This is a genomic window from Rhizobium sp. No.120, assembly GCF_054558365.1.
In genome coordinates this window covers 615,962-671,900 of record NZ_BAAJNQ010000002.1, presented here as the reverse complement: position 1 = coordinate 671,900, position 55,939 = coordinate 615,962, and the positions used below count along the sequence as shown (strand labels likewise).

Here is a 55,939-nt window from a genome sequence, read left to right as displayed (position 1 = left end):
CGAAATAGTAGCCCTGCCCCATCGCGCAGCCCAGCGCTTTCAGCTTCGCCGCTTCCGCATGCTCCTCGATACCTTCCGCGACCACACGCAGGTCAAGCCCTTCGCACATGGCAAGAACAGCCTTGATGATATGTTCGGAAGCCCTGTCCGAATTCATGCGCGAGACAAAGGCCCGATCGATCTTCACCTTGTCGAAGATGAATTCGCGCAAGCGCCCGAGGCTGGACTGGCCAGTGCCGAAATCATCCAAAGAGATGCGCACGCCGACCGCGCGCAGATCCGCAATGATGCGATGGGCGGTATCGGCCGAGCTCATGACGGCGGTTTCAGTGATTTCGAGTTCGAGGCGATGCGGGTCCAAGCCCGCGCGCGTAAGGATGGCGAGAATGCTGCTGCTCGTCCCGGGGTCCATCAGCTGTGCCGAGGAGAGATTGAAGGACAGGAACAATTCGCGCGGCCACGAAAGTGCTGCTTCCGCAGCTTTTCGTAGCAAGGTTTCGGACAGTGCGTCGATGAAGCCTCGCTCTTCGGCAAGCGGCACGAAGACAGCGGGGGAGACGAAGCCGAGATCCGGATCGTTCCAGCGCGCCAGAGCCTCGAAACCGAGAACCATGTTATTGGCAAGCGAGACGATCGGCTGGAAGTGCACATCGATGGCGTCGGAAATGATGGCATTGCGCAGCGCCTGCTCGAGTTGCGTCGCACGCCTCATCTCCTGGGCAATCTCCCTGGAATAGACCGTGATCTGGCCACGGCCGCGGCGCTTGGAGCGATAAAGCGCCGTATCCGCATTTTTCAGGAGATCGTCGAACTCTTCTCCGGCGAAAGGATGGATGGCAAAGCCGAACGAGGCCGAAAGACGGACATTACGGTCTCCGAGATCATAGGGCGCCGACAGCACTTCGCGGATCATCTGCCCGAATTTCTCGGCACCGACACGTTCAAAAACAAGCGGCAGCACAAAGGCGAACTCATCGCCGTCATGACGCGTCACCAGCGCGCCATCGGGGATGCAGGCTTTGAGGCGATGAGCAACCTGGCAGAGAATCTCATCGCCCGCCTCGACGCCGAAGAGATCGTTGATTGGCTTGAAGGCATCGAGATTGACGATCCCGATCGTAAAAGGGGCGGGATCGCCGGCGCGTTCAAGTGAAAGCGCCCGCGCGCGCTCACGCATGCGATATCGATTGCCGAGCCCGGTAAGGGGATCGGTATAGGCAATTGCTTGCGGCTCTTGACTGACTGGCCCCGGCAGCATCTCAGTCGATTTCATATTTGGTTCCGACCTTTTCTCCACCCAGGGGAAAAGCATGCCGAGGAAGTCTTAACAAAGAATGCCAAGAGGACGGTCATTCAGCACCGGCGATAAGTTGCCGTCGGACATGATCTCATTGTAACATCTATCGATTTTGCGCCTTCAGGGCGGCGCGCATGTATTTCTGAAAGACGGTCTCGATGATGTCGGGGCTTACCGGCTTCAGAATGACATCGTCCATGCCGACCTCGGCGCATTCCTTGCGGTCACGCTCGAAAGCCTGGGTCAGGACGCCGATAATCGGCGTATGGGTGCCCGTGCCCTTTTCCGCGCCACGGATCAGCCGGGTGGATTCAAAACCGTTCAGCCCCGGCAACGAAATATCCATCAGGATCAGTTCAGGACGATGCTCTTGCCACAGGCGCACTGCCTCGTCTCCGCTTGCCGCGATCACATAGCTGTATCCCAGGCCCTCGAGGATCTGGGAGAAGACGATCTGATTGATGTCATTATCTTCGGCGACCAGAATTTGCGCCCGGCGCTCATCACTGGCCGCACGCCGCCATTCGGATGCAAGCCCCGGTTCGACGATCTCGCCCAGTTCGTCACGGATGTTGCGATTGAAATGACGCGCAATCAGGAAGGCAAGCTCGGTTGCAAGCTGCGATCCGTCCAACGAGAGCGCGGCGAGGTTCTGCCGTTCGGCCAGTTCGATGCCGCGTTTGCCAAGCTGGTTGTCGACGATAACCAGGTCGATCTTGACGCCATGCGCGCTCGCCACGTCCAGAAAAGCCGCCTCTTCGTTCTCGTTGTGCACGACACAAGCTTCGAAGCCGTATTTCTCGAGCGTCTTCAGAGCCGCCGTTTCGGCAGCGAAGTCCGGTGTGACTACCAGCACCTTGCGGCCGCTGAAATTCTCCGGAACGAAGGTTTCCATGGCGGCCGGACGGCGAGAAATGGTCTGCAGCGCAACCATCGGAACATAGGCGCGGCGATAGGAGCGATCGCTGTTTTCCCGGATGCTCGATGCCAGCGCGAACTCGTCGAAATCACCGCCATCCTTGGGTAAGTCCTGCATGGTGCTGACCAGGAAATAACGGCCGGGCTTGCCGATCCGCTGCTTACGGGTGACGATATCGCGCTCGACGCCGTCGCGGGCAATCTGACGCTGCCGGGTAATCGACATTTCGCCGGTTTCGATCACATGCCGGTCGCTCTCATGGAAGCGGTTGGCGAGGTCGGTGGAAAAGATATCGATGCTCTTTCGGCCGCGTACCTCGTCCGCCGCCGTCTGATACTTTTCGCAGAACGCCCGGTTGACTGCGACGTACACGAGATTCTGGTCCTTGACGAAAACCGGAAAGGGCAAATTGTCGAGAATATCCTCGGTCAGCTGCACGCGCTCCATGTCGACGCGCCATTGCTCTTCGCGTTTCCGGGCTTCCGAAACGTCGGAAATGATGCAGAAGCCGATGCCCGAAGATAGCCGTCGGTTGAGGACGCGCACCCAGCGGTCGTCGGCAAAATGCTCGGTGGTCTCGAAGCGTTCACGCCAATGGGTGGCTATGCGCTGCGATATCCAATCGTCGCGGCTCGCGGCTGTTTTGGTCTGATGCCGCTGATAGGCTACTCCAGTATCGAAGACGGCGCCCAGAAAATCGCGCAGCCGCGTGGAAGGCTGCAGGAAATCAGGCGCGATCGGGAAGAAGTTCAGAACCTGCCGGCTGGCGAACAACAAAAGGTCATTCTTGTCGTAAGCGAAAAAGGCGCTGGAAAGGCTATCGCAGAAGGCGTCGAAGAACATCGTCTGCAGACTGTCGCCGAAAGGCGCGCCAGCCGTCATCATTGCCACAGCTGCCTTTTCAATCTCGGCAGTCATTCGTCGGATTCCTACGCTCAACCAGTTTTACAACACGGCAAATCGACAAAGCGGCATTCGCTCTGCAGGCAAATTCGTGGAAGTTGCATGCTGGCCTGGATACTTGAAGCAGATGGCACCTGGCTCCATTTCGACCGATGGCCACCAACCTGCCATCGAGAGCCGTCAGCATGCACGAAACGTGCCACCCGCGGTCATTTCAAGTTCTGTCTCCGCAACCTGTCATCATTCCCTTAAACATTGATTAAATTTCTTAACAAAGCCGCGGACGGAAACGGGGAATCGCCACGGAAGAAGCGCCTTTCCTCTTCCCTCACGGCTGCGAATCCACGAGAATGCAGCCATGGCCATCAAGCAACTTTCCGAGACCCTGATCAACCAGATCGCCGCCGGCGAAGTCATCGAACGCCCGGCAAGTGCGGCCAAGGAACTGATCGAAAATGCGCTCGATGCCGGCGCCACGCGTATCGAAATCGCCACGGCAGGCGGTGGCAAGGCGCTACTCAGGGTGACCGACAACGGCTCCGGCATGGAAGAGGCAGATCTGGAACTTGCCGTTCGCCGCCACTGCACCTCGAAGATTTCCGAGACGCTGGAGGATATTCGCACCCTCGGTTTCCGTGGCGAGGCCCTGCCCTCCATCGGCTCGGTGGCGAAGCTTTCGATCGCCAGCCGCAGAGCGGGTGCGGCCGGCGGCGCTGAGATCGCCGTTGCCGGCGGCAAAGTCCTGCATTTGCGCCCGGCCGCCGCCAATCCGGGCACGATCGTCGAGGTGCGCGACCTGTTCTTCGCGACGCCGGCGCGCCTTAAATTCCTGAAGACGGAGAAGGCGGAAGCGGCCGCGATCACCGAAGTCGTCAAGCGCATGGCGATCGCCTTCCCGCGCGTGCGCTTCGTGCTGTCGGGCAGCGATCGCTCGACGCTGGAATTTCCCGCGACCGGCGATGACCATCTCGCCCGCATGGCACAAATACTGGGCGCCGATTTCAAGGACAATGCCATCGCGCTCGATGCGGTGCGCGAGGATGTAAGCCTCACCGGTTTTGCCGGCGTGCCGACCTTCAACCGCGGCAACTCGGCGCATCAATACGCGTTCGTCAATGGCCGGCCGGTGCAGGATAAGCTGATCCTTTCGGCGATCCGCGGCGCCTATGCCGAGACCATCCCCTCCGGCCGTTATCCTGTCGCTGTCCTTTCCTTGACGCTCGACCCAGCATTGGTCGACGTCAACGTGCATCCGGCGAAATCCGATGTGCGTTTCCGCGATCCCGGTCTCGTCCGCGGCCTGATCGTTGGCGCTGTGCGCGAAGCGCTGGCGCGCGAGGGCGACCGGGCGGCCACGACCGGCGCGGATGGCATGTTGCGGGCGTTTGCCGCCGGACGTTCCGCCTTTCAGCAGGGTTGGCGACCCTCGCCAGCCACGACTCCCTGGACGCCGGAAACTTCGCCATCTCGTCCCTATGAGCGAGCTGCAGCAGCGGCAGGTTACGGATTTGCCGAAAGACCGCAGGCCGCCTTCGAGGGACTTTCCATGCCCACCGCGCGCGCCGAAGTAGCATCCCCGGCAGAGCCAGCACGTGCCGAAGAACCCGCTCGCTTTCCGCTGGGTGCTGCCCGCGCCCAGCTGCACGAAAACTATATCGTCGCCCAGACGGAGAATGGGCTTGTCATCGTCGATCAGCATGCGGCGCACGAGCGGCTGGTGTTCGAGGCCATGCGCAAGGCCCTGCATTCGAAGCGGCTGTCCTCTCAGGTGCTGCTGATTCCAGAAATCGTCGATCTGCCCGAGGAGGATTGCGATCGGCTGATGGTGTTTGCCGAAGAGCTCGGCGAGCTTGGCCTCGCCATCGAACGCTTCGGCCCGGGCGCTGTCGCCGTGCGGGAGACACCGGCCATGCTCGGCGAGGTCGACGCGCAGGGCCTGGTCCGGCAGCTGGCCGACGAGATCGCCGAATGGGATACGGCCTCGGGCCTTGCCGCCAAGCTGGAATATGTGGCCGCGACCATGGCCTGCCACGGTTCGGTGCGGTCCGGCCGTCGCCTGCGTCCGGAAGAGATGAATGCACTTTTACGGCAAATGGAGGCGACGCCGGGTTCCGGACAATGCAATCACGGTAGGCCGACCTATATAGAGTTGAAGCTCACAGACATCGAGCGGCTGTTCGGGCGCAGCTGATCTCAGTCATTTCCAAAAGGAACCTCTCCGGGAAATAGGCTGGAAGTCGCGCCTGCCGCAACGATCTTTACCCGTCATATTTGACGCGCGCCGCTGTAGTGCGGTATGGCAAACAGATGAGACAGATCAAGGACAGCGTCAGATGAATCTTTTCGAAGGACATGGAAACCGCGAGGCGAAAATTCGCTATCTCGACGGCGATTTCCAGATCCTGATGCCGGGTTCCTATGTGGTCTGCGCGATGACCGGTAAGCATATTGCGCTCGATGAGCTGCGCTACTGGAGCGTTGCCCGGCAGGAACCTTATGCCGATGTTATCACCTCGCTCGAAGCTGAAAAGCGCGCCGGCGCGCTGCCCAATCAGAAGCGCTGATTTTCCACGCTGGATAACCAGACGTGGCCCTAAGCAGCTTTGCTATTGCGCTTTTCCCCTAAGCGCCGCTCGCGCGCGGCTGCAATCGCCCTATCGATAATCAAGGCTGGCGCCTGAGGATCATCAAAGACCATATCGATCTCGATCACCCTGCAGCACCGCAGCAGTTCGTCGGCGCGGCCATGATGGCCGATCAGGCGGACATAGTCCTTTGATGTGGTGACGATTTCCAGCCCTTCGCGCGAGGCTATGTCGAGCATGTCGGAGACATCGTCTTCGCCGGGATGTTCATGATCGCCGAAGCTGCGTGCGATTACGATGTCGGCCCCCAGCGTCTCGACGGTGCGGAAGAACTTGGCCGGATCGGCGATGCCGGCGAAGGCAAGCACCTTACGCCCGCGCAAATCCTCCTGCCCGCGCACTCTGACACTCGAGGAAAAGAAAGGCTTCCCAGCCCTTGCCGCCAGACGCACGACGCGATCAGCGGCAGTGCCCTCACCCACCTTCAAGAGAGCGGATGTATAAAGAAGCTGGGTGCGCAGCGGCGCGCGCACGGGACCGCCGGGAACGAGATGGCCGTTGCCGATGCCCCTGCCGGCATCGATCACCACAAGGGCATAGTCGATGGCGAGCTGTGCGCTTTGGAAACCGTCATCCATAATGATGAGATCTGCACCTTCGCGCACGAGCAGTTCCGCGCCATCGGCGCGGCGACGGGCAATGACGGTCAGCGCCTCGCGGGCAAGCAATAGCGGCTCGTCGCCGACGGCCGTGGCATGATGATGTGAAAGATCGACGATCGTGGTGACATCGAGTGAACCGCCATATCCCCGGCTGAGGAAACCAGGCTTCAGCCCCTTGGCTTTGGCAGCCTGAGCTAAAGCAAGCGCCGTCGGCGTCTTTCCTGCGCCGCCGACCGTGAAATTACCGACGCAGATAACAGGCACCGGCACGGAGGCGCGTTTGCCATGCACCATGCGATGTCCGGCGATACGGCCATATAGGAAAGAAAAGGGTGAGAGCCCCCAAGCACGCCAATCCGGCTTTCGCCACCAGAAAGGTGGGGCTTCCGATACCATGCGTCTAATCCAGCCCTATTCTTGTGCCCGCGACAAAGCGGCAGGAAAGGCCAAATTGCGTGAAAAAGCAAGCCATTGCCGGGATCAGGCCGATTGCGCCACAGGCATGAGCAGGCCTTCCAGCTCGGTAATGTCGTTGAGGCAATAGTCGGAGGCCGCTGTGAGCGTTTCGCGTGATCCCGTACCCGTCAGCACGCCTACGGTCAGGCCGACGCCGGCGTTGCGGCCCATATGGAGATCGTGATTGTTGTCGCCGACGACAGCGACCTGCGCGGGCGAAAGGCCTGTCGCGGCGTAAAAGCCGAGTACCATTCCCGGCTCTGGCTTGGTGCCGAAACCGCTGTCATAGCCGGCGATGTAATCGACATAGTCGATGAAGCCGAAGCGGCGCGCTGTCTGGCGAATGGAGCGCTCATTGTCGCTGGAGGCAACGCCCAGCTTGTAACCACGCCGATGCAGGCGCTGGAAGAAGGCGGCGAGATCGGTGACTGGCGAGGAGAAATCCGCTGCATGCGCAAAGAGCGCGTCGAGTTTTTCCACCAGCTCCGCGACCTCCACTTTCGAGCCGGCGGCCACCAGCCCCTCGGAAATCTGCCGGGTGTTCCCCGCTGCAAGCAGGCTATCCGGCACGATGTGGCCGGTGATCGGGTCCATGCCGCAGGCGGATAGAAGATGATCAGCTAGAATGAGGTCGTCCTGAGCAGCGATCCTGGCAAGCTCGCGATTGACCGGCAGCCAGCTCTGGTCATAATCGAGCAACGTGCCGTCCTTGTCGAAAAGAATGCCCGCAATCGCTCCCAGCTTGGCCGCTGTCATGCCCTTCCCTTCTTATCCGTTCGCCATCGTCTTCGGCATCAGCCGCGCCTTGACCGAAAGCGGATTGATATAGGGCTCCAGCCCCTTCACCGTTGCTGCCAGTGCACCACGCATTTCATGCACGGCAGCAAAGCCGGCGTCGATCATACCGCGTCGTGCCGTGTCGTTGGTAAGCAAATAATGCACGCCGCGCGCCAGCATCTCGGTATCGCGCACCATGCGCGCGCTGCCGCGGCGGGCGAGCAACTGATAGGAGTCGCGAAAATTCTGAACATGGCCGCCCGTCAGGATCGCGCAGCCAAGCATGGCCGGCTCGAGCGGATTCTGGCCACCTTCATTGAACAGCGACTTGCCCATGAAGGCCACTTCGGTCATGCGCAGGTAAAGCCCCATCTCGCCGATCGTATCGCCAAGAAAGACATCGACATCGGGAGAAAGGATATCATTGCGGGTGCGGCGCGCCACCTTCAAGCCCTGCTCGACGAGCATCGCCTCGATTGCATCGCAGCGCTCGGGGTGACGCGGCACGATGATGGTGAGTTGGCCGTTGTGCTCCTTGAGCATCGAATGGACGGAGGCTGCAGCGCCCTCCTCGCCCTCGAAGGTAGAGACAGCTGCCCAGGTCTTGCGGCTACCGATCTGCTTCAGATAATCGGCAAGCGTCGGCGCATCATAGGATGGCGCATCCGTATCCACCTTGAGATTGCCCGATTTGAGGACCTGCACGGCGCCGAGATCGCGGAAGCGTTCGGCATCGAGGTCGGATTGGGCTACGACCAGCGCCAAATTTTCGAACAGCGCCTCAGCAAGCGAGGGATGCCGGCTCCAGCGCGCGAAGGATCGATCCGACATGCGGGCATTCACCAGGATCTGAGGAATGCGCTCCCGGGCAAGCTCCATGACTGTTGTGGGCCAGATCTCGGATTCGGCAAAAATAGCGCAATCGGGCTGCCAATAATCGAGGAAGCGCTTGATGGCGGGCTTGAGATCGAGGGGAACATATTGATGGATGACCTCTTCGTTAAGCCGCTGCTGTGCGACCTTGGCAGAAGTGATCGTGCCCGTCGTCAGAATGACATGGATATCCCGGCGACGGATTTCTCGGATCAATGGAATGACGGCAGAGGTTTCCCCCACGCTTGCGGCATGGAACCAGATCAGCGGTCCCTGCGGGCGGTTGGCGCTCGCATAGCCCGAGCGCTCCAGCTTGCGGGAAGCATCTTCCTTGCCCTTCGCCGCGCGAACGGCGAGATAAGGCCCGATGAACGGATAAACGGCAATTCCGCCGAAACGATAGGCGCTCAAGGCGAGACGCGCCCTGAGGCTACTCATTTCGACCGCCTCCTATCCCAGCTGATCATCATCTATGCCAAATCCCGATTACCACGCGGCCGAATAAGCAGCCGAATTTTCGTTCTTATTGTGTCAAAGATACTGCTTCATGGCCGGATTTAAAGCGACAACGCTTCCCCGGATGGAGATATCAAATGCAAATTCGAAGTAGGGAGAACTCAGGATACCGCTTTTTCCTGCGGATCCAGCAAGCGATGCAGGTGGACAATGAAATAACGCATATGAGCATTGTCGACGGTCTGCTGTGCCTTGGACTTCCACGCCACCAGCGCGCTCGCATAGTCGGGATACATGCCGACGATATCGAGCTCGTTGAGATTGCGGAACTGGACCTCTTCGAGGTTTTCCAATTCACCGCCGAAGACAAGGTGCAGGAGCTGCTTTTTGCCGCTGGTATCAGTCATTTTCGTCTCTTTCTGCTGTCATCCCCCTCCGTCCTTCATCTGCGGGATTTTGACGGAAAGGTCAACCGTCTCGTCGGTTCGATAGTTGACGGAGAAACTCCGGTAATTGCGCTGCCGACGCACCGCAAAGTTCGTCATGCGATACTTCGGCGCGATTGTAGCTGAGGGTATTGCCAGAAAGGTCCACGAGCGCGCCGCCAGCCCGCTCCAGAATGAGATCAGCGGCGGCCAGATCCCAGTCATGCGAGTTGCGCTTGACGATCGTTCCCTCAAGCCTTCCATCCGCCACCATGGCGAGGCGATAGGCGAGCGAGGGAACGTGCTTCACACGCTCGACTGTCTTGCGAAAATCCGGATCGAAGCCCTTCAGCATCTCCTCGCCGGTCGCAAGACGATGGATGTCGTCGCCGACTCTCTGAGACACGCGGATCGGCTTGCCATTTTTCAAAGCCTCCCCTCCAGCCGTCGCGACGAAGAGCTCGTCCAGCGCCGGCGCATAGAGAACGCCCGCCACGGGCCGTCCATCGGTGACGACGGCAACGCTAACGCACCAAAGATCAAGGCCTGAGAGAAATCCTCTGGTGCCGTCGATCGGATCGACGACGAAGACGGTCGCGTGCTTCAGCCGCTCGGCGTCATCATCAGTTTCCTCCGAAAGCCAGCCATAATCGGGCCTAGCGGCGCGAAGCGTGGCGGCAAGGCTCTCATTCGCGGCGAAATCCGCGGCGCTGACAGGGGACTGGCCGTTGTTCTTCCACCAGACCTCCGGCGATTGCCGGAAGAAACCGAGAGCAATCTTGCCCGCCTCGAGCGCTGCACCCATGATGAGGTCCACATCGCTCAATTGGCCGGCCTTGCTATCGATCATTGAATAATTCCAATCTCCGCTCGTTTATCCGCGGCCCGCCAGCGTCATGCCCTCAATGGCAAGCGTCGGGGCAGCGACGCCGAAATCGCGGTCGATGTCGTTTGCCGGCGTCACCCGCATGAACATGTCCTTCAGGTTGGAGGCGATCGTCACCTCCGAAACCGGGAAGGTCAATTCACCATTCTCGATCCAGAAACCAGTAGCGCCACGGCTGTATTCGCCCGTTATCATGTTGACGCCCTGGCCGATCAGTTCAGTGACATAGAAGCCCGTACCGACGTTGCGGATCAGTTCCTCGGGCGAGATATCGCCGGGTTCCAGTGCAAGATTGGTGGAAGCAGGCGACACGGACGTCCCCCCGCGCACACCGCGGCCGTTGGTCTTCAGGCCGCCGCCGATTTCCCGCGCCGTCGCCGTGGACAGGAACCAGGACTGCAGCACGCCGTCCTCGATCATCACGAGCCGCTTGCCGGTTACGCCCTCACCGTCGAAGGGGCGCGAGGATGGGCCGCGCACGATCAGCGGATCGTCCGTAATCGAAAGGCCTGATTTCAATACCTGCTGGCCCATCTTGTCACGCAGGAAGCTGGTCTTGCGGGCGACGGATGCGCCATTGATGGCGCCGGCAATATGCCCGACGAAGCCGCGGGCGACACGGGGATCGAAGACGACGGTGACGTTCTTGTCCGTCGGAACCTGGCGCGGATTGAGGCGCTTGACCACCCTCTCGCCGGCGCGGCGGCCGATCTCTTCGGCCGCATCGAGATCGGCGAAATAGAGGCGACTGTCGAAATCATAGTCGCGCTCCATGCCGGTGCCCTCGCCGGAAATGACGCTGACGGAGCGTCCGAAGCGCGAGCCCATGTAATGTCCAGCAAAACCATGCGAGGTGACGAGCACGAGCCCGCCCATGCCAGCCGAAGCGCCGGCACCTGAAGAATTGGTGACACCCGGAACGGCAAGGGCTGCCGCCTCGGCCGCAAGGGCCGCTTCACGCAGTTGCTCCGTGGAAACCTCGGTCGGATCGAACAGTTCGAGATCGGGGTAGCTCTTGGCGAGATCCACCTCATCGGCAAGGCAGGCAAAGGGATCTTCCGGAGAAACCTTGGCCATGGCCACAGCACGCTCGGCAAGAGCATTCAGATCGAAGCCTGGATTGGCGGAAACACTGGCAACGCGGTTGCCGACAAACACTCGCAAGGAGAAGTCGTCGCTCTCGGAAGATTCCGTGCCTTCGACCTTGCCGAGACGGACGCTGACGGAATGGGCGCGCGACCGCACCACCACGGCATCGGCCGCATCCGCTCCGGCTTTCCGGGCAAGGTCGATCAACTCGCTGGCACGGGAAAGCAGAGTGGCGGAATCGATTTCAGAGGTCATGACTTGGCCTTTCCTTCGCGTTCCATTTATTGTGCACTACATAAAGCATCAAGGGCGGCAAAGCCGATTCTTGTTCTAATCTCTTCACGCATGGTTGTTTATCATGACCAAGCGTCGCAACACCGCCTGCCCCACGGAAAGAAACAGACGATGTCCGCCCCCAATACGCTTTTCACCGAAACCCTGCTGCTCCTCGGCGGCGCCGTCGTCACGGCGCCGATCTTCAAGAAACTAGGGCTTGGCACCGTGCTCGGCTATCTCGCCGCAGGCGTGGTGATCGGGCCGATTCTCCACAGCATCAGTGACAGCGAGGCCGTGCTGGCCGTCGCCGAACTCGGCGTCGTCTTCCTGCTCTTCATCATCGGTCTGGAACTGAAGCCGTCACGCCTTTGGCAGATGCGCAGGGATATTTTCGGCCTCGGCACGGCACAGGTGGTTCTTAGCGGACTTGCGCTGATGGTGGCCGCCTATTTCGGCGGCATTGCCGGCTGGAAGGGCAGCATCATCATTGGCTTCGGCCTGGCGCTTTCCTCGACCGCCTTTGCGATGCAAATCCTCGAACAGCAGGGCGACGTCAACACGAAATACGGCCAGCGCTCCTTCTCGATGCTGCTGCTGCAGGATCTCGCCATCGTGCCGCTGCTGGCGCTGATCACCGTTCTCGATGGCGCACAGGAAACCGCCAATCCCTTGCCAAGCCTCGCCATTGCCATCGGCGCAGTGGCAGCGATGATCATCGCAGGGCGCTATCTGCTGACGCCGCTGTTTCAGGTGATCGCACGCACCGGCGCACGGGAAGCGATGATTGCCGCCGCCCTGTTCGTCGTCATGGGATCGGCAACGCTGATGCAGCTTGCCGGCCTCTCCATGGCGATGGGTGCCTTTCTTTCCGGCGTAATGCTGGCGGAATCCTCCTACCGGCATGAGCTGGAAGCGGATATCGAGCCCTTCCGCGGTGTGCTGCTCGCCATTTTCTTCATCGCCGTCGGCCTATCGCTGAAACTCGACGTGATCCTGGACAACTGGGTGCTGATCGTGCTCGCGGTTCCGGTGATAATGCTCATCAAGGCGATCGTGATCTATGCGCTCTGCCGCGTCACAGGCTCCCCGCATGATGATGCCGTGCGCATTGCCGGCCTCCTGCCGCAGGGCGGCGAATTCGGCTTCGTGCTCTTCAGCGCCGCCAGCGCCAGCGGCGGGCTTTTCTCCGCCAATACGGCATCGACACTGATTGCCATCGTAACGCTGTCGATGGCGCTGACGCCGCTCAGTTCCGCGCTGGCAAAGCGAATGGTCAAGGGCGACGCGCAGGAAGAGCTGGACGAGGATTTCGAGGGCGCCGGTTCCGATGTGCTGATGATCGGCTTTTCGCGTTTCGGCCAGATCGCCGCACAGATTCTGCTTGCCAGCGGCCGCGACGTGACCGTCATCGATTTCTCCGCCGATCGCATCCGCCAGGCATCGAGCTTCGGTTTCCGTATCTATTTCGGCGACGGAACCCGCAAGGATGTGCTGCGCTCCGCCGGCATCGATCGTGCCAAGATCGTCGTCGTCAGCACCCATCAGCGGGAGATTACCAACAAGATCGTCGAGCTCGTGCAGACAGATTATCCGCATGCGCGCCTGTTCGTCCGCTCATACGACCGTATTCATTCGATCGAGCTGCGGCATAAAGGCGTGGATTATGAGCTACGCGAAACGCTGGAATCCGGTCTGCTCTTCGGCCGCCGCACCCTGGAAGCGCTCGGGGTCAGCGAGGCGGAAGCCTACGAGATTGGCGAGGACATCCGCAAACGCGACGAGCAGCGGCTTGTGCTGCAGGTTAGCGAGGGGCTGCAGGCGGGCACCGACATGCTCTATTCACGCCCCGTCAAGCCGGAACCGCTGGTTAAGCCGAAGCGTGCCGCCGATACCTACAGCGACGCCGACGATCTCGTCGTTCTGCCGCAAGAGGAGCCGGAGCGAGCTTAAACATCTTCGCTTCACGATTTCCGACGCAAGCCGCATCCCGCGCTTCTTGCCTGAACGCTAATTTTTCGCCGTCATAACTCGATCAAGCGCGAATTTCAGCTCGTCCTTGACGCCGGCCGACATGGCGAGGATATCGCGCGCCTTCAGGAAGTCGAGGACGCCGGTGCGGCCGATGGTGGGGCGCAGGAAGATTTGCGGCGCCTGCAGGCGCAGCTTCAAGGCAATATTGGACTGCATGGTGAGCTGGCCGGCACCGAACAGGCTCTCGATACGGTTCGGAACCTGTCGGCCACTGCCTTCCGGCCCGCCGACCACGTCGATGCCGATGATGATATCGGCAAGACCGGCCAAATGTTCATAAGGAACCGGATTCATGATACCGCCGTCGATCATCACGCGGTCTCCGAGCTTGACCGGCATGAATACGGCGGGAATGGCGGCAGAGGCTGCGAGCACAGGGAAGAGCTCGCCCTTCTCGATGACGATCTCCGTCTGATTGTAATAATCGGTCGTGACCACCTTCAGCGGGATATGCAGCTCGGAAAAGCTTTCCGGAATGGCCGGCGGCAGGAAGGTGCGCAGAATGCGTTCGAGATTGAACTGACCGAAGCGGATGCTGCGCATGCTGACCGGTCGCAAGCTCCAGATCTTGTTGAGAACGGCCGGGCGATTACCGACGGTTGCCAGCGTATAATCGCGGATCTCAGCGCCACTCATGCCGACGGCCATGGCCGCGCCCATGATCGAGCCGATGGAGGAGCCTGCTATGGCGACGGGGCGGATACCGAGCTCGTCCAGCGCCTCTATGATATGAATATGGGCGAGACCGCGCGCACCGCCGCAGCCGAAGGCGACTGCGACGCTCGGCGTGCCGGAGGCGGCGAGCGGATAGTCGCTGCCGACGAAATCAGCGTAATCGCCCATAGTGTTCTCCTTCCTCCGTCAGGCCGCTAGCGGCTGATAACGGAAGAAATGCATCTTGCTGTCGCCGAAGGTTCGCTCCTCCAGAAACAGGAAATCCGCCGGCGCTGCAACTGTGACATCGGCACGCTCCTCGAGGATTGCCAGAGCGCCCGGCACTAGCCAGCCACCGGCGGCAGCGGCCGCGAAAGCCTTCTCGCCCAGCCCCTTGCCGTATGGCGGGTCGGCGAAGAGAAAATCGAAGGGCTCGAGATTGCCGACACTGCCGAGATCCGTCGCATCACGGCGCAGCATGCGCGTGCGGCCGTGCAGGCCGAGCGCATCGATGTTTTCCCAAAGAAGGCCCCTGCCCTCGACACTGCTTTCCACGAAGAGCACGTGGCGGCAGCCCCGTGAAGCTGCTTCCAGCCCCACGGCGCCGGTGCCGGCAAACACATCCATCATCCGCGTGCCGTCGATGGCTTCCGGATAGGCGTGGTTCAGAATGTTGAACAGGCTTTCGCGCGTGCGATCCGCCGTCGGACGAATGTCGTTCGACTTCGGCGTTGCAAGCGAGCGACCGCGAAACTCACCGCCGACGATCCTCACCGCGCGTCAGCCCCTGCCACCCTTGGGGCCGCCCCTGCCGGAGCCACCCCGACCGGAACCGCCACGCGGACCGCCGGATGGGCGGCCTGCGCCGCCGGGCTTGCCGCCAAAGCCGCGCGAACCACCGGGTTTTCCGCCCGGCTTGCCGCCAAAGGATTTACCGCCGCCGGGCTTCTTGCCGAAGGGCTTGCCGGCCGGCCGGTCACCGAAGGACCGTTCGCCTTGAGGGCGATCACCGAAGGGTCGGTCACCACGGGGCGGGCGATCACCAAACGGACGATCCCCCTGCGGGCGAGCCCCGCGGGGGCGTTCCGAACGCTGCTCACCGCCGAAAGACTTGCTGCGCGGACGCTCGTCCCCCTCGGCGCGCGGACGCCGGTCGCCACGGGGTTTATCGCCGAAAGGCCGGTCGCCACGCGCGGGCCGATCTCCAAAAGAACGTTCGGAGCGGGATTCCCCCTGGAAGGATTTCGCACGAGGACGATCGCTAAATGCTCGCTCGCCCCGGGGACGGTCGCCAAGCGGACGATCCCCACGAGCGGGACGATCACCCTGCGGGCGATCGCCGCGCGAGCGCTTGCGATCAAATCCCTCGTCATCGCCACGCGACCGGCGCGGAGCTTCCTCGCTCGAACGGATCCATTCGCCATCGCCCTCGTCGACACGATTGATGCGGACGCGCGGGCCTTCGTCCGGTCGGTCGAAGCTGCTGCGCTGCGGGCGCTCGATCTCGCCGCGCCGGGAGGCGGTCTTTGCATTCTTTGCGGCCTTTGCTGCCGCCTTTTCGCCAAGCGGGCGGGCGCCCGGCGCCATCCAGACATTGGCGCTGCGACGCGGGCCTAGCGGCTGGCGCTTCGCCCGGTCGCCATCCTTGTGACCACCATCGCGGCGATCGTCACGCTTGGCATCGCGTTTGGTATCGAGACGGCTGAGCGCTCGCTCGCGCTTGTCCTCGGGACGCTCTCGGCGCGGGCGTTCTTCCCTGGTAGCTCGCGCCGGTTTTGCTTCCGCCTCTTCGGGTTCGGCCACGGCCGGGGCGTTATAGAGCGGCGCATCGAAATTCGCCTTGGCATCTTCGACTAGGCGCGGACCGAGCTGGTCGCGCAGCGTGCGGCCGCGCACCTCGAGCACATGACCCTCCGGCAACTCGCCGAGCTGGAACGGGCCATAGGAGATGCGGATCAGGCGGTTTACCTCGAGACCAAGAGCGCCGAGCACGTTCTTGATTTCGCGGTTCTTGCCTTCGCGCAGGCCCATGGTGATCCAGACGTTGGAGCCTTGGGTGCGATCGAGCGTCGCATCGATCGAGCCGTAAAGCACGCCGTCGACGGCAATGCCTTCCTTCAGCTTATCGAGCGCTTCCTGATCGATCTCGCCATGGGCTCGGACGCGATAGCGGCGCAGCCAGCCGGTCGTCGGCAATTCCAGAACGCGGGCCAGACCGCCGTCATTGGTCAGCAGCAACAAACCTTCGGTGTTGATGTCTAGGCGGCCGATCGACATGACGCGCGGCAGCTCGTCCGGCAGATTGTCGAACACGGTAGGGCGGCCCTCAGGATCGGCATTGGTGGTCACCAGACCTGCGGGCTTGTGATAGAGCCAGAGGCGCGTGCGCTCTATACCGCGGATCGGTACACCGTCCACCTCGATCTTGTCTGTAAGGGTGACGTTGACCACTGGCGTATCGAGCAGCACGCCATTCAGCTTGACACGGCCATCGAGGATCATACGCTCGATATCGCGGCGCGAGGCCACACCAGCGCGCGCCATCACCTTGGAAATGCGCTCGGCCTTTCCATCCTCGACTGCGCTCTCATCCGCAACCTTGACGGCTACGGCCTTCGCAGGCTTCGCGCCATCGCGTTTTATCGTCTTCTTGTCGCCAGCAAAGGGTTTAGACCCAGGCCGCTTGGGCTTGTCATTCATCGTCATTTGTTGTTTGCCTGAATTTTTAACGCGTGTTCCTATCAGGTCACGCCCTTGCGGTTAAGTGGAAAACTTGAATGGCGGCTACAAATCAATTCATGGAGCTTGCTTTGACCGAAGCGCGCCGTGCCGGAGAGCGTGGCGAAGTGCCGATCGGCGCCGTAGTCGTGCTCGACGGCAAGGTCATCGCCACCGCCGGCAACCACACCCGTGAGCTCAACGACGTCACTGCACACGCCGAAATCGTCGCCATCCGCCTAGCCTGCGAGGAGCTGGGCCAGGAACGTCTTGCAGGCGCCGATCTCTATGTGACGCTGGAACCCTGCACCATGTGCGCCGCCGCCATTTCGTTCGCGCGCATCCGCCGCCTTTACTATGGCGCCGAAGATCCGAAGGGCGGCGGTGTCGACAATGGCGTGCGTTTCTATCGCCAGCCAACCTGCCATCACGCGCCGGAGGTCTATTCCGGCCTCGGCGAGACCTTATCCGCCGATATCCTCAGAGGTTTCTTCCAAGCGAGACGCTTCGAAGACTAAAAAAGCGGCGGTTTCGATGCCGCCGCCTTGAAAGCTTTTTACTGGAAGGGCTTCCACCAGCTGCTGTTGCTGGTCTGCTGCGCGGCCTCGGCATCCTTCTTGCGCTTCTTCTCCTTCTTCGACTCCGGTGTGCCGAGATCGTTCAAAGCGGACTGATCGGATACCTGGCGATATTGCTGCGGCGGGTCAATCAAATAGCGGCGCTGATCGATATAGCTGCCGGCCTGATCCTGGCGGGCGGCGCGATAGGCGGCCGTCTGCTGCGCTTCGCTCAGATGATTTTTGGCGCTGTCGGCCTGAGCCAGTGGCGAACGATAGTTCACATCGTTCTTTTTCGCGTCGGCTTCCGCAGCAAGGCGCTTGCGGGCATCTTCGGGCGATTCCAGCCAGGCCGGGTTGTCCTTGCTTGCAAGAGACTGCTGTGGCGTGGTGAGGTTGTCGCGATCCTTGTCAGAAGGCAGAACGAGACCCGGGCGGTTCGGATACTTCACGCCCTTGTCCTTCGGCGTCGCGGCGGAAACGGAGGCGATGTCGCCGAGGTCATCGAGGAGCTGGACTCCGGCCGTCTTGTCGGTGCCGTAAGTCGGGCTGCTAAGGCAACCGGACATGGCGCCGCAGCCAACCACAAGTGCCGCCAAGCTGACGCCGACACGAACCTTATGCATCGCTCTCATGAAAACCCTTCCCAGCCATGCCGGAATAAACGCAATAGGACCCCATTTAACGGCAACTGCCGTAAAATTCTGGCCATTTTCAGGCAGCTTTTACCGGATGAACGCCGCAAAGGCAATTCATCCGGCAATTTTCTTCAGTTGATAGCCGCAAGCTCACGGAGTGCCGCAGCGTCGCGCGCCGAGACGTCCGGGTATTCCGGATCGGAGCCGACATCCGTGGTGATGCGCCAGGAACGGGCGCACTTCCGGCCTTCGGCAAGCTTGGGCACGACGCTGACCTTGGCATCGTCGTCGAGGCGGAAGGCATCCGCAGGACCCTGTTCGCCCAGAATGGTGATATCGGAGGTGATGCAGATTTCCGAGAAATCCTGCCCTTCGAGCACCTTCAGCAGCTCGGGGTCGGCAACGTAGACGACCGGGGCGGCTTCCAGCGAGGAGCCGATCCGCTTGTCCTTGCGTTCGATTTCCAGAGCGCCGGTGACGACGCTGCGCACGGCGCGGATCTTCTTCCACTTCTCGGCCAGCGCCTCGTTTTTCCACTCGGCCGGAACGGTGACGAACTGCTCGAGATGAACCGAGACCGCCGACGGATTGCGCGACAGCCACGCCTCTTCCGTGGTGAAGGGCAGCATCGGCGCAAGCCACGTCACCATGCAGTCGAAGATCGTGCGGATGACGGCGAGCGAGGCGCGGCGGCGCAGGCTCGACGGGGCATCGCAGTAGAGCGCATCCTTGCGGACGTCGAAGTAGAAGGCCGACAGCTCGACATTGGCGAAATCGATCAGAGCGCGGGCAATGCGCTTGAAGTCGAAGGCGTCGTAGCTTTCACGCACCAGCTCGTCGAGCTCGGCGAGACGGTGCAGCATCAGCTGCTCCAGCTCCGGCATGTCGGCATAGGCGAACACTTCGCCCTTGTCGTGCGCCAGCGTGCCCAGCATCCAGCGTATGGTGTTGCGCAGCTTGCGATAGGCATCGACATTGGTCTGGATGATGGCCTTACCGACGCGCAAGTCCTCAGAATAGTCCGAGGTCATGACCCAGAGACGAAGGATGTCGGCACCCGCATCCTTCATCACCTCTTGCGGCGAAGTGACATTGCCCTTGGACTTCGACATCTTCTCGCCCTTCTCATCCATGGTGAAGCCATGGGTGAGGACGGTATCGTATGGTGCACGGCCGCGCGTCGCAGCACTTTCGAGCAGCGACGAATGAAACCAGCCGCGATGCTGGTCGGAGCCTTCGAGATAGAGGTCGGCCGGCCATTTGAGGTCCGGGCGGTCTTCCAGTGTGAAAGTGTGGGTCGAACCGGAATCGAACCACACGTCAAGGATGTCCATGACCTGCGTCCAGGGCTCGTTGGCCTTCTCGCCGAGAAAGCGCTCGCGTGCGCCTTCCGCGAACCAGGCATCAGCACCTTCCTGCTCGAAAGCCTCAAGGATACGGGCGTTGACGCGATCGTCCTGCAGGATGTTGCCCTGCTCGTCGACGAAGATCGCGATCGGCACACCCCAGGCTCGCTGGCGAGACAGCACCCAATCCGGGCGTTGTTCGATCATGGCGCGCAGGCGGTTCTGGCCGGCAGCCGGCACGAAGCGGGTATCGTCGATCGCCTTCAGGGCGCGCGAACGCAGCGTCGAACCGTCCGCGAAGTCCTTGTCCATATAGACGAACCACTGCGGCGTGTTGCGGAAGATGACCGGCTTCTTCGACCGCCAGGAATGCGGATAGGAATGCTTCAGTCGGCCGCGTGCAAACAGCGTGTTTGTCTCTATCAGCGCCTTGATGACCAGATCGTTGGCATTACCCTTCTTGCCGTTGTCGTCCATGACGCGGCCGCCTTCGAAACCCGGGGCATCGGCTGTATAGAAGCCTGCATCATCGACCGGGAACGGGATGGCGGAGGAGATACCGCGCTTTTCGAGATCGCGTGCATGCGACATCCAGGCGTCAAAGTCCTCGCGGCCGTGGCTTGGCGCCGTGTGCACGAAGCCCGTGCCGGCGTCGTCGGTGACGTGATCGCCATCTAGAAGCGGCACCTTGAAACCGTAGCCGAGCAAGGCGAGCGGATGGGCACAGGTGACCGCGGCCAGATCGGCAGCGGTTACGTCGCTGAGGCGCCTGTACTGCAGTTTTGCCTTGGCAAAGGATTCCTCGGCGAGCTTGTCGGCAAAAACCAACTTCTCGCCGGGACGCGGGCCGAAATCATTCGCTGCTTCCGTGACCTCATAGAGACCGTAGGACACCCGCGATGAATAGGCGATCGCGCGGTTGCCCGGGATCGTCCACGGGGTGGTCGTCCAGATGACGACGAAGACGCCGGCGAGATGCGTCGGACCTTCAGCCACCGGGAATTTCACCCAGATCATGTCGCTCTCGACATCGGCATATTCGACTTCGGCTTCGGCGAGCGCCGTGCGCTCGACCACCGACCACATGACCGGCTTCGAACCGCGATACAGCTGACCTGTCTTGGCGATCTTCAAGAGCTCGCCGGCGATGCGGGATTCCGCATGAAAGTTCATGGTCAGATAGGGATTGTCGAAATCGCCCGTGATGCCCAAGCGCTTGAACTCCTCGGATTGGATCTTGATCCAGCCGGCGGCAAAGTCGCGGCATTCCTGGCGAAACTCGTTCACCGGAACCTCGTCCTTGTTCTTGCCCTTCTCGCGGTACTTCTCCTCGATCTTCCATTCGATCGGCAGACCGTGGCAATCCCAGCCAGGAACGTAGTTGCTGTCATAGCCGCGCATCTGGAACGAGCGGGTGATGACGTCCTTGAGGATCTTGTTCAGCGCATGGCCGATATGGATGTGGCCATTGGCGTAGGGCGGGCCGTCATGCAGCACGAACTTTTCGCGGCCGGCGGCGGAAGCGCGCAGCTTCTTATAGAGGTTCATTTCCTCCCAGCGCTTCACCAGTTCCGGCTCCTTCTGCGGCAGTCCGGCGCGCATCGGAAAATCGGTTTCCGGCAGGTAAAGGGTCTTGGAGTAATCCATCTTTTCAGCGGTATCGGTCATAGTCGTGACAATTGCCTCGGTGTCTCGGGCGTCTTGCGCCTGAATTGGCGCAGCCATATTGGGAATTTTCGGCGGCGGAAGCGCCCTGCGAACAGGCGCCAAGAACCCGGACCTTCCGGCAGCTTAAAGCGCGCGGAAGGCCGGGCCAATAATTCGTATCGAGTGGCTCAGCCGAAATTGGGTCATGGTTGCCGGTTCATAGGCGTTTTTTCCAAGGAAAGGAAGAGGAAACAACGCAGCCGGCATAGAGAATGGCCGCGGACGTTTCCACCCGCGGCCATTAGGCATTGTTCGGATCAGGCCCGTGCCGCTGCCCGCGCCGGTACGACCGCGTTGACGATGACAGCCACGACGATATTGGCAAGGAGCGCCAGCAACCCCGTGTAGACGGTGAAGCCGGTTTCGCCGAGCGGAACCATGTGCAACGGCTTCCAGCCGGCGTCCCACACCAGATAGGTGCCGCCAAAAAAGCCGACGAACCAGCCGGCGAGCAGAGCCGGTGCGCGGAACCATTTGGTATAGAGGCCAAAGACCAGGGCTGGCAGCGTCTGCAATATCCAGATGCCGCCGAGCAGCTGCAGATCGAGCGCGAACTGCGTCGGCAGGAAAATGATGACGAGAAGCGCGCCGACCTTGACGACGAGCGAGGTCATCTTGGCAACCTTCGCCTCGCCGGCATCGGAAACCTGCGGGTCGACATAGGCCTTCCAGAAGTTGCGGGTGAAGAGGTTGGCAGCGCCAATACTCATCACGGCCGCGGGAACAAGCGCGCCGATGGCGATGGCCGCGAAGGCAAAGCCAGCAAACCAGCTCGAGAACAGCGTCTGGAACAGAGCCGGTACCACGTCATTGGCGCTGTCCAGCTTCAGATTTGCCGCGTGGCCCATATAGCCGAGCAGGGCCAGCAGCCCGAGCAGCAGCGTATAGGCTGGCAGCAGTACCGCATTCTTGCGGATGGTGTTGCCGCTGTTGGAGGCGAAGATACCGGTCAGCGTATGCGGATACATGAAGGCCGCCAGCGCCGAGCCGAGTGCCAACGTCGCGTAGGCGACGTACTGGTTGCCGCCGAGCAGCAGGCTACCTGCCCCCTTGGCCTTGAAATCCGCATCGGCGGCCGCGAAGACATTGGCGTAACCACCGAGTTTCGCCGGAATGAGCGCGATGGCCGCGATCACCACGATATAGATCATGATGTCCTTGACGAAGGCGATCAGTGCCGGCGCACGAAGGCCGGCTGAATAGGTATAGAGCGCCAGGATGATGAAGGCGACGGCGAGCGGCAGTTCGCCATGAAGTCCGAGCGCCTTGAACACCGCCGTCATGCCGACGAGCTGCAGGGCGATATAGGGCATAGTCGCGATAACGCCCGTCAGAGCAACCGCCAGTTCCAGCGCCCGCGAGCCATATTGACCATGCACGACATCGCCCGCCGTGACATAGCCGTAGTCCTTCGCACGCCTCCAGAGAAGCGGCATGACCATGAAGACGAAAGGATAGACGACGATCGTATAGGGCAGCGCGAAGAAGCCATAGGCGCCGACCGTGTAGACCAGGGCCGGGACGGCGATGACGGTGTAGGCGGTGTAAAAATCGCCGCCGACGAGGAACCAGGTGATCCAGGTGCCGAAGGTGCGGCCGCCGAGACCCCATTCGTCGATATGGGCAAGGGTTTTCGGCCGGCGCCAGCGGGCAGCGACAAAGCCCATAACAGTCACGAGGGCCAGGAAGAAGATGAAGACGGCAAGAGCTGTCGGATCGATATCAGTCATCATGGCGCATGCTCCGATAGGCGATCCAGGTCAGGATAGCGGTGATCGGCACCCAGGCCAGCTGATACCAATAGAAAAAGGGGAAACCCAACAGCACCGGATCGTGGCTGTTGTAGAAGGGAACCCAAAGCAAACCAATGTAAGGAATGACGAGCAGCCAGCAGGCCGCCGTTCCGAAACGTTTATCCATCCCATTCGCCTTTCGGAAAACGGGCGCTGCGACTCGCGCCCTACGATGTAGGTATTGCAACATCTTTCCAGTCACTCAAGGCAAAAAGATATTGCGTTGCCGCAATCCCTGCGCGCAATCGCTTCCAGCGAAATCAGGAAAAGGCGATGACCCGATCGAGCTCGCTGAGCGGCTGGACACCGGCGAGCAACGCCCTCGCTTCATCTTCGTCCTTACGAATTTGCGCGACCAGCGGGTCCAAGCCGTCGAACTTCAGTTCGGGGCGGAGATAACCGAAGAAGGAGACCGAACAGACCTGCCCGTAGAGATCGCCGCTGAAATCGAAGACGTAGGTTTCCAGCAGCGGCGCGCCATTGTCCGTTACCGTCGGACGCCGGCCGTAGCTGGCGACACTATCGCGAATGGTGCCATCGGCCATCCGAAAGCGGACAGCATAGATGCCTGCCCTCAGTGACGTCTCGGGTGGCAGCTGCATATTTGCCGTCGGGAAGCCGAGCGTGCGGCCGAGCTTTTCGCCACCGATGACAGGTGCCTGGACGGTATAGCGATAGCCGAGCAGACCGGCGGCTTGGGCGACATCGCCTTCCGCGAGCAGCGTACGAATGCGGCTCGACGAGATGACCTCCGTGTTTTCGTCGCGGAAGGCATCGATCAGTGTTACGCCGAAGCCGTTATGACTGCCGGCATTCATGAGAAAAGCCGGACCGCCCTGGCGATCATGGCCGAAATGGAAGTCGAAGCCAGTGACGACTTCCGATGCGTGCAGCCAGTCGATGAGGATCGAATGCACGAATTCATCCGCCGAACGCTGCGAGAAAGCGCGATCAAAAGGATATTCGATGACGGCGTTGAAGCCGAGCGCTTCCAGCAGCCGCGCTCGCAAAGGCGCAGGCGTCAGGCGGAAAACCGGTTGATCGGGCTTGAAGACGGTGCGCGGATGCGGCTCGAAAGTCAGCACCAGCGCCGGAATGCCGCGCTCTCTGGCGATCTCCAGTGCACGCGTCAGCACCGATTGATGGCCACGGTGCACGCCGTCGAAATTGCCGATGGCGACCACGCCGCCTTTCAAGGCATCAGGAAGCGGCTCGCGGGTTTCATTGCGGTGGAAAACGGTCATCGACTGCCACTCTCCTCAGACAAGGCGCGGCATCCACCACTTCGGCGAGGCCTGTTCGCGCGCCAGGAAGGCGCCGAGAGCGGCTTCATCCGTATGCCCTTCGACGACATATTCGCGGGCGTGGATGCCATGGCTGATATAAAGAAGATTGAGGCCGTAATCGAGTGCGCCGCGTACATCGGTCGGCATGCCGTCGCCGATCGCCACGACGCGCGACAGCGGAAATTCGCTCTTGACCTCGCGCGCCGCCGCAATTGCCGCATCGTAGATCGGCTGGTGCGGCTTGCCGGCGATGCGCGTCTGGCCGCCGAGCCGCTCGTAATAGGCGGCCATGGCTCCGGCGCAGGGGATCATGCGATGGCCGCGTTCGACCACGAGATCCGGATTGGCGCAGATCAGCGGCACCTTGCGGGCCGACCAGGCCGTCAGCATCTCGGTATAATCATCAGGCGTTTCGGTCTCGTCGTCGAAGAAGCCGGTGCAGACGATGCTCTCCGCTTCGCCGGCCTCGACGCGCTGAACGTCCAAGCCTTCCAGGATGCCGATATCGCGCTCCGGACCGAGCAGAAACACCTTCTTCGGCCCCTCGGCGATCAGTTTGCGCGTCACGTCGCCCGAGGTGATGATGCGATCGTAAACGCTGTCGGGAACACCGATTGCCCGCAATTGCTCGACGACCTTGGGAGCGACGCGCGGAGAGTTGGTGATGAGGACGACAGCAAGGCCTTCGCCGCGGGCCGCTTCGAGCGCGATGGAGGCCTCCTTATAGGCCGTGACGCCGTTATGGAGCACGCCCCAGACATCGCAGAGCGCAACATCATAAAGTCCGCCGATGTCGCGAAAGCTCTCGATCCGTTTGCCCATGCCGTCCTCGCATCAAATAAATCACGGGCTGACATCGCAAACCGGCCGGCAAATTACAAGAGCGGCACGCAAGGTTTTTGCGACGCACAAGGCCTGTGGAGCAGGCATAGGCAAGGTCGGCGAGCGACAGGATTGCGCAGCGGAAGCAATGGCATGACGCTCTGGGAAAGGCGTTACCTCATCCTTCTTTGCGAGGGCAAAATGAGAGAAACTTCGCAACGGCGTGCTACGCGGCACCGCCATGGGCGTTAATCATCCTCGAAATAAGCCGGACAGCGCCGTAAAAATTTCACAGTGCTGTTCTTGACTCACCCAGTAGCCACCCCTAAATCACCGTCGCTAGCACTCTCAATGGATGAGTGCTAACAAAATCCATACGGATCCCCGCTGATCCGTGAATGTCATTTGATCGAGGGATTAGACAATGGCAAGCACCAATTTCCGCCCCCTTCATGACCGCGTCGTCGTTCGTCGCGTCGAGTCGGAAGAAAAGACCAAGGGTGGGATCATCATTCCCGACACCGCCAAGGAAAAGCCGCAGGAAGGCGAAATCGTCGCCGTCGGTTCCGGCGCTCGTGATGAGGCCGGCAAGGTCGTAGCACTCGACGTCAAGGTTGGCGATCGCGTTCTGTTCGGCAAGTGGTCGGGCACTGAAGTCAAGCTCAACGGCGAAGACCTTCTGATCATGAAGGAAGCCGACATCATGGGCATCATCGGCTAATCCGGCCGGTTCCCTTTTCCGATAAAGCTGACGGGCCTTAAAGCCCCGAAAACGCGAATTCAGGAGTTTCAAACATGGCAGCTAAAGAAGTAAAATTCGGCCGCGGCGCACGCGAAAAGATGCTTCGTGGCGTCGATATCCTCGCTGACGCAGTGAAGGTCACGCTCGGCCCGAAGGGTCGTAACGTCGTTATCGACAAGTCCTTCGGCGCTCCGCGCATCACCAAGGACGGCGTTTCCGTCGCCAAGGAAATCGAACTGGAAGACAAGTTCGAAAACATGGGCGCCCAGATGGTCCGCGAAGTTGCTTCGAAGACCAACGACGTCGCCGGTGACGGCACCACGACTGCAACCGTTCTCGCCCAGGCTATCGTTCGCGAAGGTGCCAAGGCTGTTGCAGCCGGCATGAACCCGATGGACCTGAAGCGCGGTATCGACCTCGCTGTTGCAGAAGTCGTCAAGGATCTCCAGGCCAAGGCCAAGAAGATCAACACTTCGGAAGAAGTTGCCCAGGTCGGCACGATCTCCGCAAACGGCGAAAAGCAGATCGGTCTCGATATTGCCGAAGCTATGCAGAAGGTCGGCAACGAAGGCGTTATCACGGTTGAAGAAGCCAAGACCGCCGAAACCGAACTCGAAGTCGTCGAAGGCATGCAGTTCGACCGCGGCTACCTCAGCCCCTACTTCGTAACCAACCCGGAAAAGATGATCGCCGACCTCGAAGACGCGTTCATCCTCCTGCACGAGAAGAAGCTTTCGAACCTGCAGGCCATGCTCCCGGTTCTCGAAGCCGTCGTTCAGACCGGCAAGCCGCTCCTCATCATCGCTGAAGACGTCGAAGGCGAAGCTCTTGCCACCCTCGTCGTCAACAAGCTGCGCGGTGGCCTGAAGATCGCTGCTGTCAAGGCTCCGGGCTTCGGCGACCGCCGCAAGGCCATGCTGGAAGACATCGCCATCCTCACCGGCGGCACCGTCATCTCCGAAGATCTTGGCATCAAGCTCGAGTCCGTCACCCTCGACATGCTCGGCCGCGCCAAGAAGGTTTCGATCTCCAAGGAAAACACGACGATCGTCGACGGCGCTGGCGCCAAGTCCGACATCGAAGGCCGCGTTGCCCAGATCAAGGCTCAGATCGAAGAAACCACCTCCGACTACGACCGCGAGAAGCTGCAGGAACGTCTTGCTAAGCTCGCTGGCGGCGTTGCCGTCATCCGCGTTGGCGGCTCGACGGAAGTCGAAGTGAAGGAAAAGAAGGACCGTATCGACGACGCCCTCAATGCGACGCGCGCTGCCGTTCAGGAAGGTATCGTACCGGGCGGCGGTATCGCTCTCCTGCGTTCTTCCACGAAGATCACTGCCAAGGGTGAAAATCAGGATCAGGAAGCCGGCATCAACATCGTTCGCCGCGCCCTGCAGTCGCTGGTTCGCCAGATCGCTGAAAACGCTGGTGACGAAGCTTCGATCGTTGTCGGCAAAGTCCTCGACAAGAATGAAGACAACTACGGCTACAACGCCCAGACGTCTGAATTCGGCGACATGATCGCTATGGGCATCGTCGACCCGGTCAAGGTTGTTCGTACGGCTCTGCAGAACGCAGCTTCGGTTGCTTCGCTGCTGATCACCACCGAAGCCATGATTGCTGAACTGCCGAAGAAGGATGCGCCTGCTGGCATGCCGGGCGGCATGGGCGGCATGGGTGGAATGGACATGATGTGATAGGCCAACGGCCTGTTACGACTGTTCAATCCGATATCCGGAATTGACGAAAGGGCGGCCCTCGGGCCGCCCTTTTTGTTTGCGGCCTATAGTTTCGATGCAGACCGGCAAGGTTCTGGTAGCGCAAATTTACGCAAATTGCCCCATTGCCGTTTTCAAAAAAGCTCTTATAAATCGCAGCGCAGCGATTTGAGATGGTTAGCTGCAATGCACGCAAATTTTACTTATATTCGGCACGTTTAGTCGGCGCCAACACATGGTTATGATCTTAAGGATTGAGAGGCGTGCGGATTTTTTACTTGAAATGACTTCATAACTTGGACCACCAAGTCGGAACAAGCATGACGACAAATTGAAGTAACAGAGCCGAATGCTCTGCTTCTCATCGGATGCGGCATGCAGGAAGACATTCAATCTAGAAGACGCATGGGACTTTGGATAAAGCGCAAGGGGGGACCTGGCGCTCAAATGGGGATCATCTTGTTCAAGATTGCCAAGGCCAACTTTTCCGCTCCATTTGCGCCGGGCTCGCTGGAGTTCGAGGGCCATGACCCCGATCTTCTGGCTCAGTTCTGCGTTTCCGAGGGATGGACGGGTGATCTTTCAAGCGGCATCATCAAACTTGGGCAGTGGGGCACGATGCTGCATGGGCTGAACGCTTCGGAATGCGGCTTGCTAAGCCTCATGCATTGCTATGACCTGCAGGATCGGGCTCGTATCCTCGATCTCTTCGAACAGGCGGCGACAGCCAATTCCTGCTTCTGCTATTCGACGACTACGCTTGGCGCCGGCGGTCATCGCCGGCCGGTCTTCTGTGTCGGCGAATCCGTTGCCGCAGAAAAGCAGCATGCCGGCAGCATGGTCGGCGTTTTCCTGTTTCCGCGCTTCAAACTGGAGCCGGGAAGCCAACTCGCCACCCGGCAGTAAATCACCGTCGGCCATGGCCAGGCAACTTCGCCTGACCAGCTACCGGGTTCAACCTGATCAATCCCGCTTGGGAATGCTGAGACCACGCTGGCTTGCCGGACGTGCCAGAGCGCGATCCAGCCAGGCCATGACGGAGGGGAAGCTTTCGAACTCCAGCACTTCGCGGCCGCCATAAAAGACGTCGACGCCGCGAACCCAGGGGAACGTGGTGATGTCGGCGATGGTGTATTCATCGCCCATGATCCATTCGCGACCCTGCAGGCGACTCTCGAGAACGCCGAGCAGGCGCTTGGCCTCATCGCGATAACGCTCGACCGGATAGGGGTTATTGGCGACCTTTTCGGCGGCAAATTTGAAGAAGTGGCCGAACTGGCCGAACATCGGACCGACGCCTGCCATCTGGAAGAAGACCCATTCCAGGGTCTCGTAGCGCCTGGCTGCGTCGCTCGGCATGAGCTTGCCGGTCTTTTCCGCCAGATAGACGAGGATCGCGCCCGATTCGAACAGGCCGATCGGCTTACCGTCGGGACCATTGGGATCGATGATTGCAGGGATGCGGCCGTTCGGATTCAGCGAAACGAACTCCGGCGACTTCTGATCATTGGTGCCGAAGGAGATCAGATGCGGCTCATAGGGCAGACCAAGCTCCTCAAGCGCAATCGACACCTTAACGCCGTTCGGCGTCGGCAGAGAGTAGAGCTGGATAATATCCGGATTGCTGGCAGGCCAGCGTTTCGTGATCGGAAAGGACGACAGATCGGCCATGGGCTTGCTCCTGAAGGGACTGATTTGACACCTGATTTGCCGCCACAATAGCCGATAGGGCTTGTATGGGAAGAGTTATCTCGGCGGATCATTGTTCAATGATTGTGAACTAATTGTGCGCAGTTGTTTATCTTTCCAACTCCTCAAAAATGGCGAATATCCGTCTCCAGAGAATAACTGCCACTCGATCCCAAGCGAATTTACTGGAGAACCTCATGTCCAATAGCAATAACGTCATCATTCTTGTGGCGCGCATCCTGCTCGCCTTCATGTTCATCTTCGCCGGTTTCGGCAAGCTGACGGATCCGGCCGGCACCGCGGGCATGATTGCCGGCGCCGGTATGCCTGCTGCAACGCTGCTCACCTATCTTGCCGGCGCGTTTGAATTCGTCACCGGCGTCTGCGTCCTCATTGGCTTCCAGGTCCGTATCGTCGGCTGGCTTCTTGCCCTCTTCTGTGTCTTCACCGGCATCGTCTTCCACCTGCCGACCGTCAATGTTCCGGATTTCCCGGCTGCCGCCAACGGCTGGATCAACGGCCTGAACTTCGTGAACTTCCTGAAGAACATCACGCTGGCCGGCGCCTACATCATGCTCGCCACCAACGGCGCAGGCGTCTACTCGGTCGACGCACGCCGCGGTGCCTACGCCGCCGCCTGATTGCCGCAGACTTCCCAAGACAAAAGGCCCGCCGGAATTCCGGCGGGCCTTTTCGCATGACTCGGAAACAGGAAAGTCAGAGCGCGCTGCGCACGGCAGATATGATGCGCTCAACCATCGGATCGCCATTGTGGCTCTCCTTACGCGCACGCACGAGGCACGCCTCAGAACGCAGGATGATGCCATCCGACAGGACTTTCAGATGGTTCGCCCGAAGCGTTGAGCCAGTGGAGGTTATGTCGACGATGATATCGGCCGAGCCGGCGGCAGGTGCCCCCTCCGTCGCGCCGAGGCTTTCGACGATACGGTAAAGCTGGATGCCGTGCTGGCTGGAGAAGAATTGCTGCGTCAGCCGCCAGTATTTGGTCGCGACCGTCAGCCTATGGCCATGACGGGCGCGGGAATCGGCGGCGACGTCGCCAAGATCGGCCATGGTATCGACATCGAGCCAGATTTCCGGCACTGCTACGACGACATCAGCATGACCGAAGCCGAGCCTTGCGCAGAATTCGACCCGGCGGTCAGCCTCCGCCATGCCCTCACGGACAAGATCCTCGCCGGTAATGCCGAAATCGACGCTGCCATTGCCGATCTCACGCGAGATTTCCGAAGCCGACAGAAAGGCGATCTCAACTCCGTCCCAACCTTCGACACGACCGCGATAGGAGCGATCGTTACCGACGGCGACGATGGGCATGCCAGCACGCTCGAAAACGGCCGAGCAATCGTCCTTCATCCGACCCTTGGAGGGAAGCGCAATGGTGATGGTCATCAGGCTGCCCTCGCGGTTTCGATGCGGTCGAGCCAGAGCGCGAAGCCGACGGCCGGGATATGGTCCTTGGCGCCGAGCAGGGTCATCAGTCGATCGAAGCGGCCGCCACCCGCCAGCACCGCGCTCGATCCCTCCACCGTCACTTCGAACACGAGACCGGTGTAGTAATCAAGCGGACGGCCGAAAGCGGCACGATAATCGATCTTCGAGGCGTCGACACCGGCTTTGGCCAGTGCCGCAACGCGGGCATCGAAGCTTTTCAATGCGCTCCCGAGTTTCAACCCCGCAGCGTCGGCAAAACCTGCTAGCGCCGCGGAAGCATCCGCAAGCGGCACGCTCAGGGACAAAAACTCCTCCAGCACGCGGAAGGCCGCGTCGTCGAGCCGCGTTTCCGACAGCACCAGCTTCTCGCGAAGGCGCCGGGCGATTTCCTGCGGCGAGCGGCTGGCATTGGTGGAATAGCCGGTCGCATGCATGGTGGCGTCGATATGCTTGATCAGCCCCTGCTCATCGCCGCGATTGAGGAAATCGAGTACGTGCGCATCGAGCCCGGTAACCGGCTGCGGGCTTGCGAGCCGCGCCAGCAGGGTTTCGAGCTGCATCAAGTTGCCGAAGGCATGGATCAGCCGCTTTTGCCAGCCGGAAGGCAGCCCGAGCGCCTGTACCACCGCCTCGAATACGGCCTGATCGCCCAGCGTCACCGCGAGCGGCTTGCCGGGGACGAGCCGGTTCAGGATGCCTATGGCATCGCCAATGGCGCGGGCGTCGGCGCCGGCCGTCTCGTTATCGCCCAGATCCTCGATCCCGGCCTGATAGAACTCATGGCCGCCTTCGCGGCGCTGCCGAAAGATCTCGCCGAGATAGGAGTAACGCTTCGGCGTGCCGGTAGCGGTTTCGATATGGCGCAGACAGACGGGAATGGTGAACTCCGGGCGCAGGCAAAGGCTGGCGCCGGTTTCGCTTTCGGTCATGAAGATGCGACGGCGAAGATCTTCGCCGGCCATATCGAGAAAGGGTTCGGCCGGCTGGATGATGGGCGTATCCACCCTCTCCGTCCCACGAACGGAGAATTCGTCCAGCAGATCGCCCGCAAAATCCGGGAGGTTGATCAGGGGCATCAGCCCGCCCTCTTCCGGTCTTCCGCCTGTGCCGCCAAGATAGCCCTGACCTTCTCGATCAATTCGGCCTCCGGCACGGTTTCCTGCGCGACACGGGCCTCGCGCCAGCTGGCATTGTCCTCGATCTCGCCGGAAAGGCGCTTCCCTTCGATCAGATCCTTGATCTGGATGACGCCCTGGGCACGCTCATCGCCGCCCTGAATGATGGCGATCGGGCAGCCGCGGCGGTCGGCATATTTCAGCTGGTTGCCGAACTTCTTCCAATTGCCTTGGAACATCTCGGCGCGGATGCCGGCAGCACGCAGCTGCTGCGTGAAACGCTGGTAGCGCCCCATGGCATCGACATCGCCGTCCATGACGGTGACAAGCACGGGCTCGATCACTTCGTCCATGCCGAGCTTGCCGAGATTCTTCAGCGCTGTCATCAGGCGTGACACGCCGATGGAGAAACCGGTGGCCGGCACCGGCTGGCCCATGAAGCGCGAAACGAGCCCGTCATAACGGCCGCCGCCGCCAACCGAGCCGAAGACGACCTTCTCGCCCTTTTCGTTGGTCACGTCGAACAGCAGTTCGGCCTCATAGACCGGGCCGGTGTAATATTCGAGGCCACGAACGACGGAAGGATCGATCTTGATGCGATCCGCTCCATAGCCGGCGCTTGTCACGAGGCTGCCGATGAAATTCAGCTCCTCGACGCCTTCGCCTCCTTTAGACGTGCCTGCGACGAGCTCGCCAAGCTGGGCGGCACTTTCGGCATAGTCCTTGATGCCAACGAAGAAGAGCACCTTCTTGATCTGGTCGCTGCTGAGGTCGGCACCCTTGGTGAAGTCGCCGGACTCATCCTTGCGGCCGGGGCCGAGCAGCAGCGCCACGCCTTCCGGACCGAACTTGTCGAGCTTGTCGATGGCACGCAGCACGTTCAGCCGCTGGGCGGCCTTGTCATCGCCGCCAAGACCGATCGCTTCCAGGACGCCATCGAGAACCTTGCGGTTGTTGACGCGGACCACATAGTCGCCCCGTTTGATGCCCAAAGCCTCTAACGTGTCGGCCATCATCATGCACATCTCGGCATCCGCCTGCACGCCCGGCGCGCCGACGGTATCGGCGTCGAACTGCATGAACTGGCGGAAGCGGCCAGGACCTGGCTTCTCGTTGCGGAAGACATAGCCGGCGCGATAGGTGCGGTAGGGAAGCTGGATCTCGTTGAAATTCTCAGCGACGTGACGGGCGAGCGGCGCCGTCAGGTCATAGCGCAGCGACATCCACTGCTCATCGTCATCCTGAAGCGAGAAAACGCCTTCGTTCGGCCGGTCGCTATCGGGCAGGAACTTGCCGAGCGCATCGGTATATTCGAACAGCGGCGTTTCGACAGGATCGAAACCATAATGCTCGTAAACTGCCCGGATCTTGGAGGTCATCTCGTTGACGGCGCGAATGTCGCTGGCCGAACGATCGACAAAGCCACGCGGCAGGCGGGCCTTGAGCTTCTGCGGTTTCTTTTGTTTGTCGCTCATCTCTAGGGTAATCCGGTATGGGAACAGTCGCGGTTAACTAGCGGATTGGGCTGAGTGCGGCAAGGATTGTTATATGCTAACGACGGACAAAACGGACAAAAGCCAGCCAAGGCGACGGAGATACCATGCCGTACGCGATCGTTTTGAAATGCACGAATGAAACGGCCACGCCGGTTCTGGATCTCTGGCGTGAGGCGAGCCGTTTCGAAACCGCGCCATCGATGCAGGCGTTAAGCTATCCGCCGCACCTGACATTTGCGGTCTATGAAGACATTGCCGTTTCCTCGCTCGTCGCCGTCGCTCAAAAGGCCTTTGCAAAGGTGCCACCGCTATCGGTCGAGTTTTCGGGGATCGATCATTTTCCAAACGAAATGCTGGTGCTTTGGGCGCGTCCCACCAACGATCAAGCGCTAAGGCGGATACACCGCGCGATTCACGACGAGATCGACCCTGCCCTTTGCCATGAGCATTCCCGTCTGGATCGCTGGCAGCCACATTGCACCATTGCGATGAAGATCCCCTCAGGGGCGGCGGGAGAGGCTCTGGCCTGGGCAACGGCAACGCCTGCGAAGTTCACGCTCATCTTCGATGTGGTGGATTGCGTCAGCTTTCCGCCTGTCGAAAGCCTGCAGGAAGTCAAACTGCTGTCTTGATTACCTTCCAGTGTCCCTCGCGGTCGAATTTGCGCTTGCCTTGGTGGCATGCGCCGCTAGGTTCCTCTTCATGCGCTTGCTTGCGATCCTGACGACGATGATTGCGTGGATGCTCTACGGTGCCATGCCGGTGCTGGCGAGCTGCCCGATCTGCGATTCCGTCGCCGCAATACCCGCCGCATCAACCATGACCATGCACGGCGGCATGGCCCATACGCCTGGCATGGCGGGCCATGGTGACATGCATCAGGAAAAGAAGCCGGAAAACCCTTGCGCCGGCGGCATGGCGCATGTTGCATCCTGTGCCGCCTGTCTTGCCCTAACGCCGACACTTATGGCGGATGAGGGCAAACAAGCCGTCTCCTATCCAGCACCTGCGCCCGGCCAACGTCTCGCCGATTCGCGTCCACAACCAACGGCACCCCCTCCCCGGCTCACTTGACGATTATCTGTAGTCCATCGACGAGCGGCTGCCGCTCAAATCCAGATACCGTCCAGAAACGGAGAGAATACCTATGTCCACCTCAAAATCGCTGATGCTTGCCGGCGTATTCGCCTTTGCCCTCGCCCTTCCCGCCTTTGCCGACGACATGAAGAGCATGGATATGAGCAAGCCGATGGGAAACCAAGGCGCTTCCAGCAAGGCTTTCAACGACGCCATGGGCAAGATGCACAAGGACATGATGATCCACTACAGCGGCGATGCGGACGTAGATTTCGTCCGCGGCATGATCCCGCACCATCAGGGCGCGATCGACATGGCGAAGATTGAGCTGAAATACGGCAAGGATCCTGAGCTGCGCAAATTGGCTGAGAGCGTCATCACCGCGCAGGAAGCCGAGATCAAAGAGATGAAAGCCTGGCTGAAGAAGCACGGCAAGTGACAATACGGTAAATGGGAGGCGGCATTCGTGCCGTCTCTCTCACCGCTCAGCCCATGATTGCAGGCAGGCGCGCAGCAAGGAGATCGATGACCACGCGCATCTTCAGCGAAAGCTGCGGCACCTGCGGCCAGACGGCATAGACGTTGACGGGCCGGCTGGAGACATTGAGTACCGGCATGAGCTTGCCGGCATGCACATAGTCCCGCACTAGCCAACAGGGCAGCCACACGATGCCCATCCCTGCGGCGGCTGCATCCGCAATGACCTCCAGGTCATCAAGATGCAATCGCGTCTGCGGAAAATAGTCGACGGCCGCCCCATCTTCCTGCAGGAAGGTCCATCTCTTGGCTTCGCCCGATCTCGCATAGACGACGAGATCGTGGCTATCGAGGTCTGCAATCGTCTGCGGCGTACCTCTTGCAGCAAGATAATCCGGCGATGCGCATAGCGTGATGCGATGTAGGGCGATCTTGCGCGCGGCAAGGCCGGATTCGTCCCGCAACACGCCGTTGCGAATGGCGAGATCGAAGCCCTCGTCGAAGAGATCGACCACACGATCGCTGAAGGAAAGGTCGAGCTCAAGCTTGGGGTGGATACGCGCCAGTTCCAGTAGAAGTGGTGCAGCGCAGCGGCGACCGAAAAGGACAGGCATGGAGATGCGCAGACGTCCGGTAACCTCGCGCTTGCCCGATTCCAGCATGGCCTCGCCGGATTGTATCTCGTCCAGCGCCCGGCGGCAGCGCTCGTAAAAGGCCTGGCCTTCGTCCGTCAGGCTCTGCATGCGGGTGGTGCGGTGGAATAGCCGCACATTCAGGCGCCGTTCCAGTTTGGCGATGGTCTTGCCGATCGCCGAGCGAGACAGGTTCATGCGCGACGCCGCGGCCGAAAAGCCGCCGGCCTCGACCGCCTCCACGAACTCGGGAATGCCGTTGAGCATGTCATTCATGATGATTGCTTCCTTTTGGGAACCAGTACGCGGAAATAATATCGCCACTGGCGATCAAAAAGCAACGATATGCTCGGTCCATTGCTTTTCCAATTTCTCTCAGGAGATCATGATGACGAAGACCATGAAGCGTTGGACCCTTGAGACGATCGCCGTCGGCGCTCCCTTGAACCTCACGGAAACGGCGGTACCCAAGCCCGCGCGCGGCGAAGTGCTAGTGCGAGTCAAAGCCGTTTCGCTGAACTATCGCGACAAGCTCGTCCGCGAAACCGGCATGGGCCTGCCGATACAATTTCCCTTCGTGCCGGCCTCAGATATGGCGGGCGTGGTCGAAGCGGTGGGAGACGACGTAACCAGATTCTCCGTGGGCGATCGGGTCATTTCGACCTTCCATCCCGGCTGGATCGACGGCAAGCCACTCGGCGATGCCCGCACACCTCCCTACAGAACGCTGGGCGGCTTCTATCCCGGTGTGCTCTCGGAATACATCGCCATGCCGGGGGACTGGTTCGTATCGGCACCGCAGAGCCTCGATTATGCCGAGGCAAGCACCTTGCCCTGTGCCGGTCTCACAGCATGGTTCGCGCTGGTGGAGCGCGGCAAGATCAAGCCCGGCGACACGGTGCTGGTGCAGGGAACGGGCGGCGTTGCGCTGTTCGGCCTGCAGATCGCCACGGCCCAGGGAGCCGAGGTCTTCGTAACCTCCTCAGGACCGGAAAAGCTCGAGCGGGCCAAAGCCTTGGGCGCTCATCACGGCATCGACCGCAACAAAAGCGATTGGGTGGAGGAAGTCTATCGTTTCACCAACGATCAGGGCATCGACCATATCATCGAAATCGCCGGTGGCCCGAACTTCGGCCAGTCCCTGAAGGCGGTGGCGGCTCATGGCCGGATCTCCGTCATCGGTGTCCTCGAGGGCTTTGACATCTCCGGTCCGGTGGCACCGCTGCTGCTGAAGTCCCCCACCGTGCAGGGCATCGGCGTCGGCCATCGCCGTTCGCTCGAGGATTTCGTGCGGGCGGTCGACAGCATCGGCCTGAAGCCCGTCATCGGCCATCGCTATGCACTCAGCGAGGTGCCGGCCGCCTTCGACCAGCTCGATCGAGGCCCCTTCGGCAAGATCGTCATCGAGCTTTGACATGAAGCCGGGCCGCCGCGGAAAGTTGCGGCCCGGCTTCGCATGATATCAGGCCTTCGGCTCGAAGGGCTGCGGCACGCGCTGGGCGCCCTGGCGTGCCAGCATCCAGCCGGGATATTCGGGCGCAAGCGCGCTGACGTCATCGAGCTTGGCTATATCGTCGGCATCGAGCTTTAGCTTGACGGCGGCCAAATTCTGGTCGAGCTGGTCGAGACGCTTGGCGCCAATGATGATGCTGGTGACGAAGGGTTTTGCGAGGATCCAGGCAAGCGCCACGGTAGCAACGCTGGAGCCGTGCCTCTCCGCCACTTCGCGCATGGCGGCGACGCAGGCCCAGGCGCGGTCCTTGTCGACGGGCGGGAAATCGAAGCTCGCGCGCCGTCCCTCACCATTGCCGGGAGCGCCTGGACCGTATTTGCCCGAGAGCAGGCCACCCGCCAGCGGCGACCAGACCATCAGCCCCAGCTTTTCCTCGGTCATGACCGGCACGATTTCACGCTCCAGATCGCGCCCGGCGATGGAATAATAGGCCTGCACCGTCTCGAAACGGGCAAAGCCGCGTTGTTCGGAAATGCCGAGCGCCTTGGCGATGCGCCAGGCCTGCCAGTTGGAAACGCCGATATAGCGGACCAGACCGCGCGAAACGAGATCATCCAACGCCCGCAGCGTCTCGTCGATCGGTGTCACGATATCCGTGCCATGGATCTGATAAAGATCGATATGATCGGTCTGAAGACGATCCAAGCTTGCCTGCACGGAGTCCATGATATGGCCGCGCGAGGCGCCGCGATCGTTCGGCTTGTCGCCCATGACGCCATAGACCTTGGTGGCGATGACGACATCCTTACGGGGAACGCCGAGGTTCTTCAGGGCCTGGCCGAGCAGCTTTTCGGAATTACCGAAGGAATAGACGTCGGCGGTGTCGATGAAATTGACGCCGGCGGCAAGCGAGCCTTCGACGATCTTGTCGGCCAGCGCCTGGTCGACATCGGCGATCGAGCCCCAGGGAGTGTTGGGATTGGCTTCGCCGAAGGTCATTGTACCCAGGCAGAGTTCGGAGACGAAAAGGCCGGTATTGCCGAGTTGATTGTAACGCATAGGAGAAATTCCCTTGTGATCAGCCGGAAGACTCTTCCGGCCGGTGAACGCTATCTTTTCGCTATGAATTGGCCTCGGCACGGCAGCCGCAGTGGGCGCTGCCCTGGGGAGGTCATAAGACAGTCGTCGAGGCCGGGCTCTGGCTCCGCGGCAATCGAGACAACAAGCACATAATGCACCGAAAACCATTTTCAACGCGAGACCTCGGACCGATCACGATGCGGTGACCGACTCATGCTCTTGCGTCCGGCTGGGCGCGGATTAGACTCCAATTTCTATTTGATGCGCAAAACGGACATACCCGATGACGCAACGCCCCCTAACCACAATCGGCTTCGACGCCGACGACACGCTCTGGCAGAACGAACAGTTCTACCGGCTGACGGAGCTGCAATTTACCGAACTACTCGCCGATCACGCCGCGAACGACGTCATTTCCGCGCGCCTGCTGGAGGCTGAGAAGCGCAATCTTCGTCACTACGGCTTCGGCATAAAAGGCTTCACCCTTTCGATGATCGAAACGGCCATAGAGATCACCGAAGGCGAAGTGCCATCGACCGTCATCGCCCAAATCCTCGATATCGGCCGCGATCTCCTCGCCCATCCTGTCGAAACACTGCCGCATGTGCGCCAGACGCTGGAAGCCCTGTCGGGCAAATATCTGCTGGTGCTGATCACCAAAGGGGATCTCTTTGATCAGGAGCGCAAGCTTGCCCAATCCGGGCTCGGCGATCTCTTCGATGCCGTCGAAATCGTCTCGGACAAGAACGCCTCAACCTATCGCCGCATTTTCTCCAAGGTGGGCGATGGTCCCGAGCGAGCCATGATGATCGGCAACTCGCTGAAATCGGATATCGTGCCGGCGCTCGCTGCCGGCAGCTACGGCGTCTTCGTGCCGCACGAACTTACATGGTCGTTCGAGCATGTCGAGGAACCGACAGACGCACCGCGTTTTCGCAAGATCGGCCATCTCGGCGAGTTGCACGAGGTGATCGAAGCTTTGCAGTAATCCTTACTGCCCCTGCTTCGAGCGCGGCGGAAACAGCATCGGCCCCTGGTCCTTCTGCTGATCGACCGGCGCCTGCTGCGCGGCCGGCGGATTGGGATCGATGAGGATCTCGTAGGGAGCACCGAGACCGCGCCGGCGCGTGACGCGCGAATAATAGGGCTTGATTAGCCAGGTCGTATCTTCATTGATGGTGACGTCGGCGGTGTTGCCGTCTTCATCCGTGCCGAAGAAGGATTCGTCCTCGCTCGACGAGAGATCGAAGATCGCCATATAGGCATATTTGCTCTTCGAGCTGAAGGTGATCCGCACGTGCTGGCCCTTCTTCAGCGGCAGCATGTAGACCTTGCCCTTGCCGAATTTCGTCCAGCCCGTCAGCCTCTCGAGGACGGCGGGCAAGGCGATTTTTTCAAGCTTCTCGCCACGGTCGAGCTGCGGGAGCTGCTGTTGCTGGGTATCACTTTGAGCATGAGCGGCTGCGGCGCTGAACAGCGCAAACATCGTCAGAGAAAGACCGAGAAGCACAGCTCTCACGGCCGCACCAATGCGCAACGCATCGCCTCCACCTCTTTCCGGCAATAGCAGCCCTCGATGTGGTCGTTGACCAGGCCCATGGCCTGCATGAAGGCGTAAACTGTGGTCGGGCCGACAAAGGTCCAGCCGCGCTTCTTCAGATCCTTCGAAATCCGCACTGAAGCCGCCGTCGTCGGATTGGCGCGAAGATGGGCCAGATCGAAGACTTCGGGCCGCTCCGAAGCGCTTGGTTCGTGGCTCCAGAAATAGCGGGCGAGCGAACCGAATTCGTCACGCAGCTCGATGGCGCGGCGCGCATTGTTGATAGTGGAAACGATCTTGCCGCGATGGCGGATGATGCCGGCGTCGGCAAGGCAGCGCTCGATATCCGCCTCGCCAAACTTGGCGACTTTCTCGAAATCGAAGCCGGCAAAAGCGGCGCGGAAATTCTCGCGCTTGCGCAGGATCGTCAGCCATGACAAGCCCGACTGGAACCCCTCCAGGCAGATCTTCTCGAAGAGCCTGATGTCATTAACGACAGGCCGGCCCCATTCCTCGTCGTGATAGCGCTGATATTCCGGCAGATTGCCGTGCCAGAAGCAGCGGTCCTTGCCATCTTCGCCGGTGATGATGCCTGTTTCGGCCATTTTCGCGTTTCGTCCCCTATTTCAGCACGCGCTACCGGGAGCCGGTAAGCCACTATCGGATAAATTGAGATCAATCAAACGCTTAAATTCATAGACTGACTTCGACGACCGCGCATTCCGATTCATGATTTACCACTTGCAAACCATCTTTCCAAACCAGGCGGTAACCCTGACAAAGCTTTATCGGCTTCGCGGCATTTTGATGAATAGATGTTTACCATTCGCTCGCGCGCAAGTGGCACCATGGTTTCGACCGGGTGCTTTCGCGCCCATCTTCGGCCCATGTGTAGAGAGTTTGTCCGATGATGAAACATGCCATTCTGTGTGCCGCGGGCGCCTTGAGCCTGCTTGCCTCCACTGCCTTTGCCGACGATCGCTATCAGTCGCGCCCACCCGTCATCGTCAGTCCCGATCTGACGGCCCCCTGGGTGATGCAGCTTGGTGGCGGCAACGTGCAGCCGGTCGTCTATCCCCGCCCAATCGCGCGCCGCGCCGCCGATCCCAGAATGGAGCAGCAGGCCAATCCGCAGGTGCGCCAAGTCGTGCAACCGCGCGGCCTGTTTGCGCGCCCGGCCGTGCAGCAAGTCGCCATGGCCCGTCCGCAATATCCGGCAGTCCGAGGCCAGATCGATCCGCAGTTTCTGCCGCAGATCGTCGACTACCAAACCAAGGAAAAACCGGGCAGCATCGTCATCGACACCAATAACCGCTTCCTTTATCTTGTGATGGATGGCGGCAAGGCGCGGCGCTATGGCGTCGGCGTCGGCAAGCCCGGCTTCGAATGGGCCGGCGCCCACACGGTGACCCGCAAGCAGGAATGGCCGGATTGGACGCCGCCGGCCGAGATGATCTCCCGTGAAGCGGCCAAAGGCCATTATTTGCCGGCGCACATGGAAGGCGGCGAAGGCAATCCGCTTGGCGCCCGCGCCATGTATCTCGGCTCCACCCTTTATCGCATCCATGGCACCAACGCGCCCTGGACGATCGGCAGCGCCGTCTCTTCCGGCTGCATCCGGCTTCGCAACGAAGATGTCATCGACCTTTACAACCGCGTAAAGGTCGGCACCCGCGTCACCGTCATGTAAGCTTGAATGAGGTTCCAGCCTGTGCGGCGATACTACTCCATTGTAGGGGCTGTATTCGCCGCATGGGAAAACCCTCCACTATAGTTCAGACTATAGTCTGATCGACGACAGACAAGAGGGCAGCTCTTCCTGAACGTACCCAACATTGGGCATTTTGATCTTGATCCCTTCGTTGGTTCCGGTAATTTCCTACCGGATTCAACGAGGGGAATGCCAATTATGAAAGCAGCATTGTCGATCGCGACGGCAGGTGTCGTCGCGGCGTGTCTTCTTGCAGCATCGAACGCAGCCGCCTTCACCGCCTCCGCACCTTATGCGGCGCCGGCCGCCCGCGCCGATGTTGTCCGGGTCGCGATGGAGCCGCAGGGCCAGGTGAAGCCGCAGTTCCAGCGGCGGATGGTGCGGCTGGCGACAAACGAGGCTCCCGGCACCGTCATCGTCGATACCAACAACAAGTATCTCTACCTCGTCGAAGGCAATAACCGCGCAAGACGCTATGGTATCGGCGTCGGTCGCGATGGTTTCGGCTGGTCGGGCGTCGTCAAGGTCGGCCGCAAGGCGGAATGGCCGGGCTGGACGCCGCCGCCGGAAATGATCGCGCGCGAAGCCAAGAAGGGTCACAAGCTGCCGCCCTATCAGGAAGGCGGCGAGGACAATCCGCTCGGCGCGCGCGCCATGTATCTTTATCGCAACGGCAACGACACAGCCTTCCGCATCCACGGTACCAACCAGCCCTGGAGCATCGGCCTCAACATGTCGTCGGGCTGCATCCGCATGATGAACAAGGACGTGATGGATCTCTATGACCGCGTTCCGGTCGGCACGAAGGTCATCGTTGTGGGTCCGGGCAACAAGCAGGGCGAGGTCAGCTATCAGGATCGCGGCGTCGATGTGCTGAGAACCCTTTTCGGCGGCTAAAGAAGGCCTCTCCATCTGACCCGAATCATGTATCGGCATAATGGGCGCTCCGAAGGATGGCATACCATTCATGCGAGATCGGAGCGCTCGCCTCACTTGCAATAGCTTATTGTCTGCAGGCGCGGATAAGGACACTGTTGCGCCTGTGTTACAGCTCGCCATTTATCGCGTCGCATCCCCAAAAAACGGGTCACGATCTTCAGTTTAGCGTCAGTTTTCCCTCCTAAGCCATACTTGTCTACCCGTGCCTGCAATAGAAGTGTCACGGAAGCGCGTTTAGATAGCAGCACTTTGCCATCCGGGGATCTCATATGCGTCGTGCATTTCGCATTAAGCAGCCGGCACTTGCCGCGCTTGCGACTTCCGCATTCATATTTGCCGCAAGCTCTGCCTCGGCAGAGATGCAATTTTCCGCTTACGGCGGCGTGCAGGCCGCAACCGGCAGCAATGTGACCACATCGGACGGCGCCGATTTCGATCCGAACTGGTCGGGCAAGTCCTTCAAGATGCCACCCTATTTCGGCTTCCGCGGCATCTGGTGGCTCGATGAGTTGGACAAGCCGAACTGGGGCGTGTCGCTCGATTATACCCATGCGAAGGTCTATGGCGATCTCGGCAATACGCCCGGCTGGTCGCATTTCGAATTCACCGACGGCCTGAACATGCTGACGCTGAATGCGCTCTACCGCTTCCAGGATCCGAGCCGCAACTGGACGCCCTATGTCGGCCTCGGCGCCGGCATCAACGTGCCGCACGTCGAAGTCACCCGCGCATCGGGCACGACCTTCGACTACCAGTTCGGCGGCGCTTCGCTGCAGGCGCAGGCGGGTGTGAGCTACCAATTCGCCAAGCACTGGTCGACCTTCGTCGAATATAAGGGCAACTATAACTTCGTGAACAACGTCTCGATCGACAGCGGCGATACGCTGAAGACCAGGGTCTTTACGCACGCGCTCGACTTCGGCGTCTCGTTCAACTTCTGACGCTGCTCAGGCTGAAGTAGCAATCAATCCCTCAAACCGGTTCAGGCCTGGGGGATCTTGTGCTATGTTCCAGCACATGAGCTTTTCCTATTACAGATGCGACTGGATCCATCCGGAAAGCGAGGAGCCGGTCATCGTTTATTACGAGGTCGACATCACCGGCGATGTTCCGCGCCTCATCGACGTGTTTGCCGATGGTCGACGGCAATGCATGTCGGTTGTCGATTTTACTGCAGTGGGACGCGAAATGCCTGGGATCACCAGCCTCGTCGAAGGCTCGTTTTACGATGGCATTGCCGGCTTGGTGGACGGGATCTTCTTCGAAGAGGGCCAGGAGCGCATCAGCATGACACGCATTGCCGCCGATCGGTTCGAAATCGAATGGCAGGCTCATCGCCTACCCACGCCGGACAAGCTGCATTAGGCAGCGGCAGGCTGCAGATCTTTTAACTTTTCCGGCATCTCGCCACCATAAGCCCAGTCCAGCAGCTCCACCGTATGCAGGATGGGGATACCGGTCGCCGTCGCGATCTGCGTGATGCAACCGATATTGCCCGTTGCGATGATATCAGCTTTCGTTGCTTCTATATTGCGGACCTTGCGTGCCTTCAGCTCAGCCGAAATTTCCGGCTGCATGATGTTGTAGGTGCCGGCCGAGCCGCAACAGAGGTGACCTTCCGCCGGGTCGCGTACCGTAAAGCCCGCGGCTTTCAACAGGAGCTTCGGCGCTATGGTGATCTTCTGCCCATGCTGCATGGAGCAGGCGGAATGATAGGCGACGGTGATGCCGCGCGGCATATGCGAGGGAAGGTCGAGACTTGCGAGATATTCGGTGATGTCCTTGGCGAGCGCCGAGACCCTTGCCGCCTTGTCGGCATAGGCTGGATCGAGGCGCAGCATATGGCCGTAGTCCTTGATCGTCGTACCGCAACCCGACGCCGTGATGATGATGCCATCCAGCCCTCCCGCCTCGATCTCGCCTATCCAGACATCGACATTGGCGCGGGCGGCGGCAAGCGCCTGCTCCTCGCGCCCCATATGGTGGACGAGCGAGCCGCAGCAGACCTCCCCTTCCGGCACCACAACCTCAACGCCGAGGCGCGTCAGCAAGCGGATGGTCGCCGCGTTGATCTCCGGATCGAGCACCGGCTGGGCGCAACCCGTCAAGATTGCCACGCGGCCGCGCCGCTCGGCCTGCGGCGCATGCAGCCCCGGCTTGGCAAGAGGCGATGGCGCGGGAATGCTGCGCGGCGCAAGATCGAGCATGGCGGCGAAAGCCTTCCAGGCCGGAACGCGTCTCAACAAGCCCTTGAACGGCCGGCCGATGCTGGCAAGCCGTAAGGCCAGCCGGAACCGGCCGGGATAGGGCAGTACGGCTGCCAGCACCTTGCGAGTCAGTCGGTCCATCAGCGGGCGCTTGTAGGTATTCTCGATATGAACACGCGCATGGTCGATCAGGTGCATGTAGTCGACCCCGGACGGACAGGTCGTGGTGCAGGCGAGGCAGGAAAGGCAACGGTCGATATGCGTCACCACCTCGGCATCGGCAGCCCGGCCGTTTTCCAGCATATCCTTGATGAGGTAGATGCGGCCGCGCGGGCTGTCGAGCTCATTGCCGAGCGTGACATAGGTCGGACAGGTGGCGGTGCAGAAGCCGCAATGCACGCATTTGCGCAGGATCGCCTCGGACTCGGCCACATGCGGATCGGCAAGCTGTTCGGGCGTGAAATTGGTTTGCATCCGGCTTTCCCTACTTTCGCGCCAAAGAATGGGCGATTGCTGGCTCCTTCGCACAAAGCCCCCTCATCGGCCCTGTCGGGCACCTTCTCCCCGAGGGGAGAAGGAGTTGGGGACACCGTAACTCCGTTATCGTCGATGGTGAAAAGCCACGCAGAATTGGGTTGTCCCCTCTCCACCTCAGGGAGAGGGCTAGGGTAAGGGAGTAACTAGCCAAAGACTCCATCTACATCACCCCATCTTCCCCGGATTGAAAATCCCCGCCGGATCGAATTTTTCCTTCACGCGCGCTGACAGCAGCGCCACGGCTTCGGGTTGCGGCTGGAAAGCCGGCGTTATCGCGCGGTGGGCTGGGATGGCGCGCATCAAGGTGGCGTGCCCGCCGCCAAGCGCATGAATGTAGCGCCTCAGCATATCGCCCTCCGGCTCGGCTTCCATGCGCATCCACACGAGCCCGCCCTGCCAATCGTAATAGGCATCCACGCCCTCCTCCAGGCGAAGGGCCGCGACAAGCCGGTGGCCCGTGCCGGGGGCGATCGAGACGCGCCAGACAGGACGCGAGGTGCCATCCGCATAGGGCTTCACATTGCGGATCTCGCGCCAGAGCCTGCGGCTGTCATCCCCCTCGAGACGTTTCACCGACCCCAGCCGGCCCATGGCGGCGGAAAGCTTTTCGCCGCGGACCAAGACAGAGCTCGGAAGACCTTCGATGCGCAGCACCGTCGCCTCGCCTTGCGGCAGCTTGCCGTCGAGAAATGACCAGGCGACGGTTAGCGGCAGATGGGCGGCGCCCGATACTTCGAGCGGCAGGGCCATGGCGGCGGCCATGGCATTGGCTGCCTCCGCATCGTTGAGACCGGAGAGGATAATCGTCTCCTCGGTCTTCGGCTTCGGCGGCACGCGGAACGTCACCTCGGTCAGAAGACCGAGCGTTCCGTGCGAACCGGCCATCAGCTTGACGAGATCGAGACCGGTGACATTCTTCATCACCCTCCCCCCGGCCTTGACGATCTCGCCCTTGCCATTGACGAAACGGACCCCGAGCAGACTGTCGCGCGCCGCACCGCTGACGAAACGGCGCGGGCCGGAGACATTGGCTGCGAAAATGCCGCCGATCGTTGGCTCGCCTTCGGTCGCCATCAGCGGCCTATGATCCATCGGCTCGAAGGCCATCATCTGGCCGGCCTCGGCAAGAGCGGCCTCGATCTCGGCGGCCGGGGTGCCGGCACGGGCCGTCATCACCATCTCACCTGGATTGTAGGCGACGACGCCGGTCAGGCCGCGTGACGAGAGCACCGCTTCGGACGCGACTGCATTGCCGAAGCCGGATCGCGTGTTGCTGCCGACGATCGCCAAAGCCGCGCCGCGCGCCGTATGATCGCCGATGATTGAGGCCACTTCTTCCTCGGTCCTGGGGCGAAACTCGATCATGCGGCGTTGCGCCCATCGAGCGGGAAGACTTTGGACGGATTGAGGATCCAGCCGGGATCGAAGGCTGCGCGCACCGACATCATCTGGGCGAGATCGACAGGGGCATATTGGTGCCGCATCAGATCGCGCTTCTCGATGCCGACGCCATGTTCGCCGGTGAGGCAACCGCCGGCATCGACGCACAGCCTAAGGATATCGTTGCCGGCCGCTTCCGCCTTGGCCGCCTCATCGGGGTCATTGGCATTGAAGAGGATCAGCGGATGCATGTTGCCATCGCCAGCGTGGAAAACATTGGCGACACGCAAGCCATAGCGATCGACGATTTCCGTCGTCTTCTGAAGCACATAGGAGAGCTGGCTGAGAGGCACAGTACCATCCATGCAGATATAATCGGCGATACGGCCGGTAGCACCGAAGGCAGATTTCCGGCCTTTCCAGATCAGCGCCGCCTCGGTTGCCGACTGGCATTCGCGCACGGTCTTAACCTTGTGGATGCGGGCAATAGTGACGATGCTGGCAAGCATGTCATCCATCTCCGCCTCGGAGCCTTCGACCTCGACGATCAAGAGAGCCTCAACATCAAGCGGATAACCGGCTTTAGCGAAGGCTTCGCAGATTTCGATTGCCGGCTTGTCCATGAACTCGATCGCGACAGGCACGATGCCGGCGGCGATGACATCGGCGACACAGGCGCCCGCCTCCTCGGAACTGTCGAAGCCGAAGAGCACCGGCCGGGCGCCTTCCGGCTTGGCGATGAGCCGCACCGTCGCCTCGGTAACGATGCCGAGCTGGCCTTCGGAGCCGCAGACGAGGCCGAGCAGATCGTAGCCCGGCGCATCCAGAGCCTTGCCGCCGAGATCGATGACGGTGCCGTCGGTCAGGACAAGCTTGACTCCGAGGAGATTGTTGGTCGTAACGCCGTATTTCAGACAATGGGCGCCGCCGGAATTCATGCCGATATTGCCGCCGATGGTACAGGCAAGCTGCGAACTCGGGTCGGGCGCATAGAAGAAGCCATCGGCCGAAACGCTTTCGGAAACGTGCAGGTTCGTCACCCCCGCCTGCACGGTCGCAGTGCGGTTGGCATAATCGATATCGAGGATGCGGTTCATCTTGGAGAGGCCGAGAACGACGGCATCCTCCTGCGGTATGGCGCCGCCGGAAAGCGAGGTGCCGGCGCCGCGCGGCACGATGGGAATGCCGTAGCGATGGCAATATTTCATCACGGCAGACACTTCCGCCGTCGAGCGCGGCAAGGCGACGGCGAGAGGCAGGCGGCGATAGGACACGAAGGCATCGGTTTCGAAGGGCACGAGTTCGCGCTGCTCGTGGATTAAGCATTCCGGCGCGAGAAGATCGGCGAGATCGGCAACGATCGCGCTGCGCCGGGCCAAAACATCCGCACGCGGCTCCAGAAATGAAATGGCCTCCACCATGCCGTCCTCCTCCTGCATCCCGTCGGATATAGCCCCTTTTTGAGCATGATGCCGAAAAGTGTGATCGGTTTTCGGACGACATCATGCTCTACTTCTTTGCTTCTAGAGCGGATTCAGATTTTAGGTCAAACAGACCTAAAATCATCCGGCTCTAGGGGCATTACAGGCTTAGCGCTTTCCCAAGTTTGGAGCAAATGATAAGCACTTATTCCAAAACAGGAAATAATTCTGCATGACCAATTTAGGGGATCTCGAAATCTTTGCGAGTGTCGTGGCGACCGGCAGCATGTCCCTGACCGGCCGCGCACTTGGCTTTTCGCCGGCCGTCATTTCCAAGCGCATCAAGCGCCTTGAAGATAGGCTCGGCACGCGGCTTCTGCAGCGCACCACGCGGCAGATTTCGCTAACAGAGGCAGGCCAGGGCTTCTACGATCGAGTGCTTGCCATTCTTGCCGGGCTGGAAGAGGCGGAAGCCTATATTGCCGGGCGCTCCTCACAAATGCACGGCACGCTGAAGATCTCCGCTCCGACATCCTTCGGCCGGTTGCACATCGCGCCGCATCTGAAATCCTTCATGCAGGCCCATCCCGAACTGGCGCTCAATCTCGTGCTCAGCGACGAATTCGTCGATATCGTCGGCGGCGGCTTCGATCTTGCCATCCGCATTGCCGAATTGACGGATTCCAGTCTCGTCGCGCGCAGGCTCGCGCCGGTGCGCCGCGTACTCTGCGCCTCCCCTGCCTATATCGACGCCCATGGCATGCCCGAGGATATCGACGATCTGCGCCGGCATATCTGCCTGCCGGCGCACAATCTCGATCCGTGGCGGCTGGAGGGACCGAAAGGCAGCCTGATCTTCCGGCCCGAAGGCAGGCTCATAACCAATTCCAGCGAGGTCGTGCGCGAAGCCGTCATCGCCGGCCTCGGCATTGCGCTGCGCTCGACCTGGGATATCGGGGGGGAACTGCGGGACGGCCGCCTCGTTCAGGTGCTGCCGGCCTATGAAGGCTCGCACAATGTGACGTTATCGGCCGTTTATCCCAGCCGGCAGTTCCTGCCGGCGAAAGTGCGTGTCTTCATCGACTTTCTGGCGGAACTTTACGGCCCTGTTCCCTATTGGGAGCGATGAGAACCCTTTAAAGGATCGAGGAAACCGTCATGTCCGCGCCCGAGAGCATCCGTTCCGATCTTGATCTCAACTCGAAGACGCGCCTCACCGTGATGGTTGGCGATATCACCAGGCTTTCGGTCGATGCCATCGTCAATGCGGCCAATAGCAGCCTGCTCGGCGGCGGTGGAGTGGACGGGGCGATCCATCGCGCCGCCGGGCCGGATCTCCTGGCGGAATGCCGGACGCTGAATGGTTGCAAGACCGGCCAGGCAAAGATGACCGGCGGATATCGCCTGCCGGCAAGGCATGTGATTCATACGGTCGGCCCCGTCTGGAATGACGGCGACCACGGTGAAGAGGCACTGCTCGCCGGCTGTTACCGCAACAGTCTCGGCCTTGCCCGGCAGCATAAGTTGAAGACGATCGCCTTTCCTGCGATCTCGACCGGCATCTATCGCTTTCCCGCCGAGCCGGCGACGAGGATCGCAATTGGCACTACCCTTGCCGAAAGCAAGGATGGCGCCTTCGATGAAATCATCTTCTGCTGCTTCGGCGACGATATGGCGGCACTCTACGACCGATTGCTGCCGCAGGCGCTGTCCGGAACATGATGCCTATCGCGCCAGGTTGAGATAGGCGGAGGCGACCAGGGCATCGATGTCAGTGGGAACGGGAATAACGCAGGCCTCCTTGCCGAGGTTGCCCTTGGCGACCCTCTCCAGGCATCGCGCCTGAAGGGCAAAGCCGAGATCCATGGATTCGACAGTATTCCCCAGCGGACGCGGGCCGGCCAGATTGGCCATGTGGCCGCCGCCGAGAATGTGGAAGGCACGGCCATCTCGCATGCGGATGGTCTCGATCTGCTCAGCTTTGTAGCGATCGACGCCGACGACATCGGGACTGTTGCGGAACCCTTCGACATCGATCTCATGCGGGAAGTGGCCGCCGTTCATCAGGATCGCGCCGTCCTTGATCAGGGGCAGATCGGCAACCGTGATGATGTCCGGATAGCCTGTCACAGTGATCAGGATATCGGCGGAGCGGATCGCCGATTCACGCAGTGGCGTTGTGAAGCCATCGAGATGAGCTTCGAGTGTAGTCACCGGATCGATATCGACGACGCTGACGGTGGAGAATGCATTGCGGAAGCATGCGGCTGTGCCCTTACCACAGGCGCCGTAACCAAAGACGGTCACATGTTTGCCATTGGTGGAGCGGTTGGTGAAGCGCAGATAGCTTTCGAACATGCTCTGCCCGACGGCATGTCGGTTTTCGGCGAACTGCTTGATCGGGCTGTCGTTGATAACGAGGATCGGCATGTTAAGCCTGTCGCGCATCGGCATCAGCCGGGTGCGGCCCGATGTGGTTTCCTCGGTGCCGCCAAGCAGATTGGCATAGGGCCTGTCGGCCGCGCGAGCGAAGAGGTCGCCGCCATTGTCGAGCAGCAGGTCCGGCTTTTCCGCCAGGATCGCGTCGAGGCTCGCACCATGCTCCTCCGCGTCGCGGGTCTGTGTCGCAAACACCTTGATGCCCTGAGCGCGCAGATAGTCTACCGTTTCCGGCTGGGTGCTGTTGAGATTGCCAGTGCAGACGAGATCCGCGCCGCCGGCACGCAGCGTCATCAGCAGCGCAACGGTCTTCGGCTCGAGGTGAATGCCGGTGCCGATTGTGAGGCCGGCAAAGGGTTTTGTGTCACGAAATTCCGCTGCTGTGGTCGCCAGCAGACGGCAGCTGCGCGCCACCCAGTCGATACGCGAAAGAGAAGAAGGCTGATCCATGATGCGCTCCTGCCGGTTGGTTCGATGCCGCGATCTGGCATGATCGCAAAGGAGGTGTCGATGGACATTGCGCTGCGTTGCATGGCAGAAAATCTGCCATGTGAATGCGTCTCTCTTTGATGCTGTGCTAAGCCGGTTCCGCCCCTGCCTCGCTTAGCCAATCCGCCAATCGTACCAACGCCGGGGCCTTCACATCGCTGCTGCGAATGCTGAGGCTATAGCCCGCCGGCCTACGGATGAAGCCGAAGGGGGCAACCAGAATGCCGCGATCGATATCCTCGCCAATGGCGGTACGTGGGGCGATGGCCACCCCGAGGCCCGAGCGGGCGGCGCCGATCGCAAGCAGCAGGTCTTCGAATTCGCGATTGCCGGCAAAGCGGATGGGGGCATGGCCGCTTTCGGCAAACCAATCCTCCCACAGGCTCGGGGCGGAACGGCTTGCAAGAGCAACGGCTCCGGCAAGCGCCGGAACACCGTTGGCAAGCCCGAGGCGATCGGCGACATCGGGCGTTGCGATGGGGCCGAACTCATCCTCCATGAAGCGGATAGCGGTGATATCGCGCATCGGCCGGTATTCGCCGCCCATGATGACCGCTTCGAGGTCGGGGCGCTTGGCAAGCGGTTCGACTGTCGCCATCGGCACGATGTCGATATCGATATCCTGAAGTGCCGTCTGAAGCGCGGCGACGCGCGGCATCAGCCACCAGACGGCAAAGGCCGAGGGAACGCCAAGCCGAATCGACCGCCGTTCGGCAACAGAAAGTTCGGCGGAGGCCCGCGTGAGGATGCCAAGGGCGACACCAACGGAATCGGCGAATGCCCTGCCCTTCGCCGTCAGCACCAGCCTGCCATTCTCCCGGTCGAATAGGGGTACGCCAAAATGTGCCTCCAGCAGATTCAGCTGCTGCCTGATAGCCCCGCGCACGACGCCAAGCTCGTCGGCCGCCTTCAGGATGCTGCCGCAGCGCACAACCGCATCGAAGGCACGCAGCGCGTTCAAGGGCGGCAGGCGTCGAGGCGGGATGCGTCCGGACATAATAAGTTTTTTCTTTCTTTCCAAAACGATAGCAGCAACATCCATGCGATTGCGCCATCTGCGGCACGGAAACGCTGTGGAATGTCGCTTTCAGCAAAAGCGCTGGCGAATATCAGAAGGCAAATCTTTCTATTTTTATCTACGTAGCACTCAATAAATGTGTGGGGAAATACCATATAGCGTTCTGTGGAGCGCAAATTTTTCCGCGAAATGATAATATAGACTCAAACTGCCACTCCAACCCTTAAAGGTGAACCGACAATTGGCCTTCCTCAGCCGCATAGCAAATGATGTGCAACTCATGTTTCGGCGTCCGCCGCGACAGCAATATGCTGCGCTTTGCTATCGGGTGAAAAAGAAGACCGGACAATTTGAGATGCTGTTGCTAACTAGCCGCGACACCGGGCGCTGGGTCATTCCCAAGGGATGGCCGATGTCGGCTAAGCTCTCCCACGAGGTGGCTGCCCGCGAGGCCTACGAAGAGGCAGGCGTGCGCGGCGTGGTGGAAAGCGAGCCGCTCGGCTCGTTCGGCTACGACAAGGTGCTGAAGGACGGCATTCAGGTGCCATGCCGGGTGCAGGTCTATGCTCTCGAAGTCAGCGAACTCGCCAAGAACTTCAAGGAAAAGGGTGAGCGCTCCATGGAGTGGGTTTCCTTCGAGGAAGCCGCCGAACGTGTTCGCGAACCGGAGCTGCACGATCTCATTCTTGCCTTCGCCCAGCGAATGACGGCAGCTTCCGTCGCCACTCAGGCGAAATAAGCCACATTCGTCACAAAAAACTGTGCCAGTGTGCATGGCGGACATTGCGCGCCTCATCGGTCAGCGCAATACGAGAGTTTTGATCCAGAGAATTGAATGCCCGATCGACCGGCCACACCAGCAAAAAGGACGCTCGACAAGGACCTCGACAAATTCACCTATGTCGAGGATGCGACGCATCACGTCACGAGGCGTCTGGTGGCGCCGGGCATCGGTCTGATCTTTCTCGGTCTTGCCATGGTCTTTGCCGGGATCTACGTGCTCGACCAGCCCGGGGCGACGCTAATCTTTGCTGCGGTGGCGCTTGCCAGTTACATGGCCATGAACATCGGCGCCAAGGACGTCGCCAACAATGTCGGCGCGGCCGTCGGTGCACGTGCGATCACTATGGCGCAAGCCCTCGTTATGGCGGCATTTTTCGAGATTCTCGGGGCAACGATCGCCGGCGGCCCGGTCATCAACACGATCTCGACTCATATCGTCGACACCAACCGCATCATGAGTGTCGGCAAGCTTGCCTGGCTGATGATGGCAGCCCTTCTCGCCGCAGCGCTTTGGATCAATTTCGCCACCTGGCGGAAAGCGCCGGTTTCGACGACACATACCATCGTGGGCGCCGTCGTCGGCGCAGGCGCAGCCGCTGCCGGCCCGGAACTCGTGAACTGGAACACACTGGCCGCCATTTCCGCAGGCTGGGTTGTAACGCCCTTTCTCGGCGGCACCATCGCGGCTGGCATCCTCTATTTCATAGAGACATGCATCATCTATCGCGACGACAAGATTGCCGCCGCCAGATACTGGATTCCCATCCTGATCGGGCTGATGGCCGGCGCCTTTTCGGGCTATCTCGTCGTCCAGCTGGAGCCCAAAGGCGTCATACCCAATATCCTCAATCTGGCGATCGGCCTCGGGGTCGGCATCATCGCTTGGCTCGGCGCGCGGCCGCTGGTCAAGGCGCAGTCGGTCGGGCTCGAAAACAAGAACAGCTCACTGCGCAAGCTTTTTCGCCTGCCGTTGATCTGCTCGGCGGCCTTGATGTCCTTCGCGCATGGCGCCAACGACGTCGCCAACGCCATCGGGCCGCTGGCTGCGATCGTCCGCGATATCGGACTTGGCGGCTCCCTCAATGTCCTTGCTGAAACGACGACACAGAAGGCGCCCTTTTGGGTCGTCATGATCGGCGGCTGCGGCATCTCGGTCGGCGTTCTGCTCTATGGACCGCGACTCATCCGCCTGCTTGGTGAACAGATCACCAAACTCAATCCGATGCGTGCCTATTGCGTCGCCGTGTCGGCCGCCCTCACCGTCATCGTGGCCGCTTGGTTCGGTTTCCCGGTGAGTTCGACCCATATCGCCGTCGGCGCGGTCTTCGGGGTCGGCTTCTTCCGCGAGTGGTCGACCAGCCGTTCCAAGCGGCGCTTTGCTTATATGCGCAAGAAAGCCGAAGCTGCAGGTATTCCCTGGCAAGAGCCGGAGGCTGCTGATGAGCGCAATCCCGATGAGGTTCATCGCCGCCGGCTTGTGCGTCGTTCGCATTTCATGACCATCATCGCCGCTTGGGCAATCACCGTGCCGGTCGCTGCCCTGCTTGCTGCCGCCGTATATTGGGTTATGGTCGCGCTCTTCATTTAGAGCGGTTCGGTTTCTCGCCGGATCTTCGAGCCGCTCCGTCTCAGTGTTGCAGTTAATTCCGGGGATAATCCATGCGCGCCAATTTTCGCATGCAGCGGCTGTACGTGACGTCAGACATCACAGCTGGTACCGCCATCGAGGTTGACCAGGATCAGTTCAACTATCTCGCCAATGTGCTGCGCATGGAGGATGGTGCTGAACTTCTTGTCTTCAACGGCCGCGACGGAGAGTGGAAAGTCAGGGTCTCCTTCCCGACCCGCAAACGCATCATGCTGACGCCGGTCGAGGAAACGCGGTCGCAGCCAGCCCCGTCCGACCTGCACTATCTCTTCGCGCCGCTGAAGGTAGGACGGCTCGACTACCTCGTTCAGAAGGCGGTGGAAATGGGTGCCGGGCTGCTTCAGCCGGTCATGACCCAGCATGTGCAAGGCAAGATCACCAACCTCGACAAGGTCAAGGCCAATGTCATCGAGGCGGCGGAGCAGTGCGGCATCCTCGGCATCCCCGACGTGGCCGAACCTGTGAAGCTTGCCGATCTGCTAGCCCGCTGGCCGCGCGAGCGCCGCATCATCTATTGCGACGAGGGCGATGCCGGCCAAAATCCGCTGCCGCTTTTGACGCAGGTAAAGGAGAAGCATCTGGCACTGCTGGTCGGCCCCGAAGGAGGTTTTTCCGAAGAAGAGCGCTCCCTCTTGCGCAGCCTCGATTTCGTCACCGCCATTCCGCTTGGTCCCCGCATCCTGCGTGCCGATACGGCGGCTGTAGCCGCCATGGCGGTAATCCAGGCCGCGATCGGCGACTGGCACTGAGGCTTCACTCAAGACTGGCAGCGAAGGTCGCAACGATCAACAGGATCGCCAGCGAGATGTTGACGATCCGCGAGATCTTCGGATCTCGGAGAAAACGGGATAGGGAAGCGCCGAGAAGAAGCCAGACCATGTGGATGGCGACGATCATCACCGTAAGCAGCGCGATTTTGACGGTGGCGTCGAGCAGCCTCTGATCCTGAAACAGGCTGACACCGGCAAAGACGGCGGCGATCGCAAGATAGGCCTTGGGATTGGCGACGGCCAGCAGGAACCCACCGGAAAAGACAGGCGCCGCGACCTGATCGTCGCGGCGAGACAGCGGCGGCGCGGTCGCGATCTTGAAAGCGAGATAGAGGATATAGACGGCGGAAATTACCGTCAGCAGCAATGGGCCGTGCGGCACGGACAAGAGAACAGCAACGACGCCGGCGGCGACGGCCAGCAAGACCGCCACGGTGCCTGCGATGAGACCGGAGACATAGGCCAGCGATCGCCAGAAACCATAGGCCGCGCCCATCGCGGTTGCGCTAATCGTGGACGGGCCTGGGCTGCCCATGATGACCACCGAAGACAGCAGCAATGTAAGTATGGAATAGTAAAGGGCGTTCGGGCCGTTCATCGATATGCTCCGCTTGATGTCAGTGGAAGCAAAACTATCGGCGTGAATAGCGAGACGTCTTGAACGCTTGTGCAAATATGCTCGTGCCTGCCACCGGCGTGATGCACTTGCGAGACATAAAATCCTATTTTTTTGAACGACCCTTGAAAGAAATTCACTTGCGCCGTACGTCATTCCGCGTCAATCACCCTCCTGTTGACCTGCGGCAGGCGCGGGTTCTTCTCCGAGATCTAAGGTAATACCATGGCGCGCGATACTACCGACCAGACTCCGCTCTCCTCGGTCTCGGAAATGACGGCGTATCTGGCTGCCGGCAATAAGCCGAAAGAGAAATTTCGAATCGGCACCGAGCACGAGAAATTCGTGTTCTTT

54 protein-coding genes (2 of these 54 cut by a window edge) are annotated in these 55,939 nt (G+C 60.6%); 23 read left to right on the top strand and 31 right to left on the bottom strand.

The annotated features are described in order from the left end of the window. Together ACYJRZ_RS08955 and ACYJRZ_RS08950 are read right to left on the bottom strand one after the other, a co-directional pair. Positions 1–1,273 carry the 5' portion of a putative bifunctional diguanylate cyclase/phosphodiesterase gene (locus tag ACYJRZ_RS08955; protein ID WP_459458107.1) on the bottom strand. It extends 83 nt beyond the left edge of the window, so the window shows 1,273 of its 1,356 coding nt (coding positions 1–1,273); its start codon is at positions 1,271–1,273; its stop codon lies beyond the left edge, outside the window. Positions 1,274–1,400: 127 nt separating this feature from the next. Further along, positions 1,401–3,134 (bottom strand): response regulator, encoded by a 1,734-nt coding sequence (locus ACYJRZ_RS08950; protein WP_459458105.1) that lies wholly within the window; start codon positions 3,132–3,134, stop codon positions 1,401–1,403. Positions 3,135–3,477: 343 nt separating this feature from the next. Between ACYJRZ_RS08950 and mutL the strand changes: the two genes are divergently transcribed. Next, on the top strand, positions 3,478–5,310 hold the full coding sequence (gene mutL, locus ACYJRZ_RS08945) for a DNA mismatch repair endonuclease MutL (RefSeq protein WP_459458103.1): 1,833 nt from the start codon (positions 3,478–3,480) through the stop codon (positions 5,308–5,310). Between the two features lie 142 nt (positions 5,311–5,452). Beyond that, positions 5,453–5,683: a DUF2093 domain-containing protein gene (locus ACYJRZ_RS08940; protein ID WP_015338954.1), complete on the top strand. Its 231-nt coding sequence runs from the start codon at positions 5,453–5,455 to the stop codon at positions 5,681–5,683. A gap of 29 nt (positions 5,684–5,712) precedes the next feature. Here the strand turns inward: ACYJRZ_RS08940 and lpxK are convergent, their stop codons facing one another. The 6 genes from lpxK to ACYJRZ_RS08910 all read right to left on the bottom strand — a co-directional run bounded on the left by lpxK (position 5,713) and on the right by ACYJRZ_RS08910 (position 11,583). Next, the gene (gene lpxK / locus ACYJRZ_RS08935) at positions 5,713–6,762 is read right to left on the bottom strand and encodes a tetraacyldisaccharide 4'-kinase (protein WP_459458101.1); all 1,050 of its coding nucleotides are present in this window, start codon (positions 6,760–6,762) and stop codon (positions 5,713–5,715) included. Positions 6,763–6,846: 84 nt separating this feature from the next. Then, the gene (locus ACYJRZ_RS08930; RefSeq protein ID WP_459458099.1) at positions 6,847–7,578 is read right to left on the bottom strand and encodes an HAD family hydrolase; all 732 of its coding nucleotides are present in this window, start codon (positions 7,576–7,578) and stop codon (positions 6,847–6,849) included. Positions 7,579–7,590: 12 nt separating this feature from the next. Then, positions 7,591–8,910, bottom strand: coding sequence for a lipid IV(A) 3-deoxy-D-manno-octulosonic acid transferase (waaA, locus tag ACYJRZ_RS08925; protein WP_459458097.1), 1,320 nt, complete (start codon positions 8,908–8,910; stop codon positions 7,591–7,593). Between the two features lie 179 nt (positions 8,911–9,089). After that, positions 9,090–9,335 (bottom strand): DUF4170 domain-containing protein, encoded by a 246-nt coding sequence (locus tag ACYJRZ_RS08920; RefSeq protein WP_459458095.1) that lies wholly within the window; start codon positions 9,333–9,335, stop codon positions 9,090–9,092. A gap of 61 nt (positions 9,336–9,396) precedes the next feature. Then, positions 9,397–10,203: a 3'(2'),5'-bisphosphate nucleotidase CysQ gene (locus ACYJRZ_RS08915; protein ID WP_459458093.1), complete on the bottom strand. Its 807-nt coding sequence runs from the start codon at positions 10,201–10,203 to the stop codon at positions 9,397–9,399. Positions 10,204–10,227: 24 nt separating this feature from the next. Then, positions 10,228–11,583, bottom strand: a complete 1,356-nt coding sequence (locus ACYJRZ_RS08910) for a TldD/PmbA family protein (protein WP_459458091.1) — start codon at positions 11,581–11,583, stop codon at positions 10,228–10,230. Between the two features lie 150 nt (positions 11,584–11,733). On the opposite strand from ACYJRZ_RS08910, the gene ACYJRZ_RS08905 reads away from it, so the two are divergent. Next, positions 11,734–13,554, top strand: coding sequence for a monovalent cation:proton antiporter-2 (CPA2) family protein (locus tag ACYJRZ_RS08905; protein ID WP_459458089.1), 1,821 nt, complete (start codon positions 11,734–11,736; stop codon positions 13,552–13,554). Positions 13,555–13,611: 57 nt separating this feature from the next. Here the strand turns inward: ACYJRZ_RS08905 and ACYJRZ_RS08900 are convergent, their stop codons facing one another. Genes ACYJRZ_RS08900 through ACYJRZ_RS08890 form a run of 3 tightly spaced genes read right to left on the bottom strand, consistent with a single transcriptional unit; the run spans position 13,612 to position 16,995 of the window. Next, a complete protein-coding gene (locus tag ACYJRZ_RS08900; RefSeq protein WP_459458087.1) occupies positions 13,612–14,478 on the bottom strand; it encodes a patatin-like phospholipase family protein in 867 nt (288 codons plus the stop codon). Positions 14,479–14,496: 18 nt separating this feature from the next. Then, positions 14,497–15,063, bottom strand: a complete 567-nt coding sequence (gene rsmD, locus ACYJRZ_RS08895) for a 16S rRNA (guanine(966)-N(2))-methyltransferase RsmD (protein ID WP_459458085.1) — start codon at positions 15,061–15,063, stop codon at positions 14,497–14,499. Between the two features lie 6 nt (positions 15,064–15,069). After that, positions 15,070–16,995, bottom strand: coding sequence for a pseudouridine synthase (locus tag ACYJRZ_RS08890; protein WP_459458083.1), 1,926 nt, complete (start codon positions 16,993–16,995; stop codon positions 15,070–15,072). Positions 16,996–17,066: 71 nt separating this feature from the next. On the opposite strand from ACYJRZ_RS08890, the gene ACYJRZ_RS08885 reads away from it, so the two are divergent. Continuing rightward, positions 17,067–17,525, top strand: coding sequence for a nucleoside deaminase (locus ACYJRZ_RS08885; RefSeq protein WP_459458081.1), 459 nt, complete (start codon positions 17,067–17,069; stop codon positions 17,523–17,525). Between the two features lie 38 nt (positions 17,526–17,563). On the opposite strand, the gene ACYJRZ_RS08880 is transcribed toward ACYJRZ_RS08885, so the two are convergent. The 6 genes from ACYJRZ_RS08880 to ACYJRZ_RS08855 form a co-directional block, all read right to left on the bottom strand. Then, on the bottom strand, positions 17,564–18,199 hold the full coding sequence (locus ACYJRZ_RS08880) for a hypothetical protein (RefSeq protein WP_459458079.1): 636 nt from the start codon (positions 18,197–18,199) through the stop codon (positions 17,564–17,566). 134 nt (positions 18,200–18,333) lie between these two features. Continuing rightward, the gene (gene ileS / locus ACYJRZ_RS08875) at positions 18,334–21,216 is read right to left on the bottom strand and encodes an isoleucine--tRNA ligase (RefSeq protein WP_459458077.1); all 2,883 of its coding nucleotides are present in this window, start codon (positions 21,214–21,216) and stop codon (positions 18,334–18,336) included. Between the two features lie 296 nt (positions 21,217–21,512). Further along, positions 21,513–22,988, bottom strand: a complete 1,476-nt coding sequence (gene mctP, locus ACYJRZ_RS08870; protein WP_459458075.1) for a monocarboxylate uptake permease MctP — start codon at positions 22,986–22,988, stop codon at positions 21,513–21,515. Continuing rightward, a complete protein-coding gene (locus tag ACYJRZ_RS08865; protein ID WP_047627888.1) occupies positions 22,978–23,175 on the bottom strand; it encodes a DUF3311 domain-containing protein in 198 nt (65 codons plus the stop codon). The genes mctP and ACYJRZ_RS08865 overlap by 11 nt, the downstream gene beginning before the upstream one ends. 133 nt (positions 23,176–23,308) lie before the next feature. Beyond that, on the bottom strand, positions 23,309–24,292 hold the full coding sequence (locus ACYJRZ_RS08860) for a bifunctional riboflavin kinase/FAD synthetase (RefSeq protein ID WP_459458073.1): 984 nt from the start codon (positions 24,290–24,292) through the stop codon (positions 23,309–23,311). A 15-nt stretch (positions 24,293–24,307) separates the two neighbouring features. Further along, positions 24,308–25,156 carry a TIGR01459 family HAD-type hydrolase gene (locus ACYJRZ_RS08855; protein WP_459458071.1) on the bottom strand — a complete coding sequence of 283 codons (849 nt, stop codon included), beginning with the start codon at positions 25,154–25,156 and terminating at the stop codon, positions 24,308–24,310. Positions 25,157–25,580: 424 nt separating this feature from the next. Here ACYJRZ_RS08855 and groES point away from each other — a divergent pair, with 424 nt between their 5' ends. The 3 genes from groES to ACYJRZ_RS08840 all read left to right on the top strand — a co-directional run bounded on the left by groES (position 25,581) and on the right by ACYJRZ_RS08840 (position 28,519). After that, positions 25,581–25,877: a co-chaperone GroES gene (gene groES, locus ACYJRZ_RS08850; RefSeq protein WP_015338933.1), complete on the top strand. Its 297-nt coding sequence runs from the start codon at positions 25,581–25,583 to the stop codon at positions 25,875–25,877. A gap of 74 nt (positions 25,878–25,951) precedes the next feature. Continuing rightward, positions 25,952–27,592, top strand: coding sequence for a chaperonin GroEL (gene groL / locus ACYJRZ_RS08845; protein WP_459458069.1), 1,641 nt, complete (start codon positions 25,952–25,954; stop codon positions 27,590–27,592). A 468-nt stretch (positions 27,593–28,060) separates the two neighbouring features. Beyond that, on the top strand, positions 28,061–28,519 hold the full coding sequence (locus ACYJRZ_RS08840) for a hypothetical protein (RefSeq protein ID WP_459458067.1): 459 nt from the start codon (positions 28,061–28,063) through the stop codon (positions 28,517–28,519). Positions 28,520–28,576: 57 nt separating this feature from the next. On the opposite strand, the gene ACYJRZ_RS08835 is transcribed toward ACYJRZ_RS08840, so the two are convergent. Continuing rightward, positions 28,577–29,284, bottom strand: a complete 708-nt coding sequence (locus ACYJRZ_RS08835; RefSeq protein WP_459458065.1) for a glutathione S-transferase C-terminal domain-containing protein — start codon at positions 29,282–29,284, stop codon at positions 28,577–28,579. Between the two features lie 215 nt (positions 29,285–29,499). Here ACYJRZ_RS08835 and ACYJRZ_RS08830 point away from each other — a divergent pair, with 215 nt between their 5' ends. Continuing rightward, positions 29,500–29,943 carry a DoxX family protein gene (locus tag ACYJRZ_RS08830; protein ID WP_459458063.1) on the top strand — a complete coding sequence of 148 codons (444 nt, stop codon included), beginning with the start codon at positions 29,500–29,502 and terminating at the stop codon, positions 29,941–29,943. Positions 29,944–30,019: 76 nt separating this feature from the next. Here the strand turns inward: ACYJRZ_RS08830 and hisG are convergent, their stop codons facing one another. From hisG to hisS, 3 genes are read right to left on the bottom strand one after another with little or no spacing between them, the layout of a single operon-like run. Then, positions 30,020–30,715 carry an ATP phosphoribosyltransferase gene (gene hisG, locus ACYJRZ_RS08825; protein ID WP_459458061.1) on the bottom strand — a complete coding sequence of 232 codons (696 nt, stop codon included), beginning with the start codon at positions 30,713–30,715 and terminating at the stop codon, positions 30,020–30,022. Continuing rightward, positions 30,715–31,833: an ATP phosphoribosyltransferase regulatory subunit gene (locus ACYJRZ_RS08820; protein ID WP_459458059.1), complete on the bottom strand. Its 1,119-nt coding sequence runs from the start codon at positions 31,831–31,833 to the stop codon at positions 30,715–30,717. The genes hisG and ACYJRZ_RS08820 overlap by 1 nt, the downstream gene beginning before the upstream one ends. Then, positions 31,833–33,347, bottom strand: coding sequence for a histidine--tRNA ligase (gene hisS, locus ACYJRZ_RS08815; RefSeq protein ID WP_459458058.1), 1,515 nt, complete (start codon positions 33,345–33,347; stop codon positions 31,833–31,835). The genes ACYJRZ_RS08820 and hisS overlap by 1 nt, the downstream gene beginning before the upstream one ends. 125 nt (positions 33,348–33,472) lie before the next feature. Here hisS and ACYJRZ_RS08810 point away from each other — a divergent pair, with 125 nt between their 5' ends. From ACYJRZ_RS08810 to copM, 3 genes are all read left to right on the top strand, one after another. Beyond that, entirely contained in the window at positions 33,473–34,000 is a 528-nt protein-coding gene (locus ACYJRZ_RS08810; protein WP_459458056.1) for a 2'-5' RNA ligase family protein, read from the top strand. 70 nt (positions 34,001–34,070) lie between these two features. After that, a complete protein-coding gene (locus tag ACYJRZ_RS08805; protein WP_459458054.1) occupies positions 34,071–34,442 on the top strand; it encodes a hypothetical protein in 372 nt (123 codons plus the stop codon). Between the two features lie 73 nt (positions 34,443–34,515). Next, entirely contained in the window at positions 34,516–34,884 is a 369-nt protein-coding gene (gene copM, locus ACYJRZ_RS08800) for a CopM family metallochaperone (RefSeq protein WP_459458052.1), read from the top strand. A gap of 46 nt (positions 34,885–34,930) precedes the next feature. Here copM and ACYJRZ_RS08795 read toward each other — a convergent pair whose 3' ends face one another. Then, positions 34,931–35,830, bottom strand: coding sequence for a LysR family transcriptional regulator (locus ACYJRZ_RS08795; protein WP_459458050.1), 900 nt, complete (start codon positions 35,828–35,830; stop codon positions 34,931–34,933). A 112-nt stretch (positions 35,831–35,942) separates the two neighbouring features. On the opposite strand from ACYJRZ_RS08795, the gene ACYJRZ_RS08790 reads away from it, so the two are divergent. Next, positions 35,943–36,968: a zinc-dependent alcohol dehydrogenase family protein gene (locus ACYJRZ_RS08790; RefSeq protein WP_459458710.1), complete on the top strand. Its 1,026-nt coding sequence runs from the start codon at positions 35,943–35,945 to the stop codon at positions 36,966–36,968. Positions 36,969–37,016: 48 nt separating this feature from the next. Here ACYJRZ_RS08790 and ACYJRZ_RS08785 read toward each other — a convergent pair whose 3' ends face one another. After that, positions 37,017–38,066 (bottom strand): aldo/keto reductase, encoded by a 1,050-nt coding sequence (locus ACYJRZ_RS08785; RefSeq protein ID WP_459458048.1) that lies wholly within the window; start codon positions 38,064–38,066, stop codon positions 37,017–37,019. A 304-nt stretch (positions 38,067–38,370) separates the two neighbouring features. Here ACYJRZ_RS08785 and ACYJRZ_RS08780 point away from each other — a divergent pair, with 304 nt between their 5' ends. Continuing rightward, on the top strand, positions 38,371–39,075 hold the full coding sequence (locus ACYJRZ_RS08780; protein WP_459458046.1) for an HAD family hydrolase: 705 nt from the start codon (positions 38,371–38,373) through the stop codon (positions 39,073–39,075). A gap of 3 nt (positions 39,076–39,078) precedes the next feature. Here ACYJRZ_RS08780 and ACYJRZ_RS08775 read toward each other — a convergent pair whose 3' ends face one another. After that, a complete protein-coding gene (locus ACYJRZ_RS08775) occupies positions 39,079–39,573 on the bottom strand; it encodes a hypothetical protein (RefSeq protein ID WP_459458708.1) in 495 nt (164 codons plus the stop codon). A gap of 29 nt (positions 39,574–39,602) precedes the next feature. After that, positions 39,603–40,232: a DNA-3-methyladenine glycosylase I gene (locus tag ACYJRZ_RS08770; protein ID WP_459458044.1), complete on the bottom strand. Its 630-nt coding sequence runs from the start codon at positions 40,230–40,232 to the stop codon at positions 39,603–39,605. A 302-nt stretch (positions 40,233–40,534) separates the two neighbouring features. Here ACYJRZ_RS08770 and ACYJRZ_RS08765 point away from each other — a divergent pair, with 302 nt between their 5' ends. From ACYJRZ_RS08765 to ACYJRZ_RS08750, 4 genes are all read left to right on the top strand, one after another. After that, positions 40,535–41,317: a L,D-transpeptidase gene (locus tag ACYJRZ_RS08765; protein ID WP_459458042.1), complete on the top strand. Its 783-nt coding sequence runs from the start codon at positions 40,535–40,537 to the stop codon at positions 41,315–41,317. A 210-nt stretch (positions 41,318–41,527) separates the two neighbouring features. Beyond that, on the top strand, positions 41,528–42,235 hold the full coding sequence (locus ACYJRZ_RS08760; protein WP_459458040.1) for a L,D-transpeptidase: 708 nt from the start codon (positions 41,528–41,530) through the stop codon (positions 42,233–42,235). A 311-nt stretch (positions 42,236–42,546) separates the two neighbouring features. Next, on the top strand, positions 42,547–43,218 hold the full coding sequence (locus tag ACYJRZ_RS08755) for an outer membrane protein (RefSeq protein WP_459458038.1): 672 nt from the start codon (positions 42,547–42,549) through the stop codon (positions 43,216–43,218). A 64-nt stretch (positions 43,219–43,282) separates the two neighbouring features. Next, positions 43,283–43,642 (top strand): DUF6881 domain-containing protein, encoded by a 360-nt coding sequence (locus ACYJRZ_RS08750; RefSeq protein ID WP_459458036.1) that lies wholly within the window; start codon positions 43,283–43,285, stop codon positions 43,640–43,642. Here the strand turns inward: ACYJRZ_RS08750 and glcF are convergent. The 3 genes from glcF to ACYJRZ_RS08735 form a co-directional block, all read right to left on the bottom strand. After that, a complete protein-coding gene (gene glcF / locus ACYJRZ_RS08745) occupies positions 43,639–44,958 on the bottom strand; it encodes a glycolate oxidase subunit GlcF (RefSeq protein WP_459458035.1) in 1,320 nt (439 codons plus the stop codon). The genes ACYJRZ_RS08750 and glcF overlap by 4 nt on opposite strands. A 228-nt stretch (positions 44,959–45,186) precedes the next feature. Then, a complete protein-coding gene (locus ACYJRZ_RS08740; protein ID WP_459458034.1) occupies positions 45,187–46,386 on the bottom strand; it encodes an FAD-binding protein in 1,200 nt (399 codons plus the stop codon). Beyond that, positions 46,383–47,822: an FAD-linked oxidase C-terminal domain-containing protein gene (locus ACYJRZ_RS08735; protein WP_459458033.1), complete on the bottom strand. Its 1,440-nt coding sequence runs from the start codon at positions 47,820–47,822 to the stop codon at positions 46,383–46,385. The genes ACYJRZ_RS08740 and ACYJRZ_RS08735 overlap by 4 nt, the downstream gene beginning before the upstream one ends. 232 nt (positions 47,823–48,054) lie before the next feature. Here ACYJRZ_RS08735 and ACYJRZ_RS08730 point away from each other — a divergent pair, with 232 nt between their 5' ends. Both ACYJRZ_RS08730 and ACYJRZ_RS08725 read left to right on the top strand, forming a co-directional pair. After that, positions 48,055–48,951, top strand: a complete 897-nt coding sequence (locus ACYJRZ_RS08730; protein WP_095434035.1) for a LysR family transcriptional regulator — start codon at positions 48,055–48,057, stop codon at positions 48,949–48,951. Between the two features lie 29 nt (positions 48,952–48,980). Then, positions 48,981–49,544, top strand: coding sequence for an O-acetyl-ADP-ribose deacetylase (locus ACYJRZ_RS08725; RefSeq protein ID WP_459458032.1), 564 nt, complete (start codon positions 48,981–48,983; stop codon positions 49,542–49,544). A 3-nt stretch (positions 49,545–49,547) separates the two neighbouring features. On the opposite strand, the gene ACYJRZ_RS08720 is transcribed toward ACYJRZ_RS08725, so the two are convergent. Then, positions 49,548–50,711, bottom strand: coding sequence for an adenosylhomocysteinase (locus ACYJRZ_RS08720; RefSeq protein WP_459458031.1), 1,164 nt, complete (start codon positions 50,709–50,711; stop codon positions 49,548–49,550). Between the two features lie 127 nt (positions 50,712–50,838). Then, a complete protein-coding gene (locus ACYJRZ_RS08715; RefSeq protein ID WP_459458030.1) occupies positions 50,839–51,747 on the bottom strand; it encodes a LysR substrate-binding domain-containing protein in 909 nt (302 codons plus the stop codon). A gap of 262 nt (positions 51,748–52,009) precedes the next feature. Between ACYJRZ_RS08715 and ACYJRZ_RS08710 the strand changes: the two genes are divergently transcribed. The 3 genes from ACYJRZ_RS08710 to ACYJRZ_RS08700 all read left to right on the top strand — a co-directional run bounded on the left by ACYJRZ_RS08710 (position 52,010) and on the right by ACYJRZ_RS08700 (position 54,948). After that, a complete protein-coding gene (locus tag ACYJRZ_RS08710; protein WP_459458028.1) occupies positions 52,010–52,507 on the top strand; it encodes an NUDIX hydrolase in 498 nt (165 codons plus the stop codon). A gap of 96 nt (positions 52,508–52,603) precedes the next feature. Beyond that, positions 52,604–54,139 carry an inorganic phosphate transporter gene (locus ACYJRZ_RS08705; protein ID WP_459458026.1) on the top strand — a complete coding sequence of 512 codons (1,536 nt, stop codon included), beginning with the start codon at positions 52,604–52,606 and terminating at the stop codon, positions 54,137–54,139. Positions 54,140–54,210: 71 nt separating this feature from the next. Next, complete coding sequence (locus tag ACYJRZ_RS08700; RefSeq protein ID WP_459458024.1) at positions 54,211–54,948, top strand: 16S rRNA (uracil(1498)-N(3))-methyltransferase; 738 nt, start codon at positions 54,211–54,213, stop codon at positions 54,946–54,948. Positions 54,949–54,952: 4 nt separating this feature from the next. On the opposite strand, the gene ACYJRZ_RS08695 is transcribed toward ACYJRZ_RS08700, so the two are convergent. After that, positions 54,953–55,567, bottom strand: coding sequence for a LysE family translocator (locus tag ACYJRZ_RS08695; protein ID WP_459458022.1), 615 nt, complete (start codon positions 55,565–55,567; stop codon positions 54,953–54,955). A 243-nt stretch (positions 55,568–55,810) separates the two neighbouring features. Between ACYJRZ_RS08695 and ACYJRZ_RS08690 the strand changes: the two genes are divergently transcribed. After that, positions 55,811–55,939 carry the 5' portion of a glutamate--cysteine ligase gene (locus tag ACYJRZ_RS08690; protein WP_459458020.1) on the top strand. It continues 1,245 nt past the right edge of the window, so 129 of the gene's 1,374 nt are visible here — the first part of the coding sequence; its start codon is at positions 55,811–55,813; its stop codon lies off the right edge, out of view.

Coding starts and splice junctions, on each gene's coding strand:
- ACYJRZ_RS08950 (WP_459458105.1), bottom strand. CDS start 3,134: ATGACTGCCGAGATTGAAAAGGCAGCTGTGGCAATGATGACGGCTGGC.
- mutL (WP_459458103.1), top strand. CDS start 3,478: ATGGCCATCAAGCAACTTTCCGAGACCCTGATCAACCAGATCGCCGCC.
- ACYJRZ_RS08940 (WP_015338954.1), top strand. CDS start 5,453: ATGAATCTTTTCGAAGGACATGGAAACCGCGAGGCGAAAATTCGCTAT.
- lpxK (WP_459458101.1), bottom strand. CDS start 6,762: ATGGTATCGGAAGCCCCACCTTTCTGGTGGCGAAAGCCGGATTGGCGT.
- ACYJRZ_RS08930 (WP_459458099.1), bottom strand. CDS start 7,578: ATGACAGCGGCCAAGCTGGGAGCGATTGCGGGCATTCTTTTCGACAAG.
- waaA (WP_459458097.1), bottom strand. CDS start 8,910: ATGAGTAGCCTCAGGGCGCGTCTCGCCTTGAGCGCCTATCGTTTCGGC.
- ACYJRZ_RS08920 (WP_459458095.1), bottom strand. CDS start 9,335: ATGACTGATACCAGCGGCAAAAAGCAGCTCCTGCACCTTGTCTTCGGC.
- ACYJRZ_RS08915 (WP_459458093.1), bottom strand. CDS start 10,203: ATGATCGATAGCAAGGCCGGCCAATTGAGCGATGTGGACCTCATCATG.
- ACYJRZ_RS08910 (WP_459458091.1), bottom strand. CDS start 11,583: ATGACCTCTGAAATCGATTCCGCCACTCTGCTTTCCCGTGCCAGCGAG.
- ACYJRZ_RS08905 (WP_459458089.1), top strand. CDS start 11,734: ATGTCCGCCCCCAATACGCTTTTCACCGAAACCCTGCTGCTCCTCGGC.
- ACYJRZ_RS08900 (WP_459458087.1), bottom strand. CDS start 14,478: ATGGGCGATTACGCTGATTTCGTCGGCAGCGACTATCCGCTCGCCGCC.
- ACYJRZ_RS08890 (WP_459458083.1), bottom strand. CDS start 16,995: ATGACGATGAATGACAAGCCCAAGCGGCCTGGGTCTAAACCCTTTGCT.
- ACYJRZ_RS08885 (WP_459458081.1), top strand. CDS start 17,067: ATGGCGGCTACAAATCAATTCATGGAGCTTGCTTTGACCGAAGCGCGC.
- ACYJRZ_RS08880 (WP_459458079.1), bottom strand. CDS start 18,199: ATGAGAGCGATGCATAAGGTTCGTGTCGGCGTCAGCTTGGCGGCACTT.
- ileS (WP_459458077.1), bottom strand. CDS start 21,216: ATGACCGATACCGCTGAAAAGATGGATTACTCCAAGACCCTTTACCTG.
- mctP (WP_459458075.1), bottom strand. CDS start 22,988: ATGATGACTGATATCGATCCGACAGCTCTTGCCGTCTTCATCTTCTTC.
- ACYJRZ_RS08865 (WP_047627888.1), bottom strand. CDS start 23,175: ATGGATAAACGTTTCGGAACGGCGGCCTGCTGGCTGCTCGTCATTCCT.
- ACYJRZ_RS08860 (WP_459458073.1), bottom strand. CDS start 24,292: ATGACCGTTTTCCACCGCAATGAAACCCGCGAGCCGCTTCCTGATGCC.
- ACYJRZ_RS08855 (WP_459458071.1), bottom strand. CDS start 25,156: ATGGGCAAACGGATCGAGAGCTTTCGCGACATCGGCGGACTTTATGAT.
- groES (WP_015338933.1), top strand. CDS start 25,581: ATGGCAAGCACCAATTTCCGCCCCCTTCATGACCGCGTCGTCGTTCGT.
- groL (WP_459458069.1), top strand. CDS start 25,952: ATGGCAGCTAAAGAAGTAAAATTCGGCCGCGGCGCACGCGAAAAGATG.
- ACYJRZ_RS08840 (WP_459458067.1), top strand. CDS start 28,061: ATGGGGATCATCTTGTTCAAGATTGCCAAGGCCAACTTTTCCGCTCCA.
- ACYJRZ_RS08835 (WP_459458065.1), bottom strand. CDS start 29,284: ATGGCCGATCTGTCGTCCTTTCCGATCACGAAACGCTGGCCTGCCAGC.
- ACYJRZ_RS08830 (WP_459458063.1), top strand. CDS start 29,500: ATGTCCAATAGCAATAACGTCATCATTCTTGTGGCGCGCATCCTGCTC.
- hisG (WP_459458061.1), bottom strand. CDS start 30,715: ATGACCATCACCATTGCGCTTCCCTCCAAGGGTCGGATGAAGGACGAT.
- ACYJRZ_RS08820 (WP_459458059.1), bottom strand. CDS start 31,833: ATGCCCCTGATCAACCTCCCGGATTTTGCGGGCGATCTGCTGGACGAA.
- hisS (WP_459458058.1), bottom strand. CDS start 33,347: ATGAGCGACAAACAAAAGAAACCGCAGAAGCTCAAGGCCCGCCTGCCG.
- ACYJRZ_RS08810 (WP_459458056.1), top strand. CDS start 33,473: ATGCCGTACGCGATCGTTTTGAAATGCACGAATGAAACGGCCACGCCG.
- ACYJRZ_RS08805 (WP_459458054.1), top strand. CDS start 34,071: ATGCGCTTGCTTGCGATCCTGACGACGATGATTGCGTGGATGCTCTAC.
- copM (WP_459458052.1), top strand. CDS start 34,516: ATGTCCACCTCAAAATCGCTGATGCTTGCCGGCGTATTCGCCTTTGCC.
- ACYJRZ_RS08795 (WP_459458050.1), bottom strand. CDS start 35,830: ATGAATGACATGCTCAACGGCATTCCCGAGTTCGTGGAGGCGGTCGAG.
- ACYJRZ_RS08790 (WP_459458710.1), top strand. CDS start 35,943: ATGACGAAGACCATGAAGCGTTGGACCCTTGAGACGATCGCCGTCGGC.
- ACYJRZ_RS08785 (WP_459458048.1), bottom strand. CDS start 38,066: ATGCGTTACAATCAACTCGGCAATACCGGCCTTTTCGTCTCCGAACTC.
- ACYJRZ_RS08780 (WP_459458046.1), top strand. CDS start 38,371: ATGACGCAACGCCCCCTAACCACAATCGGCTTCGACGCCGACGACACG.
- ACYJRZ_RS08775 (WP_459458708.1), bottom strand. CDS start 39,573: ATGTTTGCGCTGTTCAGCGCCGCAGCCGCTCATGCTCAAAGTGATACC.
- ACYJRZ_RS08770 (WP_459458044.1), bottom strand. CDS start 40,232: ATGGCCGAAACAGGCATCATCACCGGCGAAGATGGCAAGGACCGCTGC.
- ACYJRZ_RS08765 (WP_459458042.1), top strand. CDS start 40,535: ATGATGAAACATGCCATTCTGTGTGCCGCGGGCGCCTTGAGCCTGCTT.
- ACYJRZ_RS08760 (WP_459458040.1), top strand. CDS start 41,528: ATGCCAATTATGAAAGCAGCATTGTCGATCGCGACGGCAGGTGTCGTC.
- ACYJRZ_RS08755 (WP_459458038.1), top strand. CDS start 42,547: ATGCGTCGTGCATTTCGCATTAAGCAGCCGGCACTTGCCGCGCTTGCG.
- ACYJRZ_RS08750 (WP_459458036.1), top strand. CDS start 43,283: ATGTTCCAGCACATGAGCTTTTCCTATTACAGATGCGACTGGATCCAT.
- glcF (WP_459458035.1), bottom strand. CDS start 44,958: ATGCAAACCAATTTCACGCCCGAACAGCTTGCCGATCCGCATGTGGCC.
- ACYJRZ_RS08740 (WP_459458034.1), bottom strand. CDS start 46,386: ATGATCGAGTTTCGCCCCAGGACCGAGGAAGAAGTGGCCTCAATCATC.
- ACYJRZ_RS08735 (WP_459458033.1), bottom strand. CDS start 47,822: ATGGTGGAGGCCATTTCATTTCTGGAGCCGCGTGCGGATGTTTTGGCC.
- ACYJRZ_RS08730 (WP_095434035.1), top strand. CDS start 48,055: ATGACCAATTTAGGGGATCTCGAAATCTTTGCGAGTGTCGTGGCGACC.
- ACYJRZ_RS08725 (WP_459458032.1), top strand. CDS start 48,981: ATGTCCGCGCCCGAGAGCATCCGTTCCGATCTTGATCTCAACTCGAAG.
- ACYJRZ_RS08720 (WP_459458031.1), bottom strand. CDS start 50,711: ATGGATCAGCCTTCTTCTCTTTCGCGTATCGACTGGGTGGCGCGCAGC.
- ACYJRZ_RS08715 (WP_459458030.1), bottom strand. CDS start 51,747: ATGTCCGGACGCATCCCGCCTCGACGCCTGCCGCCCTTGAACGCGCTG.
- ACYJRZ_RS08705 (WP_459458026.1), top strand. CDS start 52,604: ATGCCCGATCGACCGGCCACACCAGCAAAAAGGACGCTCGACAAGGAC.
- ACYJRZ_RS08700 (WP_459458024.1), top strand. CDS start 54,211: ATGCGCGCCAATTTTCGCATGCAGCGGCTGTACGTGACGTCAGACATC.
- ACYJRZ_RS08695 (WP_459458022.1), bottom strand. CDS start 55,567: ATGAACGGCCCGAACGCCCTTTACTATTCCATACTTACATTGCTGCTG.